Raw genomic sequence first — 57,671 nt, 5'->3', positions numbered from 1 at the left:
TTGGATGGGTTTTTTCAAATTCATCTAGCGTCTGCTGAAGCAGCTTTTGCTCTGTCGGATTTCCTCCCCATCCAGCAAGCGTTACTTCCACTTTCCCATTGTTGTTTGTGCTTTCTTTGCCGCTTCCGGCCTTTTCATTGCCGCTGCTGCATCCTGATAAAGCGCTTCCAACTAATAATGAAGTCATCGCAATGGTGGCTAATTTTTTCCCCTTCATGTTTAAAAACCCCTTTCTTAAATAAAATGATCATATCTACAAGGAAGAGAAGACTCTTCCTTATGTAGAAACAAAAACAAGATCGTAGCCGGTTGTATTTTCATGAACGTGAACGTTCATTTTTCCTTGCTCCCGCACAACCGTTAAGGACAGTTGTCCATCGCCAATCGCCATATTGCTTATTTTTAAAAAATTCATCGAATCCAGCAAAGTTGGTGATAGTCGAATTTCTTTTGTTAAGCTATTTGGAAACAAGCCAAGCAACGCTTGAATAAAGACAAGCGGAGTTCCTGCCGCCCAAGCTTGCGGCGAACAAGCCACGGGGTATTTCACAGGCTTGCCAAATGACTTGTCATAACCGCAAAACAATTCCGGCAAACGATCATATTCAAAATGTTCAGCCGCCTCAATCAGCCCGCTCATAATCAATGTTGCTGCGTCTCGCCGCCCCAATTTGCTCAATCCGAGTAAAATGATACTGTTATCATGAGGCCAGATGCTTCCATCATGGTAGCTCATCGGATTATATCCCGTTTCTCCTTTCCCCATTGTGCGAATTCCGTAACCAGAAAACATTTTCGGAGACAGGAGCATGCGCACGACGGCGTCTGCCCGATCTTGATTAAGCATATCGGCAAACAAAACGTGTCCCGGATTCGAAGTAATGGTGCCAACCTGCCGTTTCTGCTCATCTAACGCAATAGCATAAAACTCGACATCCTCCATCCAAAACTGCTCGTCAAATTGGTCTTTTAATGCCTTCGCCTGTTGGCGAAGTTTTTCGGCACGTTCTCCCTCATTCAATTTTTCAAAAATATCAGCAAGCCCTTTTTTCGCTTGATAAACATATCCTTGTACTTCTGCGAGAGCAATAGGAGATTTTGCGTATTCGCCGTTGCGATGCACAATAGAGTCACCGGAGTCTTTCCATCCCTGGTTGGCAATTCCTTTGCTTGATTCTTGATGATATTCAACAAACAAGTCGCCATCGCGATCGCCGTATTGATCGATCCAAGCGAGGGCAGCATCAACATTTTCTTTTAATTGGTCAACAATGGCCAAATCTCCCGTCCATTTCACATATTCTGTTAATAACACAAGAAATAACGGCGTGGCATCAATCGTTCCATAATACGGCGTAAACGGAATTTGATTGGTGTTGGCCAACTCGCCAAACCGAATCTCATGCATAATTTTTCCCGGTTGTTCATCACGCCATGGATCAAGCTTTGTTCCTTGATAACGAGCCATAGTCAAAAGAGTGCCTTTAGCAATTTCCGGATTAAAAGCAAGCAACTGTAGCGCCGCAATTAAACTATCGCGTCCAAAAGGAACCCCGAACCAAGGCAATCCTGCCACCGGAAACGGTCCGTATCCTAAATCGGTTAACAACACCCGCACATCGTTAATACCACGATGAACAAGACGTTGCAGCGGTTCGTAATCGGTCTCTATTTCTGTAATTTTTTCCTGCCATTGTTGATAAGACCACTTTAAGCGCCGCAGCGCCTCATCTGGATGAAGGACCTCGTTGGCCGCTTCTTGACCGATTTGCGGCTGCACAATAAATGTTACGGTTTCTTCAGCCGCAGGCTGGAGAGAAAAACGAAATGCGATTTCTCCATGCTCAAAAGCGGCCTTTTCTTGACGATCCCAACTAATTTTGGTGGTTCGTGTAAGCTCGTCTTCCCCCTTATAGTGGAACATAAGCGAGCGTTCTCCGACTGTTTGGCCTGTACGTGTCCCCACTTTTCCTGTTTGGAATCCGCGCACTAGAAACATGTCAGCAAAATCAACATCAACCTGGATGTTCAAATCGAAGGTCACTGGCTTTGGATAGTAATTTTTTAATTTCACGACTTCATAAAGAACATTTTCATAAATAAATCGTTTCCTTTCTATTTCGATCGACTCGCGCCATAAAATCAATTCTCCACCTTTCTCCATATGCGGATTTGTGAGCAGAATCGTCGCTGCATAGTTTTCCTCTGCATCGGACGAAAGCAGCACAGGTTCTTCGCCATTGATTCGCAAATCCCATTTGCTCAAAAAACGCGTATCTTTTATGTACAATCCTAGACCGTACGGATGATTTTCTGGGATATTCCCTTTTTGATCCGTTAACAGAAATAGCTCATTCTCTTTAATCACTCGATATTCCATTCACTGATGCCTCCTCTTGCTTGAAAGCGTTTTGGAGATCCATACGCCAAATCCGAAACGTTTTGGTTTTCGTTTCCAAAACGTTTCGGATCATCAACTAAAAAAAAGCAACCTATTCCAAAACGTTTTCAATTTTCACCTTTTAAAAACCACTCCTACTCGTGGTTTTTAAAAGTCGATTCGCGTACTTTTAATTCTGTCTCTAACACTTTAATATGGGAGGTTGCTTTTCCCTCCAGCATCTCAATCAACAGCTTAGCTGCTTCATATCCCATCGCAAATTGATTTTGAGCCACCGTCGATAACGGCGGGGTCGTATAGGACGCCAAAATAATATCATCATATCCTACTACCGCTACATCTTCAGGAATGCGCTTTCCAAGTTTTTTAATCGCCTTCATGGCTCCCAGCGCCATTAAGTCACTTGCACAAAAAAACGCTGTAATTTCCGGATAGCAAGTCAATAGCCGCAACGCTTCCTGCTCCGCTTTTTCTTCCTTGAAGGCTCCATCCGCTACTAGCTGCTCGCGAAAAGGCACTTCTGCTTCCAGCAACGCTTCACAAAATCCTCTCAGCCTTTGTTCGCTAACAAATGCGTATTCATAGCCATTGATCATCGCAATGTCGCGATGACCAAGCGCAAGCAAATGGCGAACGGCTTTTTTTGCCCCAAGAACATTATCGGTTGTCACATATCCAACCGTCTCCGATTTGATCGGAATATCAATAAGCACGCAAGGGATGTCGCTCTCTACGACTTCCTGCAAATACGGATCATCAATGCGGATTCCTTGCAAAATCGCTCCGTCTACGCGCCGCTCGCGGCAAAGCTGCGTATACGTTTTTTCGCGCTGCTTCGTCGATGTCGTGCTGAATAAAACCATATCATAATCTACTTCGCTTACGTATTGATTGACACCTGATAAAATTTCAAATGTAAAGTTGTCCTTTGCGCTTTCGCGCGTCAATCCTGAAACGAGCAAACCAATCGTTTTGGATTTATTCATCACGAGACCCCGGGCAAGCGTATTCGGACTGTAGTTGAGCTGTTTAGCAATTTCAATAATTTTTTGTCGCGTTTTTTCATTTACGTCAGAGTAGCCGTTCAGGGCTCTTGAGACAGTCGTAATCGAAACCCCGGCTGCTTTGGCAATATCTTTAATCGTCGTCACCATTCTTCCTCCAAAACGTTTCGGATTGCTTTCTGATTGCATTTTATCTTAACTTCTAACGGATTGCAATAAAAAAATAAATGAAGCAAACAAAATATCTGAATTTTGCTTTCTCTCCTTGACTCATCATCTTTGTACCACCATTCGCGTAATGCTCAAACGAACATACAAAGCATCAGCCGAGTCATTGAACAATGGCTCATTGCCAAAAAATTGCCGCTACCTCTGTAATTGCCATTATAAATTATTTCTCACGCCACATACTAACATTGCAAGACCATTTATCACATTAGGAGGAGAAAAAGATGGCTCGAAACAGCAACAAACTACTCGTACCTGGAATTGAACAAGCACTTGATCAGATAAAATATGAAATCGCTCAGGAATTTGGCGTACAGCTTGGCTCAGACACAGCATCTCGCGCAAACGGTTCTGTCGGCGGAGAAATTACAAAACGTTTAATAGCACAGGCTCAAAGCCAACTTGCTGGATCTTTCCAACCAACTGAATAAAAATGGCTGATTATAAATGAAGAGGCTATTCCTTTTGAATAGCCTCTCAGTCTGTTCAGACACACTTCCCGTCACCGACCTCGCCCGTCCGCCCACGAACGGCTTTCGCTCCGATTCGTATCTTCGCTTGGCTGCAGTCCTTGACAGCCAAACGTTTTCATTTTGAAATGAAAAAATCAAAAAAATAGGTGTTTAAAATGGCGATAGACAAAGTCCATTTTGACTTTGTCTATCGCCTCTTTTGGTTTACTGTTGTTCTGGGGTAAATGTCCGCTTCGCTAACTCACTATCGAGCATAAACATGGCATTGTCGTCGTTTTGAATGCGAACAAGTTTTTGAATCATCGTATCAAACATCGATTCTTCTTCCACCTGCTCATCAATAAACCATTTTAAAAAGTTAATGGTCGCATGTTCCCGTTCATCCCACGCGATATCCGACAAGCGGTAAATTCGTTTCGTCACTTCTTTTTCATGAGCAAGCGCCTTTTCAAAGCAATCCAACACAGAGGCAAACTCATTATTTGGCGAATCGAATCCTGTTATCGTTGCACGTAAGCCTAACGCATTAATAAAGTTGTAAAATTTCATGGCATGGAACCGCTCTTCCTCGGCTTGAACAAGAAAGAAGTGAGCAAATCCATCCAAGCTTTCTGACGAACAGTATGCTGCCATCGCCATGTAAGCATGTGCAGAAAAGAACTCAAAGTTCATCTGCTCATTTAACCCTTGCAAAAGCTCTTCACTAAGCATCTGTTTTCACCCCGCTTCATTCATAGTATGTCCATTATAGCAAAAAACAGAAAAGGAATGCACCTTTGCTCAAAAAAAGACCTTTGCGTTTTTTAGCAAAGGTCTTTCCAACATCATAACATTAGCTTACTTTTTCATTTGCCTCAGCTGGTCCGTTCAATGTGCTATGTCTGCGGCCATATGCAAAATAAATAACAAGACCGATGATTAACCACGATCCAAAACCAATCCATGTAGTGGCTGGAAGCTGAAGCACTAAATATCCGCAGAAAGCAACAGCCAGCAACGGAACCCAAGGAACTAATGGAGTTTTAAACGCACGTTTTAAATCAGGCTGTGTTCTACGCAATACGAGCACTCCGATTGAAACGGTAATGAAAGCAAAAAGCGTTCCGATGTTTGTTAGCTCTGCTAATTTATTTAAAGGTACTACTCCTGCAAAGAAAGCAACGATTAATCCTGTCAACCATGTATTCACATATGGTACTTGTTTTTGTTGGCTAACACGTGAAAATACTTTTGGTAACAAACCGTCACGGCTAATCGCATAGAACAAACGTGTTTGTCCATACATCATAACGAGCAATACTGTGGTAATACCAGTAATCGCTCCAAGTGAGATGAAACCGGCTACCCAATCTTGATGAATGTAATTTAACGCAAAGGCAACTGGGTTTTTCACGTTCAATTGGTCATAAGGAACAATACCTGTTAATACGAGTGACACAACGATGTATAAAGCCGTACATATTAGCAATGAAGCAATAATTCCGATCGGCATATCGCGCTGCGGATTTCTTACTTCCTCCGCCGCTGTTGAAACCGCATCAAAACCGATGTAAGCAAAGAATACAGTTGCCGCACCCGTCGCTACGCCTGAAAATCCATATGGCATAAATGGAGTCCAGTTATCTGGCTTAACATACCATGCACCCACAGCAAGGAATAAAAGAACAACGGCAACTTTAATGATAACCATAACAGCATTAAAGCGAGCAGACTCTTTCACACCGCGTGTGAGCAATAATACAATTAAAAGAACAATCAAAATCGCTGGCAAATCAATAAAGGTTCCTTTTGCTGGATCGTATGCGCTTGTTAGCGCTTTCGGAAGTTCAATTCCAAAACCGGCAAGCAATCCTTGGAAATACCCTGACCAACCAGCTGCTACTGCTGAAGAAGCGACCCCATATTCCAAAATGAGATCCCAACCTAAAATCCAAGCAATCAACTCACCAAAGGCCGCATAACTGTAAGTGTACGCACTTCCCGATACAGGAACAGTTGAGGCGAACTCTGCATAACAAAGAGCTGCAAATACGCAAGCAAGACCCGAAAGAATAAAGGAAATGACAAGTGCAGGACCCGCGTGTTCAGCAGCTGCAACCCCAGTCAATACGAAAATCCCTGTACCGATGATGGCTCCGACTCCAAGCATCGTTAAATCGAAGGCGCTTAAAGATTTTTTTAAGGACGCCCCTTTCCCTCCTGCTTCTTTCAGAAGGACATCAATCGATTTCTTTCTGAATAAACTCATTGTTTGTCTCCCCTTGTCGTTTTCTGTAGAATTTTGCAGAAGTACACGTCAAACATTGTATACTATTCAATATTTTTTGTAAAGTTGAAAAATGAAAAAAGAGTGAGATTATTTTTGGAATTAAGACAAAAAATTTAGAATTTTCCAACTTATTATTGTTACTAAACATTCTTTTGAGGTGTTATTGTTATTGTTCAATAGTGTTCGTCATTTTTCTAATAAATAATCTTCCAAAATAATGAAAATTTTTCAATTCCCAATTTACAAACTTTTCTGATAAATATATAATAAATTTGTGAAAAAAATGTGAACACATATGGGAAGGGAGGGGAATTTATACATTTTTCTCATCAAAAAAAGATTATGAGGAGGGGCAAAACATGGAAATGCAAAAAACCGCTTCACAGCAAGACCACACGTTTACAGATTACAGTCAAATTGTCCAATCTGCTTCATTTCGGCAGCTTATGCATGCCAAAAAAAGGTTTATTTTGCCGTTTTCTTTATTCTTTATGATCTTTTACTTTGCTCTGCCGGTTTTAACATCATACTCTAAAGCGCTCAATACACCCGCCATCGGTTCCATCAGCTGGGCTTGGCTCTTTGCTTTTGCCCAATTTATTATGACGTGGGCTCTATGCACGCTTTATTCCAAGCGGGCAGCCAAATTTGACGAAATGGTAGAAAAAATCAAAAATGAAGTCAAAGAAAGGAGCCACAAATCATGAACGGCTTAGCATTTTCCCTTTTCCTGATTATTGTCGCCTTAACTCTTGTCATTACCTATTTTGCTTCCAAACGGACAAAAACAACAAGCGATTTTTACACGGCGGACAGCACCCTTACCGGCTGGCAAAACGGCTGGGCGATCGCCGGAGATTACATGTCGGCCGCCTCATTTTTAGGAATTGCCGGAATGATTGCGCTGACCGGATTTGATGGATTCTTTTACAGCATTGGCTTTCTCGTAGCGTATCTTGTCGTTCTTTATATTGTAGCCGAACCTCTTCGCAACTTGGGGAAATATACGATGGCTGATATGATTGCCGCCCGATTTGACGAAAAAAAAGTCCGCGGAGTAGCGGCTCTCAATACGATTACCATTTCCATCTTTTATATGATTGCCCAGCTTGTCGGGGCAGGCGCGCTCATTAAGCTTTTATTGGGAATTGATTATGTATATTCCGTTCTCATTGTTGGTGTGCTCATGACCGTCTATGTGGTATTCGGAGGAATGACAGCCACAAGCTGGGTGCAAATTGTCAAAGCTGTACTCCTTATGGCTGGAACGTTTATCATTTCCATTATCGTATTCGCCAAGTTCGATTTTAGCGTTGTGAAAATGTTCAATGAAGTGAAAACAGCCACTCCACTTGGTGAAGCATTTTTAAATCCTGGAAACAAATTTAAAGACCCGCTTGATACACTCTCTCTAAATTTAGCTCTCGTCTTAGGTACAGCCGGACTTCCACACATCTTAATTCGCTTCTTTACAGTAAAAGATGCACCAACCGCTCGAAAATCAGTTGTGTACGCGACATGGATCATCGGTTTATTTTATGTGATGACCATTTTCTTAGGATTTGGAGCAGCCGCATTTGTCGGCTATGACAAAATCGTGGCTGCAAACGCAGCAGGAAACATGGCCGCTCCTTTGTTAGCAGAAGCGCTTGGCGGAGATTTCTTATTCGCTTTCGTTTCAGCCGTTGCTTTTGCTACCATTTTGGCCGTTGTCGCTGGACTTGTACTATCAGCCGCCTCCGCATTTGCGCACGATTTTTACAGCCATATCATCCGGCATGCACAAGCAACGGAAAAAGAACAAATGGTGGCAGCCCGCTGGGCATCGATCGGGGTCTCCATTCTTTCTATTCTTTTAGCGTTATTTGCCCAAAAGATGAATGTAGCGTTTCTCGTTTCATTAGCTTTTGCTGTCGCTGCCAGCGCTAATTTGCCCATTATTTTGCTCACGATTTTTTGGAAACGCTTTAATACAACAGGCGCCATAACGGGTATGCTCGTTGGACTAATTAGTTCACTTCTGCTTGTCATCGTGAGTCCGAACGTTTGGTCACCGGAGCCAGGAGCTGCTATTCTTGTCGGCGAACCGCTCTTTAAACTTGCGAATCCAGGAATCGTCTCCATTCCGTTAGGATTTATCGCCGCTTTTGTTGGAACGCTTTTATCATCGAAAAAAGCAGATGAAAAGAAATTTGATGAAATTCTCGTGAAAGCGAATACAGGGATGAAAGAGCTAACCTGATCAAACAGTGAAACAGGCTGAACTCGGGACATGTTCCGCGAGCTCAGCCTGTTCTTATAATAAGCGAACCCGTAAAGTAAGCGGGATTTGAAAATGATAGCCATTGATATGATCCGTGATCGTCACCATGCCTTGATACGTCCCTGATATCGTCAAAAGCGGCAAAAAGGTGATCTGCAGTGGAATGGAAGCTGTCTCATTTGGTTGAATGGTGAGCTGCTTGGGAACACTGACAATATAATTCGCGCCAACAAGCGATAAAAATGGCTGTGACACATTTTCAATGGTGAGCGAAACATCCGCTTGGCTTTTTGTTTTATTCGTAATCGTAAAAGAATGCAAAATGGTGGTATGGAAATTTGTAATCCCGGAAAGACTTCCCACATCCAGTGACAACGTGGCATTTTGTCCGGTGGATACATACTGTTGATTGTTCGTCGGCTGTCTTGTATCGGTGCTATTTAATAAATAATAAAAAAAGAAACCGCTGCCTGTTGCGAGCTGTCCTTGAGCTGAATTTGCCTCTGTCCACACCGCCTTCGCCTCCAACGGCAAAAGCAAAAGAGCAAACATTAAAAAAATAGACAATATCGCTCGTTTACATAAAAGAACGAGCAAAAGTAAAGCAACTATGATCCCGCCGTATTTTTTTATCATATATAGCCACATTCCGAGCTTAGGAATATGCCATACATAAACTCCTTTCATATCGCTTCTTTGAACTTTTAAAGGATCCTCGATTCGATTCGCATCTCCCTTCGTCTGGATCAGAATCTCTTTTCCTTGTTCAGATACTTGCTGTCGCTTGACGCGATGCAGAACGTAAGCGGATAATGCCGGATGATAAAATAGCACAATTTTTTCAGAAAGCGATTCTGCTTTGCTCAACGGTTTCGTAATGACAAGAGAGCCTTCTGGAATGGTAGGCGCCATGCTATTCGTTAGAACGACATTTCCCTTCCAACCATTCATATAAAACAAACAAATGAATAAACAAAAGCACACCGAAAAAATAACGAACCATTTCATACAAATGCGCATGCTGTCTTTCTCCTTTATCGCGACGTCCCCGGTAATTGAATGGCTTGAATGGTAAATACAATCGTTTCGGCCAGATTTTGAAACGTATTGTCCGCTGTCACAGGAAATGAAATCGTAAATTGCAGATCGTCCTTCTCTCCTGGGGGAAGTAAGAGATTGGGGCCCTGGTGAACATTTAAATCAGAAATGGCTCCATTAAAGTAGGTTGTTGTTCCATCAACAATGGACAGCTGTAAGCCGTTGGTTTGATCAGTCCAAAGCAATGAGTTATTGGAGCTTGCTTGAATAGTGTATGAAAAAGGCACGGTTCCATCGTTTTGCACGGTAACAGTCCGCACAACGACATCTCCGGGAACAAGATTGGAAACGTTAAAAATAGGGGCAGGGGAAACAGAAACGTCTAAAGTGGCGGTCGTTAAATGATTGTTAGGAGAAGTCGCCTCGTCTGTAAATAAAGCATTTGTTTCGCCTAGCAAAAGTATAGGCAAAAAGAGAAAGAAAAAGGAAACAAGCAACAGCCATTTTTTCTTTCGTTGCTTGTACATCTGAGTTCCTCCTTCATGGTCAAAAAACTTTATATATGTTATGCATTTCCGAAAAAATGGTGTGCATGAATAAAGAAAAATCCGCTCTCTTTGTTTAACCTATCCATCGAGAAATGCATATCAACATTTTCGCTTTCTCGCTGAAGCAGCTGTTTGGTCACGCTTTGAGGTGTCGAAACGATAGAACGGCTTCCTTCCAGTTAGCGATAAATTCAATGTTTTAAATTTCGATAAAAAGCCGGTCCCTGATAAGGACCGGCTCCTGGAATCAATTAAGCGTCATATATTTTTTTAAATACCGTGTAACGGTCCACTTGCTGGCGATTCACTTCATACCCGATTCCTGCCCCTTGAGGCACATGAATCACCCCGTTATGTACGGTCACCTCCGGGTCAATAATGTCCCTTTCCCAATAATAAGAAGAGGCCGCTGTATCGCCAGGCATCACAAAGTTTTCAAGTGTTGTCAGCGCTATGTTGTGGGCTCTGCCCACTCCCGATTCAAGCATTCCTCCGCACCAAACGGGAATGCCATGCTGTTGACATAGATCATGAATAAGCTTCGCTTCTGTCAACCCGCCTACACGGCCAATTTTAATATTAATGATTTTGCAGCTTCCAAGCTGAATCGCTTTTTTTGCATCCTCCCACGAATGAATGCTTTCATCAAGGCAAATGGGTGTATGCAATTTGGCTTGCAGCGTAGCGTGATCGACAATGTCATCAGCGGCGAGCGGCTGCTCAATCATCATCAGCTGAAACTCGTCAAGCGCCTGCAAACGTTCAGCATCCTCTAATGAATAAGCTGAATTCGCATCAGCCATAAGCGGCAAATCAGGAAAACGGCGGCGAACTTCACGGACGACCTCAACATCCCAGCCCGGTTTAATTTTCATTTTGATGCGCCGATATCCTTCGCCAGAATAGCGCTCAATAATGCGCAACAAATCATCCACGCTTTTTTGAATCCCAATGCTGATGCCTACTTCAATTTCCTTCTTTTTTCCCCCAAGCGCTTCACTTAATGAGAGTTCGCTTTTTCTTGCATAAAGATCCCATACTGCTCCTTCAATCGCTGACTTCGCCATATGATTTTTTCGAATCGCCGCAAAGCGCTGGCGCAACTCATTCGGATGTTCCATCGGCTTTTGCAGCACAAGAGGCAACAAAAAATCCTCCAGCATATGCCAATTCGTTTTCACCGTTTCTTCATTATACCATGGAGAATGAAATGCCACTGACTCTCCCCATCCCGATACGCCATCTTCATCAATCGCTTCCACTAAAATAAACTCCTTCTTTGTAAAAGCACCGAAACTTGTAACAAACGGTGATTTCAATTCCATTTCCATATGCCGTAAAATAACTTGTTTGATTTTCATTCGTCGCTTCTCCTCTCATCTAAAGCTAGCTTTTGGCGCTTAACTAATACGTAATACTGAACAGGCTCGCCTTCACGACGCAAAATATGCGCCACTGCCCAGCCTTGATGAAATAATGGAACAAATACCTCTCGTGTTTTATAGCGCCAATCCAAGGCCAATTCATCATCTTTCTCTTTCAGCCTCTGGAAATAAAGCGGAATAGGAACAAAAAGCAAGGATTGCTGCTCAAGGCGTTCCCGAATGTCCACTGGAAAAACAGCTTCCGGCATCCCGTCCTTTCTCTCGCGCCAATGAAGCGCTTCCGCTCCTTCAGAACCGCGGATTTGCGAAAACATATGATGCCTCTCGGTTAAATGTGAACTTAAAATTTTCCACTCAACCCAAAAACGATCAGACGGAAGATTGCGGTTGAGAGCATCGTCCATTTCTCCATAGCAGTTTTCAATATAATCGGAACAGACAGCGCCAAGCTTAGCAATATTTAAATAGCCGTTGCGGCTCTCAAGCGGATCATAAGTCCACCGAATCGTCCGGTATCCAAACCTTTTCGCTTCTTCGGCCTGCTTCATCTTGAGCATATAGCCGATTCCATGATTGCGAAATGATTCATCAATGCCCAGCATATGTGAGCATAAATAGATTTCTTCTCCTTGATATCCAGGAAAGCTATACACAAATCCGACGAGTTTCTCTTCCACATACGCTCCAATAATAATGCCGCCGTTTTTAGCTACGGTCAATGTTTGGTGAAGCGGGGTAGGGGTTGCTTTCCAAACATGCTGCTCCAGCTGCGCCATTTTTTTCAGCTCTTCAATCGTGCTAATTTTTCTTAACGAAATGTTCAACGTCTTTCTCCCCCTGTGTTGCTTGTTGGAATGTTTCGATAATCGCTCTTGCTAATATCTCGATGCCAATTAGCAAATCTTCGCGGCGAAACGTCATCGCTGGATGATGCAGACCTGGCGTCAGATCGCAGCCAAGACCGAGCATGGTTGTTTTCAATGTTGGCTTCAGCACGGAATAAAAATGGAAGTCCTCTCCACCAGATGTCACCACAGGAGGAGCGCATTTCTCCCTTCCGATCGTTTGGATAATGGCGCGTTCCATGATCGATTGCGCTTCTTGATGAACTTGGGCAGCCACAATGCGAACCCCTTGATCCAAGTGAATATCCGCTCCATAGATAAGGGAGATTCCATTTGCCACATGGTGAAGCCGTTCGAGCAGCCGCTCCATCGCCTCATTCGTCTGCGCCCGTAAATCAAGGGTAAATGCTGCGTAATCAGGAATGACATTGGCGCTTTTTTCTCCGGCATGAAAGCGCGTCATTTTTATTGACGCGGGTACTTGCGGGTCCATGTGAATATGGCTTAGCTCTTGCACGAGCGTGCTTCCTACTTCGATCACATTGACACCTAAATGAGGTCTTGCGGCATGGGCAGCGACTCCTCTAATCTCTCCTTCAATCATTTGCGCAGCTCCATGCAAAATGGCTGGAGAAGCATAGCCGCTTTTCAGCTCTTGAATGGGGCGCAAGTGAACGCCGTATAAAAACTCAACCTCATCGACTACTCCTTTCTCCAGCATTTTCAAAGCTCCTTTCCCCTTTTCCTCCGCCGGCTGAAAAAGAAGCTTCAATTTTCCTGGAGGACGATAGCCGATGCGGTTAAACAGCTTCGCCACTCCAAGCACCATCGTCATATGAGCGTCATGCCCGCAAGCATGATTCGCCTGCCACACTCCGCCAATTTCTTGCCAAAGCGCGTCCATATCTGCTCGCAAGGCTACTGTCAATGAACCGGTGCCTATTTCTCCGACCACTCCCGTGCAATCGGAAAACGTCTGAACGCGATATCCTTCTTGCAGTAGCTGCTGCCGCAAAAATTCCGTTGTTTTTACCTCTTCCCAACTAATTTCTGGATGTCGATGAAGATGATGAAACACCTCAAATATTTCCTGCTGTATACTCTCGATTGCGTTTTTCATTTTTCCTCTCCCCACTGCATTGGTTCAGCTATTGCAAACATCTTATAATATTCAAAAAAATGTTTCAATAAAATTCGTTAAAAAAACGAACTTCTATCTTGAAGTTCGTTTTTTAACCAATTGATTCGCCACTTCTGAAAAAACAATCCCCATCGCAATGGCTCCCGAAATCATAAATGCCTTGGCAGCGAGCTGGATCGCCATGCTATAGTCGTTCATCACCACATACCGCATCGCTTCATACGCCATGCCTCCTGGGACAAGCGGAATAATGCCAGAAATACTAAACACGGTAATGGGCGTTTTGTACATTCTAGCAAACAGCTGGCTCACCACGGCAATGAAAAAAGCAGAAACGAATGTGGCAAATACCGAATCCGCTTTATGTTCAACAAACGAAATATAAATAAACCAGCCAATCATCCCGACAAAACCACAATGTCCCAGCAGTTTTTTTGGAACGTTAAACATCAAACCAAATGCGGCGGATGCAATTAAACTTGTAACAAGTTGTTCAATCATCATGCTTTTCTCTCCTAATACATCGTCAAAATCACAGCAATGCCGGTGCCGATGGCAAATGCGGTTAAAAAGGCTTCCGCTCCTTTTGATAACCCCGCCACTAAATGTCCTGCCATTAAATCACGCACCGCATTAGTAATCAGCACTCCCGGCACCAACGGCATCACCGAGCCGATAATAATTTTATCAAGACTGGTCCCTAAGCCAAGAGAGACAAGCAATACGGCAACAATCCCCGCAAGAAACGATGCAAAAAACTCAGCAAAAAAACGAATTTTTACAAGTCGATGAACATAATCCAATCCGCAGAAGCCAATCCCCCCTGAGACCAACGCCGGCAAAAAATCGTTCCATTTTCCTTGAAACATAATCACAAAACAGCCGCTCGCCACCGCAGCTGCCGCTACTTGTGCCCAAAAAGGGTAGGCAAGATGCTGTCGTTCTAATTTTTTTAATCTTTCATAGGCTGCTTCGAGCGAAAGCTGGCCGCTGCTTATTTGCCGGGAAATATCATTAACCATTGCCACCTTCTGCAGATCGGTGGATCGCTCCACAATGCGAATCAGCTTTGTCGGTCCCGCTCCATCCATCGAAAAAATAATTCCCGTCGGCGTTACATAGCTATGAGAATGCGTCATGCCAAACGAAGCGGCCATTCTCATCATCGTATCCTCCACCCGATAGGTTTCCGCCCCGCTTTGAAGCATAATTTTTCCCGCCAACAAGCAAACTTCGGCTACTTCATTTGATCGCTCCATAAAACAACTCCTTTATCCTCTAAACTCTATTGAGATATTATCGAAAAAACACGCTTTCGACAACTGCACGCTCGCTATTTATTAATCTCACACCATCAGACATTCAAACCATAATCCGTTCCCTTTTTAAATATTACAGTAGTGCGAATGGTACGATATATAGGCATGAACTATTTGTATTCGAATTTCTGCGCTAAACCAAAAGTTTTTAAAACAAAAATATATTTCTTTTTTAAATTATTTCCAAATATATTGTTCTGCTGTCAGTAAACGAATCCTTCTTATTTATAAATGCGATTGATGATTTCGGTATTCGATCAATGGCAAACACTTACCTTTTTTGGCAAAAAGACCGTTACACTCTATAGCCTCGCAAATAGGAAGCTGTCAAGTTTACATCTATTTCATTGAGCATAATGCCTCACGAGCACTATGGATTATATTCCTATAATCCCCATTTAGATACTGCAATGTATTTGCATGTCACACATGATATAGTATATAATGTGGGTGGACATATGGATTAAGGGGAACATTAGTATATGATGACGAAGCTTCCAAATAAGCTGACTTTATCTTGAAAAATCAATGAAACATTCGGAGCAAGCCAATGCTTCCCTGATTCTTGGTGGCGTTGTTGCTTTTGTAAATGATGGGTACACAAAGTTTTTGAGATGCTGTTTCTATGACAAACCATGACAAAAAATCAAGATCCATAGCCATCTTATTTCCCATCCTCTTTATCAAAATCCATTCCTTTCTCTTTTAGAGCAATGATTTTAAAAAGCTCTCTCTTTTCACAGCCAAGTAGCCTGTGCTAAAAATCACATCCATATATGATGCCTGATCGCCTCAATCATTGGTTGAATCACATAAACTCTCTCTTGAGATATTCATTATAGTCAATATAGAAAACTGAGATACATCATCCCCATAGTTTAGCGGATTCTTAAGCATGGCACACTATACATCTCTTCTCCCGATGATTGAGCCAAGGGCTACTTAAACAAGTTAAAAATAGCTGCCTGATCATAGGGGTGCCACGATAATATGTCACAAGTGTTGATTATTCGTTGCTTAACTAAAAAACACAGAATGAACTGATAACACCCGTTTTTCTATCTCTTTCCTTGAATGAGCATGTCAGCGGGCCCAGCCATTTGCCCATAAAACATTTGTTGTTTGAAAAAGTCATGGCTGTCAACACCATCGCTTGCTGGCTATGACAGAAAAGTGAGAAATCAAACGGTACCAATAAGGTTTTATTGGATCATCAACACGCCTGATCATATTTTCTGCTCCTATCCCTAGGGATGAAATGGACCCGATAAAGCGAGCTCTCTTTCCATCCATTTTCATCACCTAGGCCAAGAATACTGGAATGATGCTGCAAAGATGTCTAATTCTCATGAGAAATTAGCACATCCCTATCTTCCAATCCTTTAGGTTTTTCTCTCCTGTCAGCCGAGGATTGAATAGTTTTCTCCTTATCATGTCGTTGATTTTGGACATGTTTGAAAACCTTAAGACCAAGACGGAAATCATCTAAAATCATTTGGAACTAATTTTCCCTTATTCCATTTAAGAAATCATTTAATAAAAAGGAGTGTTATTTGATGCGTATTAGAGAAAGCGAGCTTCCCGGCATTGGGTATAAGTTTGAGATTATTACAAAAAATCAAGATAAGCTTGTCATCGTTATTCACGATGATGGACGAAGAGAAATCTACCATTTTGACTCTGATAATCATGAAGAAGTTCTTAGTACAGCTACATTCGATGACGTTGAAGCTAGACAAATCGCGGGCATTTTAGGCGGCATGGCCTATAAACCGAAAGCATTAGAAAGTGTCGATTTTGCCTTTGATGACTTAATTATCGAATGGTATCAAGTAGAACCTGGCGCACCCGTTATTAATAAAACGATCGGGGAAGTAGATATCAGAAACAATTTTGGCGTAACTGTCATCGCCATTAAGAAAAAGAAGACGAAAAAAACGATCAATCCTGGTCCTGATACCGTCATTGAGGCCGGTGATACTTTAGTCGTTTCCGGAGAACGAAGCCAATTAAAAGAACTCATTAATAACTTATTAGCAAGTAGAGGAAAGGAGTGACCGATATAGATGGATCATCTGGTATTCCAAGTCGGTACAGCGCTTGTTCTTGTTTCCATTGCCTCGCTTATTGCCCATAAACTTAATTTTTCAATTATCCCTTTCCTGATCGTTTTAGGCATGCTAGTTGGTCCGCATGCCCCAACAATCGGGATCATCGATCTCACCTTTATTGAAAGTCAGGAGATTATTCAATTTTTAGGAAGAATCGGCGTTTTGTTTTTGCTTTTTTACTTAGGATTGGAATTCTCGGTTGGCAAACTAATAAAGTCTGGCCGCAACATTGTAGTAGGCGGGAGCCTCTATGTAAGCATCAATTTTATTTTAGGGATTCTTTATGGATGGATCGCCGGGATGCCGTGGATGGAAACACTGATTATCGCTGGACTTGTCAGTGTCTCTTCCAGCGCCATCGTTGCAAAAGTTCTGGTGGATTTAAAGAGGACAGCCAATCCAGAAACAGAGTTAATCTTAGGAATTATCTTGTTTGACGATATCTTCCTTGCTTTATTTTTAACGACTATGTCAGGAGTTTTATTGGCTGGTTCCACTTCTGTCTTTGGAATCGTTACCTCAGTCCTTATCTCTGTCGGTTACATGCTGTTGTTTTTTCTCATTGCCCGAAAAGGTGCTCCTCTTTTAAACAAATGGTTAAACATTAAATCTGACGAGATTTTCATCATCGTTATATTTGCCACCTTATTTTTCATTGCCGGCTTTTCTGAAACGCTTCATGTTGCTGAAGCAATTGGTGCTTTACTGCTAGGGCTGGTTTTTTCCGAAACAGATCATCGCGATCGGATTGAACACATGGTTGTTCCGTTTCGAGATTTCTTTGGAGCCATTTTCTTTTTCAGCTTTGGATTAAGCATTGATCCATCTACACTAACAAATGCGATCTGGTTAGCATTAGGTGCTGCTTTCCTTACGATTGCCGGAAACTTTGTAGCTGGAATGATCGCAGGAAGAAGAGCCGGGCTGTCTCATAAAGCCTCCACTAATATCGGCTTAACGATTATCGCCCGCGGAGAGTTTTCCATCATTGTTGCGAACTTAGGAATTTCGGCAGGTCTAAACCCCGTGTTGACTCCTTTTACCGCCCTTTATGTTCTAATTTTGGCGATCGCTGGACCACTGTTGGCAAAAGAAAGCAAAAATATTTACCAGTTTTTAAATCAATTTTTCAAATGGAGTCATACCCCTGAAAGAAAAAAAATAAACGTTCCCGGTGAATAAAGTGAATCGTATGAATCTAAAAAATAAAAAATCGATTAGACCTTCATTTATATAAAAATTTTAACGATTATTAACTAAAACCTTGTGATTCTATTCACTAAAAAATCCCACTATTTCACTTTGTTTAATGATATTTCAAGAAGAAACGGTTTGCTCATTCTTATTTTGTTAAAACTCTACGATTCTTCGCTTATCTCAAATATGATCCCTCTTCGCGCGGAAATGCCTATTGAATTGAATGGATGGCGAGAACTAAGAGCATCATGCCTCTTAGTTCAAAAAGGTGTCGGCGGGCTATGAAACTTCCCGCCGATCATTTTGTTATCTTTTTCTATAAAATATGTTATTAAATTCCGAGCCAACTCACTCGTTCAAATCGGATGGATAATCCATTCATTATCAGCACATGGACCTGGACATGCGCATGCTCCTTATAAAACAAGCTAGCCTCCTCTCTCCGAACAACCGAGACGTTTTTTCTCTTTCAACATAGATTCGCGCTTTTATTCACGTGCAACAAAAAAGCCCGATATCTTCAAGCAAGATACCGAGCACTGTTTCTATACATATCCCAACCTTGCGGAAATTTGTTTGCCAATTTGCTGCATTCTTCCTTGCAGCAGTTTGATCCGCTCATCGGTCATTCTTATTGTCGGACCAGAAAGGCTGACAGCGGCAACAACCTTTCCCCCATGTGCAAAAATCGGTACAGCAATACAGCGAATCCCGTATTCGTTTTCCTCTAAGTCGAGAGCATAGCCCTTCTGTTTGACTTGAGCGAGCTCTTGCAAAAAGGCATTTTGATCGGTTATCGTTTGATCCGTATGCCTTGGCAATCCTTTGCGCTCTAAAATATCGCGGACAATATCCGCTGGCAAATGGGCTAAGATCGCTTTCCCTACTGCCGTGCAATGCATCGGGGCTCTTCTGCCGACTTTTGAATGCATGCGCAGCGTTTCCGTTCCTTCTAGCTTTTCGATGTAAATGACTTCTCCTTGGTCATATACGACAAGATGAATGACCTCATTTGTTTCCTTTTCTAATTCCTGCAAATATGGCTTGGCCTCTTTTCGTAAATCGATTGATTCAAGCAACTTCGAGCTCAGCTCTAAAAATTTATAGCCAAGTTTGTAACGGCTTGTTTCTTCATCTTGCTCCATATATCCATATTGAACCAGTGTGGATAAGATTCGATATACAGAGCTTTTGTTAATATCCATCTGTTTAGCAATTTCTGTAACGCCTAAGCCATCCTTTTCCGAACAGACAATATCGATAATGTCTAATGCCCGGCTCACAGACTTGACCATATTTTCTCTTTCCATGCTCTCTCACCTCTGTCACAACACATAATAATTCATTATACCATTGATTTCCGGGCATTTAAGCGGTTACTGACCGGCTTGAACACTTTCTTGTGCCGCAACAAATGGATTGCGAAGCGTTCCAATCTCTGCAATCTCACATTCAATCAGATCCCCCGGCTTAACAAATTCGGCCCCTACTGGACTTCCCGTTAAAATCACATCTCCTGGCTTCAGCGTCATAATATTCGATAGATAGGAAATCATTTTACAGATTGAAATTACCATAAGTTCCGTCGGACTATTTTGTTTTTCAACACCGTTCAATCTTGCCTTTACACTCACCTTGAAAGGATTGAGCTCCGTTTCAATGACTGGACCTAATGGGGTAAACGTATCAAATGCTTTGCCGAGCGTCCAATGGCCGTCTTGATGAAAAAATTGCGGTGCCGTTACATCGTTCCCAACGGTATAGCCGAACACATAATTCAATACATCTGATTCTGGAATATGTTTCGCTTCTTTTCCAATCACCACCGCCAATTCTGATTCAAACTTCACGTGGTCGATTCCTTTTGGAATGATAATTTCTTCTTCAGGCCCGATCACCGATGAAGCAGGCTTAAAGAAAAACACCGGAATTTCCGGCAGCACATCCGGAATCTCTTGTTTTTGCGAGACGTAATTGGCACCGATTCCGATGATTTGATTCGGCTCTAACGGAGCAAGAAGCTTGACCTCATGCCCAGAAAATGTTTTTTCTGTATACTCCCATTTTCCAAACATATCCCCTTGAATTTCTCTGATCCTACCATCTGTTACGATACCTGTGTACCTTTCTCCGTTCGCTATAAATCTAGCAAATTTCATCCCTTTTCTCCTCTCGTCCAATCTGTCATCCGCTCTTGAAAGAGTCCTGTGACTTGCCTTTTCGCCAATCAACTGTGTGATAAAAGAGCTAAATCACACCTTTTTCTAACCTGTTTTTATGAAAAGAATGTCTGACTCTCGAACGATTCTGAAAATCATTCAGCCATGATTCAGCAATGAGCCATTTTCCTGCTGCCGCTGATAGCACATTATATAGTGACAAACAACTCCCGATTGGTCATCCATTGGCGGCGGCTTCTGCAACGTTTAAATCAGGACAACTTCCCCACCCTTGTTCACTGTATCACGTAGATGAAAGGGCATCCTAAATAAATAGAATGCCCTCATTGTTCCTTGTAGGTCTCCTACTGTTTTACCGCAAACTTCGCCTTGGCTTCTAAGCGGCGGCGATGCAAAATTGGTTCCGTGTAACCGTTCGGCTGCTCATAGCCTTTGAAAATAAGGTCGCAGGCCGCTTGGAAGGCGACAGAATGATCATAGTCTTCTGCCATTGGCCGATAAGCAGGATCTCCAGCGTTTTGCTCATCGACGACCTTCGCCATGCGTTTTAATGTCTCGAGCACTTGTTCTTTCGTGCAAATTCCGTGATGAAGCCAGTTGGCGATATGCTGACTTGAAATTCTTAAGGTCGCCCGGTCTTCCATCAGCCCGATATTATGAATATCAGGAACTTTCGAGCAACCAATTCCTTGTTCCACCCAACGGACAACATATCCAAGAATGCCTTGAGCGTTATTATCTAGTTCTTGTTGAATTTCTTCCGGAGTCCAGTTAGGATCGACGGCCACTGGAATTTGTAAAATATCATCGCGGAAATCTTTCAACTCTTTGCTTAATTCATTTTGTGCCTTGGTTACATTGATTTGGTGATAGTGTAGAGCATGCAAGACCGCTGCCGTTGGAGAAGGTACCCACGCTGTATTGGCGCCTGCCTGAAGCTGACTGCCTTTTTGCTTCAGCATTTCCGCCATCATATCCGGCATGGCCCACATTCCTTTACCGATTTGCGCCCGACCTTGCAAACCAGCAGCAAGCCCAATGCTTACATTTGATTTCTCATAGGCTTGCAGCCATGCTGATGTTTTCATATCGTTTTTGCGAATCATCGGCCCCGCTTCCATTGAAGTATGGATTTCATCCCCCGTACGATCTAAGAAACCAGTATTAATAAACACGATGCGGTCTCTTACTTGATAAATGCAGTTTTTCAAGTTCAGCGTTGTGCGGCGTTCCTCGTCCATGACACCAATTTTGATGGTATTTCGCTCGAGGCCCAGCATATCTTCCACACGGTCAAATAATTCATTCGCAAAAGCCACTTCTTCTGAACCGTGCATTTTCGGCTTCACAATGTAGATCGAACCCTTTGCGGAATTTTTATAGCGGCCATTGCCTAACAGAGAATGTTTCGCAATTAAACTAGTCACAACCGCATCCAAAATCCCTTCATAAATTTCCTGGCCATTCGGATCTAATACGGTATTATTCGTCATCAGATGGCCAACATTGCGAATGAACATGAGCGAACGTCCCCGCAATACCAATTCTTCTCCATTTGGCTTTGTGTAAATCCGGTCAGGATGGAGCGTGCGCGTTATCGTTTGATTGCCTTTTGCAAATGTGGCTGTCAAATCTCCTTTCATTAAACCTAATAAATTGCGGTATACAAGGACTTTGTCCTCCGCATCGACGGCGGCAACAGAATCTTCTCCGTCCATAATCGTCGTCAACGCTGCTTCCAATAAAATATCTTTCACACCCGCCGCATCGGTTTTGCCGACAGGATGATGGCGATCGATTTGGATTTCAATATGCAAGCCGTTATTTTTCAGCAAGATAGCCGATGGCTCTTCCGGATCTCCTTGATAGCCGACCCATTTTTCCTCATCTTGAAGGGTTGTCGTCTTGCCATCCTTGGTGAAAACAGATAATTTTCCATCAAGGACCGCGTACTTGACGGCATCTTTATGGGAGTAACCGTTTAACGGTGCCGCTTCATCGAGGAATTGCTTAGCATAGGCAATCACTTTCTCGCCGCGGACAGGATTGTAATGAGCGCCACGTTCCGCGCCGTCCTCTTCACTGATTACATCCGTTCCGTAAAGAGCGTCATAGAGACTCCCCCAGCGCGCGTTCGCTGCGTTCAGCGCATAACGGGCGTTGCTGACAGGGACAACTAGCTGTGGTCCAGCCTGTAGAGCGATTTCATCATCTACTCCTTCAGTTGTGATTTGAAAATCTTCTACTTCTGGTTCTAAATAGCCAATTTCCTCTAAAAATGATTTATATTGATGAAAATCAAAATTTTCTCTATGCTGGCGATGCCATTCATGAAGTTTTTCTTGAATTTCATCACGTCGGGCAAGCAACCCTTTATTTTTCGGCGTCAAATCGTTTACTAGCCTTTCTAAATCCGCCCAAAACTGTTCGTTTTCAACTCCGCTTTCGGGCAAAACCTCTTGGTTGATAAACTCATAGAAAAGGCGGGCAACTTGAAGATTTCCTGCTTTTACATAGTCTTGCATACAACCACTTCCCCCATTTCATCCTCATCGATTTTTTAAAAGTACTTCCTTCCTCATACAGAGAGTTTCTGTTTGTTATTACGAAACATCGTTTCTTAATTTATTAAAAAAATAATAGCATAAAGTTGCAGGTGCTTCAATAATTTTCAAAAAATTATTTCATTTTCTCATTTCTTTTCACTTCAACACAACGCCCTGGTGTCGGAAATAACTTTCCAGCATTTAATAAGTTTTTCGGATTGAATACATCACGAATATTGGTTTGTGCGGCAATTTCTTCGTCGCTGAAAATGAAACGCATTTCTTCTCGTTTTTCAATGCCCACTCCATGCTCGCCGGTGATCGATCCGCCAGCATCGGCACAAGCTTGCAGACATTCGCTTCCAGCCGCCAATGCCATTTCTGTTTCCCCTGGTTTCCTCGAATCAAAAAGGACAAGTGGATGAAGATTTCCGTCCCCAGCATGGAAAATATTCGCGATTCGCAATCCATATTTTTCGCTTATTTGTCTAATTCGTTCTAGCACTTCCGGCAGCTTGCTCCGCGGAATCACCCCGTCTTGCACTAAGTAGTCCGGAGAAATCGCTCCCATCGCCCCAAATCCCGTTTTTCGATTCGCCCACCATCTTTCCCGTTCCTTCTCATCTTGGGCTACTTTCACTTCACGAACATTTCGGCTTCGGCATACCTTTAATATTTCTTGAATTTGTTCGTCGATACCAGCAGAAATACCATCTACTTCAATAAGCAAAAGCGCTTCAATATCTTTCGGATGCCCTACTGGAAACGCCGCTGCTTCCACCCCCTCAATCGCTGTTTTATCCATCATTTCAAGGGCAGCGGGAACAATTCCGGCGGAAATGATATCAGACACGGCTTGGCTGGCATCGGAAACTTTATCAAAATACGCCAGCACCGTTTGTTTCGCTTCAGGATTTTTTAAAATGCGAACGGTGATTTTCGTTACAATTCCTAACGTGCCTTCCGATCCTGTCAATATTCCAAGCAAATCATATCCAGGCGGATCAAGAACTCCGTTTGTGCTTATTTCAATCATTTCCCCATTTGGCAAAACAACTTCCAGCCCCAAAATATGGTTTGTCGTCACGCCATATTTTAAGCAGTGGGCTCCCCCGGCATTTTCAGCAACGTTCCCACCGATCGTACAACAATATTGGCTTGATGGATCAGGAGCATAATAATAGCCTTTATCAGCAATCGAATAGGTCAGCTTCAGATTTATAAAGCCCGGCTCGACCACCGCACGTCGATTTTCGAGGTCGACCGATACGAGCCGCTTCATTTTGGTTAAGCTAATGATCACCTCGCCATTTAACGGAATCGCTCCGCCGCTTAATCCCGTTCCTGCACCGCGGGCAAGAAAGGGCAAATCATGCTCATGGCAATATTTCACAATCTGCGCGACTTCCTCTGCGCTATTGGGAAACACGACTGCCTTCGGTAAATGGCGATGAATCGTAAAACCATCACAGTCATATGCAAGCAAATCTTCTTTTTTATAGAGAATCGCTGAAGTACCAACGATTTTCGCAAGATTTTCGATATGTGTATCCTTTATTTGCCCACCTTTTATCGCCATGATTCTCCCACCTTTTGTTGATCCTCTTTTTGGTATGCCCAATCAAGCAGCTGAACGGTATGCACAATTTTTTGGTTTCTTCCGTATTTCAGCACTCCCATCGCCATTTGTAGCATACAGCCGGGATTCCCCATCGAAATCATTTCGACCTCTTCAGGAACATGCTCCATTTTACTTTTTAGGACAGCTCCTGCCATTTCCGGATGAGTGATATTGTAAATGCCGGCACTTCCACAGCAACGGTCGGCATTCGGCATATGCACCATTTCCACCCCGGGAATGCTAAGAAGAATGTCGCGCGGCTCCCGGCGTATCCCTTGACCATGCGCTAAGTGGCATGCATCATGATACGTAATCCTTGTTTTGATTTCTGCTTTTGGCTTTTCATACCCTGTATCATAAAGATATTTAGAAATATCTTGTACCTTCGCAGCAAACCGTTCTGCTTTTTCACGCCACTCTTGATCTTCACGAAATAATTCTGGATATTCTTTCAACATGCAGCCGCAGCCTGCTGCATTCACAATGACTGTATCGGCATCTTTAAACGCTTCGATATTCTGCTTCGCCAGCTTTCTTCCTGTTTCGCGGTCGCCGGCATGAACATGCAGCGCTCCACAACACGTTTGATTTTGTGGGATTGTCACATTATTTCCATTGCGGGTTAATACACGAATCGTCGCTTCATTTATATCACTGAACATCACATCCATGACACATCCAGTTAAAAGGGCAACCGTCCGCTTCGTTTCCCCTTTCGCTTGAATCATGCCGGCCTGTTTGTATTTTTGGCGAACCGGCTGTTTGACTTTCGGTAAAATCGCTTCCATTTCCACTAAATGCTCCGGCATCATATGAATCAGCCGCGTCTTACGCGCCATCTTTTGCAACCCGCTCGTTTGGTAAAACTTCAACAACCTCCCTAATAAATGCAAGCGATTCGCATGCGGAAATACCCCCTCAAGAAAAAATTTGCTTACCGCTCCTTTCCATCCGGTCAATGGCATCGCTTGACGAATTTGTCCGCGCGCCTCTTCGATCAACCCTCCGACATCGACATCAGCAGGACAAGCGGTCGTACACGCGCGGCAATCAAGACACGCAAAAACCGGATCGGCAAACGCTTCATTCACTTCCAGCTTTCCTTCGGCAACCGATTTAATCAGATGGACGCGCCCGCGCGGAGAATGCTGTTCTTGCCCCGTTTGTTCATAAGTTGGACAGGATTCCAAGCACATGCCGCAATGAACACAATCGGCCCATTTGCTTTCATCAGGAGGGTCATTCCAAAGATAATTCCCCAAGCTCGCCGCTGTACATGCCGGTGCTTGTTTTACATCGTTCTCTCTTACACTCACATTATATCCCTCCTACAAATCGTCCATGATTAAGAGTAGAATGGGGATCTATTTTTGTTTTAATACCTTCTAATAGGAAGAAATAAGACGGTTTTTCACCCCAAACCTCTACTTTTTGCCGAAGCGCCAACGGCAAATGTTTCACAATCACGTATCCGCCAAGCGGGATCACAAACTGACGAAGCCGCTCAATGGCAGCAACAACCTCTTCGCCCGTCCCTTTGATATATATTTGACATAGTCCATGCCCAAGACCGCCATGCGCCTCAACAGCTATATTCATAGCGTCTTGTAAAATATGGCTTGCTTTTATGACTTGAAGAGCATCGAGATTGACAACGCCGATTTTCAAAGCAGCCTCTATTTCGTTGCTGCTTCCGCTTTCCCTCCCATTCGGAGCGATGGTGTAAAATTGTCTCCAAAATGCTCGCGCTTCTTTTAATGGTAAAATCGTTATGTTTGTTTTGGCTGGCTGAATGCGCTTGACAAAATTCTCCTGGTAATGGACAGCGCTTTCGACATCTTCAAAGCTGATCGCTACTGTATAAGCATGATTCCCTGTTAACCGCTCCGATAAAGAAGGGCTTAACAATTCCAGGGATGTCGGTTCCATCAACGAATCTAGCAATTCCACAGCAAAAGCGCGTATTTCTTCCATCTTTCCTTCTTGAAAGGATAATAGAATAAGGCTTTCATATTTCGGAAGCGGGCGAAGCTTCAACGTTACTTCCGATATCACTCCGAGCGTCCCCATAGAACCGATAAACAGCTTGTTCATATCATAGCCAGCCACATTTTTAACCACTTTGCCTCCCGAGCGGATAACCGTTCCATTCGGGTAAACAATTCTCATTCCAATGACGCTGTCGCGAGCAGAACCATAACGAAATCGTTTCGGACCACTGTCGTTCGCTGCAATAGCTCCACCAATCGTGGCATATTCTGGCCATATCGGATCCAACGCGATCGTTTGGTTATATTCGGCTAAATATTCCTGCAAAGATTGAAACGGTGTCCCCGCTTTAACCGTTAATGTCATGTCACCAACGTTATGCTCGACAACTCCTTTATATTCCGCCAGTGAAAGCAAAAGATCGGCGACTTCCGTTCCCCCGCCAAATCCTCTCTTCGTTCCGCCGCCGACAATCGTTACTTTTTTTCCATGGTTGTCTGCATACATTAAAACATTGGAAATCTCCTCTTCCGACTGCGGATAAACGGTGACCCGACCGCTATTTCCCAGCGGATGTCCCACATCTTCTTCTACTTGAACGTGGCTGTCGCGCAAAATCGCCTTTAATTCTGATAAAAATTCTGTGGCGAGCAATCCTCACACCCCTTATTGTTTTGTAATAAGAAACATCGTTTCTATAATTTCGTGCAACGAATCCTTTAAGCATGATCATTGAAATGTATACTACTTACCATTTATTTAATCACTTTTTCCACTATTTTTCAATTAATTTTTAGAATTTATAAAATAGTATAAATATATCATTTCCCCAGTGCTGATGATCTATTATGCTACTAAAAAACAGAATGATCTTCCTGCTTCTTCTCTCGAACAAGAAACGCCAGTGAACCTATTCATTTGCCCACAAAGCGTTCCTTAGATGAAAATAAATGGCTTGAACAGCTTTTTTGCCTGCGGGAGGGTCACATAATTAGCAACGCCTCCTTCTGAATCGTTACATTCACTGGAGTTTTCGTGAGAATCTCGCCATCGCTTTGGACAATTATCGGCGGTTCAGCGATAATTTCTACCTGTTTTCCTTTGATCATGGTGACACTTGGATGTGAAACATGCTTTCCTTTATACGCTTTTGGAAACGTGCGTAACAGCTCCCATTTTGTGACGCTATGTACGATACAAATGTCAAAAAGTCCGTCATCGTAACAAGCATCCGGACATATTTTAATCCCTCCGCCGTAATTCGGAGTATTAGCAATGGCAATGAACCATACATTTGAAAAAGATTGAACCTCCCCGTCAATTTTTAATTGAATGCGGACGGGACGATATTGGAATAAAGCATGCAAAACGCTCAATCCATAGGAAAGATCGCCTAACCTAACGAGATTTAATAAATCTTTATATTTAGCGGTATTGTTGATTTCGGCCACTTTGCCGTCAAATCCGATTCCCGTTACAGTCATGCAGTATTCTTCGCCAATTTTTCCAACGTCCATTTTTCTTTTCTTTCCTCTTAAAATACGTTCCAACGCCCTTTTATAGTCCATCGGTATATCAAGAGCCCTTGCTAAATCATTTCCTGACCCTGCCGGAATAATCCCTAAAGGTATATTCGAATGAATGAGCCCGTTTGCCACATCGTGGATTGTGCCATCGCCGCCAACGGCGACAACCGCATTGCATGCTTTAGAAGAAAACTCCTTCACTATTTCTACCGCATGTTTTGGACGTTCTGTAAAACGAACTTGATAATTTACCTGCTTCTCTTGAAGCAGCTTTTCAACCTTTTTCCAAACTTTCAGCCCTTTTCCGTTTCCTGAGATTTTATTAACAACAAAATAATAGATCATATCGATCGTTCCCTCTAATCAAAGATCGTAACATGAAAATCCCAAACAAGGTCCCGCTTTACATCGGGACGCTTGTTTTTCTCTTTTTACTTTACCGATTTGAGAATTCCGGCCATTTGCTGCTCGTGCCGAAGAAAAAATAAAGGCCCTACCGTTTTTCCTCATGAGCGGTACCCTAAGCGATGGCAACCGTCCTTTTTCTTGTTTCACTCCCTCTCACTAAGGTAAAGGTTTCGAAAGGATCAATGAGCATAGCGACATGCCATTTAGGAGACAAGAACCGCCCATTTCGCTGAGTCAATCTCATTCCGCTGACATTCGTTTCCATGTCTTTTCCTCGAATACCAGCATGCTCATCTATTTCGACTTCCATAGCTCCCTCTCCTTTTTCTTTTCTAACGTTTTTAATCAATCTGCCCGACCGGCAGCCCTTGCTCTCTTAGCTCCCGCCAAATGTAACGATCGAGCGCATAGGGCTCTTCTGCTTTGAACACTTCCACTTCCGCCAACGTAAGTAACAGTTGAAACGGTTTTCCAAATGCTTGCCCATACAATAGAAAAAAGTTCGTATGGTGATCAATGTAAAAAATCGCTGTAGAATCCCATTGACAAAGCTGACGTTTTACACCGTTGGCAACATGTAAAGCGAATGAAGCAGCTTTCATATGGCACGCCATGTACCTGCGGATCGTTTCGCTCATCATTCTCGCCCCTTTCTCAATAAGGATGGTCACAAACGGCTCTGCCAAAATAAAAAGCTCTTTCCGCCATGAATGACGCGAAAAGAGCTTGAAGCCGTCCTTATCATTCAAAGCGAAGCGCTTTGCGGGTAGGAGCACCTTGCGTCAAGCGCAGGTTGCTGTGAAGTCATTGAGCCCGATCTCTCGTTCACTCTTGATAAGACTTATTCAGTTATTCCTATGCTACCATTATTTTATGGAAATGACAACCATTTTTTAATTTCCAAAAACTAGGATTCATAACATCGAAATAACAAGGACTTCTTCATTACGATCGACCATCGTCGCCAGATCATTCGTCCTATTCCTAGCCCCCGCTAGATGATCCCCTTTCTTTTATAGGGACATATAAATGAACTTTACACTTTCCTTCCGGATCTGTTTCTGGATTATTCATACAAAATTCTAGGCACGGCCTATCATCCGCATCATACTCACTATTTGGCAACCACTGTCCAAATAAACTTTGATACGCAATCGCTAATTTATCAATCGTATCGTAAAACTGATATAAGGCATATAATCCGCCAGGTATTGTTTTATATTGAATATCGGGATCTTCATCTCCCTTGAAACCGGTCGGCAGCGTCACACACGCATCATAGCGGCAAGCAAATTCTTCTACAACAAGTGGATCATCCAATGAGATGCCAATAAAATCGTGCTCTGGCGGATACAATCCGTTTCGGTTTGCCCATTCGTTTAATTGATTCCATGCATAATACGTTTCTAAATAACTACCCACATGCCTAACAAAAGCCACTTCATAGTCAGGAAGCTCTTTAATCATTATATTCATGCTCCATATTCTCCTTAATAAATGATGGTTAGCGTAAGTATAACGGATCGGAGCAGACCATTCTTCTTGATTCTTGCTTATATCTAATGAAATATTGCGATTTTGATGTTTTTTTCTTACGTCACTGGGAACCATGTGAAAATGTTGTTTAAAAGCAGCATTAAAATTTGAAACGGAGCCAAAACCACAGAGATTGGAGATTTCCAAGATAGATTTAGTCGTTTCAGTTAAGTAATACACCGACTTTTGCAGACGAATTTTTTTCACATAAGACATCGGTGTCATTCCAACAATCGAAGTGAAGATACGATTAAAATGATATTTCGAAAAATGGGAAACGTTGGCTAATGTATCAAGATGAATAGGCTCGTCATAATGATCATGAATATACTTGACGGCTCTTTCAATTCTTTCATAATAATCCCTTCTCATTTCATTGCCTCCTAATATTCGCTGAACCCTACTCTTTCACTAATAGTATCGCATGGGAGCTATCACGATTTTCCCTCGTTCTTCAGTGGCAACTCTAACACCATTATGTTTGTAAATAATTCTAATTGCACCGTTTCTAATGACTGTTCTTGAAGTGCCGTTCTTCATTACATCTTCAACAACATTTGTCGGAATCCCTCCCGTTTGATGCCCTCTTGCATATCCTATTGGCTGTCCAGTCACTGCCGCATTTTCCGAAACCGAAAGTACTTTTCCCCATGGATCATAGCTATAATTCGCGACCGTCGTTCCATTTTCATCGACAATGCGGATAACATAGCCGCGGTAGTTGGTGACATAATAGAACGGATCGCCGTTTTGGTTCGTCACCGTATTCGGTTTGTCGCTCGTCCATACGGTTTGGCCGTTGTCGTTGGTAATGCGGATTAAGTCCGAACCGTCATAGTGATAATGGTACGTCACGCCATTGACCGTTTTCGTTTCTCTCCGTCCATCTGGGCGATACGTGAAGCTGGCGACCGTGTTGCCGTTTACGTCTTTGACTGAAAGCAGGCGTCCTTCTCCGTCCCATGTGTATTGGTAGCGGTCGTCCTCGAGAAGATTGCCGGCGTCATCATATGTGAACCCTTCGATTTTTCGACAAGTGGCTGACCCCCTAAACTAAAACGAGACAACAGATTTCAGGCATGTTTCGCAGTCCCGAAGATGTTCATATTTTTGCCTCATGCGCAGCATTGTCGACTCCTTAACTTAAAAAGAGCGATTCCATCATTGAAAATACCCTTTTGGTTTTGATTATTCCAGAATTTATCTAGTAATAAGCTGAATAGTTACAGACGATTTTGTTATTATTCTCAAAGTAGGAACACTTAATATTTAAAAAACATGAGTGATTTCGATTTGAGATACAATATCTTTTAATTTTTCTTCACCAATCCACGCATTATCTATAAAATCACTTACGTTTGTATATTCTTGATGATTCAAATTATAGTACTTTGTAAAACAAATACCCACTTGAGTATTCGTTATTGAATAACGCTCATCATTATAGATAAATTCTATATCATGTCCAATTTCTATAAGTTCTATTAGTCTTTCTAAACTCATATTTTATCTCCTACCTCCTTCCTTTATTCATTGGTTCTGCTCCTCCTCTTTTAGGCTTTTTTCCGTCCCATTTCCATTTATGTCGATGAGGCCCCCAAGGGTGGTGTTTCGGATTTCCGTGATCGCTATAATCCATGTCTTTTTTCGCCCTTCCCGCACTATCATAATATCTTCGTTGTATAACTTTTCCTTTCTTATCTCTTAAAGTTAAGCTTCCTTTTTTAGGGCCTCTAAGGGGCAAACTTTTCCCCATGTACAGTCCTGCTCCTATTGCAACACCATCGGCAATAGCTTGTCCTACAACAATAGTGATAGGAATCATCCAAGCAAACTTCCCATCCGGATCCACCAGCATCACCGTATTATCATTCGTATACGTGTATCCATTTTGTGTTAATGGATTATCTTTATCTCCAGAATACGCATCCCTCGAAATAAACCTCGCCGTCTCCGGATCATAATAGCGGGCTTGCAAGTAGTACAGCTTCGTTTCCCTATCATAATAATATCCTGCATATCCTAGCGGTTGTCCAGCCACGGCCGCATTTTCCGAAACCGACAACACTTTGCCCCATGGGTCGTAGCAGTAATTCGCGATCCTCGTGCCGTTTTCGTCGACAATGCGGACGACATCGCCGCGGTAGTTCGTGGCATAGTAAAACATATTGCCATTCGCATTTGTAACCGTATTCGGTTTGCCGCTCGCTCATACGGTTTGGCCGTTGTCATTGATAATACAGATAAAATCAGAGTCAGCATGATAAAATTTCATTTCACATATAAAAACTCTTTACTCTTTATTAAAAATATTTTTTCAAAAGGGCATCTTTTTATATTGATCTTATACACACAAAATTAATATAAAAAATTATCATGCAGGAGTTCCAAGGGTTATTTGTATATGTTGTACTACAAAGGGAGTTATTCGGCACTGCATCCCCTATAAAAAAGACTTTGAAAGAGTATTATGACTCTTTCAAGGTCTTTAAATTTATGCATTGTGTAACACATTTTTTGCAGCTTCGCTATTTGGCATTATCTTTAATATTTCTTGGGCAATTGCTTTAGCTTCTTGTTTACTAATTAACTTTTCTGGAATGTCATGGAATAACAACAAATGTTCTTTCAAACTAACATCTTCAGGGCTTAATTCAACTGCTCTTTTAGCATGGTATAATGCACTTGCGTAAGCGTCTGGTAAATGGCACAATGCAGTACTTAATAACTCTGAAGCTAAGTAATGATAATATGCAGTCTCATTATTATTTATCAAATAACAGACAAATGAATAAGCACTTATACTCTCTTCATCAAATCCTAATTCAAGAACAACTTGCTCTAAAGTATTTCTATCTTCATTCTCAATATATTCTTTTGCTTTTTGAAAATCACCCGATGTTATTAATTGCTTTATCTTTTCCTTCATAGTTATTTCACCCACGCATCAGATATTCTTATTGTTCCATCAGGTAGTTTTTTGTATGTCACCTGTACCAATTGTCCATTAACCATTTTAACTCTAGAAGAAACAGATTTATAAGGTATATCTGCACCATTATGCATTACATCGATGATAATTTCTTTTATTTTCCCCCAATTCTTATCAGGCACAAGTTTTTCCCATTGATGATTAGATTTTTTACTTCCATTTATAATATGCTTTATCTGATTACTGTTAAGTTTCCCTATTGCATCATGTACTTTAGAAGAAGGCAATAGCTTAACTTTACCCGTACCTTTACGTAAAACCTTCTTTGCTACTTTCCCTACCGCTTTTTTAACTAAACTCTTTGCTACTGCCCCGCTGACCATAACATATGTGAGAGCACCTGCAACAGTCCGATACAATGTGGTTAATCCACGATTTCCATCCGGATCCACCAGCATCACCGGATTATCATTCGCATACGTATACGCATTTTGAGTGATCGGATCGTCTTTGTCTCCCGGATCTGGATCTCTTGAGATAAACCTCGCCGTCTCCGGATCATAATACCGCACTTGCAAGTAGTACAGCTTCGTTTCCCTATCATAATAATATCCTGCATATCCTAGCGGTTGTCCAGCCACGGCCGCATTTTCCGAAACTGAAAGCACTTTGCCCCATGGATCATAGCTATAATTCGCGACCGTCGTTCCATTTCCATCGACAATGCCGACGACATCGCCGCGGTAGTTCGTCACATAGTAGAACGTGTTACCGTTTTGGTTTGTGACCGTGTTTGGCTTTCCATTCGCCCATGTGAACGCCCATACGGTTTGGCCGCTGTCATCTGTGACGCGGATTAAGTCCGAGCCGTCATAGTGATAATGGTACGTCACGCCATTCACCGTTTTCGTTTCTCTCAGTCCATCTGGGCGATACGTGAAGCTGGCGACCTCGTTGCCGTTTACGTCTTTGACTGAAAGCAGGCGTCCTTCTCCGTCCCATGTGTATTGGTAGCGGTCGTCCTTAAGGAGGTTCCCGGCGTCATCATATGTGAACCCTTCGATTTCATTGGCCGCATTAAACGTCAGCGTCTTGCTGTGCGGATTTTTCAAGTTCCCAGACGCGTCATAGTCGTATTGAACCGTATTGCCTTGATACGTCCATGACTTCAAACGGTTGGCGAAATCGTACGTATATGAATCTGCACCATCAAAGCACGTTACAATATTTCCATCCACATCGTATGTATAGCGAAGATCCAACGCATTTTCTATACCGACAACATGCTAACTCGTTAATCTTCCTGCGTCACGATTATTTGAAAAAATCAGCCTAAAATAATGGGCTAATTTACAATTATACGTTTCAATCTGGCTCTCTGCATTGTATGTATATATCCAATTTCTTCTTTAAATTTATAAAAAAAGCCTTAAGAAGGAGCAAATGTGCTCTCTTAAGGCAATTTCATATGATTGCAAAGCAGCTATCTTTTAATCTAGCAAGTTGCCTAGCGATTAGTTAATGACTAGATCCACTAAAACTAATTCGACTAGATAGCACTACTTTATTTGTTTTACAAAAATATTATTATTAGGAAAATGCAACAATATGGTTGAACCTGAGGCAAATAATATTTCAAAAGACAAAGTACTTTCATCTACATCAAGAAGTTCCTCATATCCCCAATCATCAAATCCTGTATCATCAGATGTACCATTATGATTAATAAATATTTTTTTTACATTTTCAACTTTTATTTTCCATGTCTCTATTTCATTGGTAACGACCATTTCAACTTTTATTTTCCATTTTCTAAAATCATATCCTTCTTGAATCACTTTAAATTCGTTAAGAGTATAGTCATGAAATCCTTTTTCAACGAGAATTTTATACGCTTCATCAGATATTCTTTTTTTTAAAAATTTTACCCTCTCATAATAGGCTTTATCGTTCCTTAGCCATTGCTTCTCCGCCTCCGGAGATTGATCGCCCCAGAGCTCAAAAGTGTAATATTTCACCACATATTCCTCCTTGCTGATGTAATTTTTATGGTATAACCAAGTTGGCTGGCAAAGTCGGCCATAATGGTGGCAATAGAGAAGGCGCCATCCTTACTCCTCTATATACAATATACCCTGCACCAGCTGCTGCACCAACTTTTGCTGCTTTTTTGGCAGCATCCTTTGCTTTTTTTTCTTTTTGTTTTTTTTCATATTTTTTAGCGTTTGCATCCCAGTCCCATTTTGTTTGTAATCACCGGTGATAAAATCCCCAATAACAGCGGTTTAAAATTCCCCAAAAATAACAGATAATCGTTTCGAAACAACATCTTAAATGGAGTGGAGAAACGATGCTGAAGGTAGGGGAGTTTTTTATGATTCGAGAGTTATATCAGAAAGGCTGGACTCAAACAGCGATTGCCAAAGAAACAGGTTTTGATCGGAAAACCATTCGTAAGTATCTAAAGGGGGACAAGCTTCCAGAGCGTAAAGTCAGTGAGAAAAAAAGAAAAAGCAAACTAGATCCTTATAAAAGCTATCTTCTTCAACGAATACAAGAAGGTACGACGAATTGTGTTGTTCTCCTTGAGGAGATCCAAGCGATGGGATACACTGGCAAGATGACGATATTAAGAGATTTTGTTCGACCGTATCGAGAACAGCCAAAGAAACAAGCTACCTTACGGTATGAAACACCACCAGGCAAACAAGCTCAAATGGACTGGGCCTATGTGGGAAAGTACTTGGTGGATGGTCAATATCAAGATATTTATGCTTTCGTGATGGTACTTGGTTATTCCCGAATGAAGTATGTGGAGTTTACGACCAATATGAATGTAGAAACATTAATGAAATGTCATATGAACGCATTTGCTTACTTTAACGGCATTCCTGAACAGATTCTTTATGACAATATGAAAACCGTTGTTCTGAAACATAGTCCCATCGAAATTCGATTTAACCGGACGTTCGAGGATTTTCTAGCGTATTACGGTATTGTTCCAAAAGCATGTCGGCCGAAACGTCCACAAACAAAGGGAAAAGTAGAAAGAGTGGTAAAGTATTTGAAAGATAATTTCTTTCAGCGAAAACACGAACCTACTCTCTATGCATTAAATGAAGCTGTTCGTACATGGCTGGATCAAGTGGCCAATCGAAAGCCGAATCAAACGACGAATGAACCGCCAATTCAACGTTTGGAACAGGAACAGAAGTTCCTTCAAGCATGGGGAGTCAAACCATTATTCCCGACATGTCGCTGGGAGACACGAGAGGTAAGTCGAGATTGTTTTGTTTCATACAGAGGAAAAAAATATTCCGTTCCGTATCGCTATGCAGGACAGGTTGTAAAAGTGAAAGAAACTCTCGACCATCATATCGAGATTTATGATGAACAGGAGTGTATTGCCAAACATCCGATTTTGACAGGAAAAGCAACTGCTCATATTCAAATGGAACATTATGAGGGCTTACATACAAAAGAAAAAGGACAGAGAAGAAAAGGCGTTCAAGGTTTGGCGACCAACGACCTTTCTTCTTCTGCCCCATCTCCTAAAGTAGAACAACGCCCTCTCGCTGCTTACGCAGCATTGGAAGAAGGTGAGACTGTATGATGAACGAGCTGTTAATCGAACGCTTAAAAAAGCTTGGTTGGCACCACACAGCCCACCAACTAGATAGTTTATTAGAAGACGCTTCTAGAGATAATGTATCATATTCTGAGTTTCTAAACACTATTGTTTTACAAGAAATTGAATATCAAGAGTCTCAACAACTAGAAAAGCGAATGAAACGAGCCAAATTACCTTCTATCAAAACGATTCATGACTTTGATTTTTCCTTTCAACCGAGTATCAGTGAAAAGAGAGTCAAAGAAACGCTGACCTGTCGGTTTATTGCCAACGGGGAAAATCGAATCTTACTAGGCCCACCGGGTGTTGGAAAAACGCATTTAGCGATTTCCTTTGCGGTGGAAGCTATCACTCAAGGGTATACCGCTTTATTTTTAACCGCAGACGATGTAGTGGCTGAATGCCGAAAGGCAAACGAAAAAGGGACTCTCCAGCGATTAGTGAATCGTTGGAGTCGTCCAGATGTACTCATTATGGATGAGGTCGGTTACTTTCCTTTTGATGAGCTAACGGCGAATGTCTTTTTTCAGGTCGTATCGAAACGATATGAACAAGGCTCTATGATCCTCACATCGAATAAATCCTATCTCGAATGGGGGAAAGTATTCGGTGATGATGTACTAGCGACAGCGATTTTAGATCGCCTATTACATCACGCCATTACCTTTAATATCAAAGGTGATTCTTATCGTCTACGAGAAAAGAAAAAAGCAGGAGTTTATCCTGCCCAGTTGCCTAATTAAACGTTCATAATGGGGAATTTCATTTCGTTGAAATTGGGGAATTTTAAATCGTTATTGACATGTTTTTTGCTTTAACACCTTTTTAACCCATTTAGGTGGCTCACCACTACTATTTTTATGCTTATCGTGAATAGAGCCGTCTGCATTTTGAGAATAATGCTGGCCTTTTGGTCCATAAAGGTGTACATGTTTTTGAGTACTGCCTTTCGCACTATCAATTCTTGCCTTCCAGCCTTGCCCCAAATCATACCATTTATTACTATAACCATTGGGATCAGTGTACATAACTGGATTATTTTCTGTGTAAATATACGCATTTTGTGAAAGTGGATTATCTAAATCTCCCGGATCTGGATCTCTTGATATAAACCTCGCCGTCTCTGGATCGTAATACCTTGCCTGTAGGTAGTGCAGCTTCGTTTCCCTATCATAATAATATCCTGCATATCCTAGCGGCTGTCCAGTCACTGCGGCATTTTCCAAAACCGACAACACTTTTCCCCACGGATCATAGCTATAATTCGCGACCGTCGCGCCGTTTTCATCGACAATGCGGATAACATCGCCGCGGTAGTTCGTCACATAGTAGAACGTGTTACCGTTTTGGTTTGTGACCGTGTTTGGCTTGCCACTCGCCCATGTGAACGCCCATACGGTTTGGCCGTTGTTGTTCGTAATGCGGATTAAGTCCGAGCCGTCATAGTGATAATGGTACGTCACGCCATTCACCGTTTTCGTTTCTCTCCGTCCATCTGGGCGATACGTGAAGCTGACGACCGTGTTGCCGTTTACGTCTTTGACTGAAAGCAGGCGTCCTTCTCCGTCCCATGTGTATTGGTAGCGGTCGTCCTTGAGAAGATTGCCGGCGTCATCATACGTAAACACTTTGATTTTTTCAACACGTGCTTGGCCCCCTAATCTAAGTTATACTTGAGATAGTTAAGTTCTAAGGCTCAACTAGCATCATGAGTTTAAATAAAAGATAACATTAGATAGAAATACTCCCCATATAGTCATTGTAAAAAGAAACCTTGAAAGGCATATAGCCAATCAAGGTTCGATTCTTATTCACTATGAACTTCAAAACAAAAATATCCAAAAGCTAAATCTTCGTCTTTTAATTGCATTTTTCTTTTAGCAATATCAAATAACCTCGGTAAAAGCGTATCTAAATAATCACGATATTTTTCTAATGATAACTTAAAACTCTCTACATCATTGTGTTGGCATAATGGATAAAGGATTTTTCCCATCTCAAATTGCTCAGCAGTCACAATTTGATCGTCTGTATCCAGACAGTCTAAAATATGTTCTTCTTGTTCTTTTTCATCAAACTGTTCCCTGCATTCTAAATAAAACATATATTCATCAAATTCGATTTGCATATCAACCTTTCCATTTCTATAGAACGGATTAATTCTTAAATATTCTGTCGTTGTATTGGATTCAATAATTTTTTCTAACATAATTTTCAAATGTGTAATTGTTGGATAAAGTCTATATTTTCCACTGTGATATGTGGTATATTCATAGACTATCTCGTTAATTTTGCCATCTTTTTTTACAGTCACTGTATCACCCACCTACTTCGAAAATTTAGGATCAAATACCCAGTATGGGTCATTCAAATCGGAAACTTGTATTACCTTTCCTGTACCATCATCTACTCCTACATAATGTCTCTTATCTTTATAGTAAACAGTTACTGAGTTTCCTGTATATTTGTTTACCGCTTTAGTTATTTTGTACGGATTGTTTATTGTTTTGGCTATACTTTCTTTAGTCCATCCACGTTTAGCAACTTGATTTTTATATTTTGACTTTTTAAATTTATCGCTAAAAACAATATCTTTTGCACTTATTTTACACGTACCCTTACGTAAAACCTTCTTTGCTACTTTCCCTACCGCTTTTTTAACTAAACTCTTTGCTACTGCCCCGCTGACTATAACATATGTGAGAGCACCTGCAACAGTCCGATACAATGTGGTTAATCCACGATTCCCATCCGGATCCACCAGCATCACCGGATTGTCATTCGCATACGTATACGCATTTTGAGTGATCGGATCGTCTTTGTCTCCCGGATCTGGATCTCTTGAGATAAACCTCGCCGTCTCTGGATCGTAATACCTTGCCTGTAGGTAGTACAGCTTCGTTTCTCTATCATAATAGTATCCTGCATACCCTATCGGTTGTCCAGCCACGGCCGCATTTTCCGAAACCGAAAGCACTTTTCCCCATGGATCATAGCTGTAATTCGCGACCGTCGCACCGTTCTCATCAACAATGCGGATAACATCGCCGCGGTAGTTGATGACATAGTAAAACGTATCGCCATTCGCATTCGTGACCGTATTCGGTTTCCCATTCGCCCACGTAAACTCCCATACGGTTTGGCGGTTGTTCAATTTTTCGTACGATTAGTTCTCTTTGGTTTGATTGATAACAGTGTCAACTTGACAATTGGCAACCGCTGCATCATACCAAGATGCTTTTTCTTTCAAGTTCCTAAAAGCCTTTCTAACAGGAATGCTCTTTGTATCGAACTAGATTTTCTGCAATGTGAAATCATCCCTCTAACTATTGATAAATAACTATAGAACATCTTTTTCGATACGAATTAATATTTAAATGTTATCATCTTTTTTGATTCAAATTGAATAAAAATTAGTTGATTCAATTTGTTGAAATTAAATGTTATTCCCTCCATTCTGTCCTTTGGTAATAATATCTCCATTTCATCAAAAAAATCAGCAATAAAATAAACATTAGTATACTCTATTTCATTCAACAAATAGAATATATCTAAGTTGAACTCAAAATCTTCAATCACAGCTATTTTCATATTTTTTTTTATAATACATTTGTATTTTTTTAACTCTTTATTTAAAGATGATAACGAAAAATAGGGGATTATTAGTTTTTTTCCCTGAATAACAGAACTGACATCGTCAAAAGAAATCGTATCATCAAAGGTAATTTCCTCTACAATAAATGGAAGTTTATTAACATTTATACCTGTTGAAAATTCTACATAAGGATTCTCATCTAATTGTGTTAATAAAAATGTTTTAATATGTTTCAATAAAAATCTCCCCTTAAAAAATAAATTCTGAAATGAATATATATCTAGGATTATTTTTAGCAAAAGGCTTAATCTTTAGTTCGTCAGGTACAAACGATTTAAATATATAATGAGTCTCGCTTCCTCCTAAATGCATATGCAGTATAGGGATATGTCTAGTGTGCTTACCTTTATACTTACCAGTACCTCTAAAGATATTTAAACCATGGTAGTCAATAGAGAGTATACGCTTCCTATTTGCCATTATTTTAAGAATATATCCTCCTTTTAAATTAGATTGTACTTCTAAGCCTAACTGGTCTAGAGCTTTTTTTATATATTTTTGCCTTGTAAAGCTTCTTATTTTTTCTACAACTATCCTTAGGTTTTTAGGATTTCTAACAGCCTGCTTTATAGCAAACTTTGCAATCTCTTTGACTACCCAAGGTAATTCGCCATCTGGATCAACATATATCACCGGGTTATTATTCGCATAAGTATATCCATTTTGAGTGATAGGATTATCCAAATCCCCCGGATACGGATCCCTCGAAAGAAACCTCGCCGTCTCCGGATCATAATACCGCGCTTGCAAGTAGTACAGCTTCGTTTCCCTATCATAATAATATCCTGCATACCCTATCGGTTGTCCAGTCACGGCCGCATTTTCCAAAACTGACAACACTTTTCCCCATGGATCATAGCTATAATTCGCGACCGTCGCGCCGTTTTCGTCGACAATGCGGATAACATCGCCGCGGTAGTTCGTCACATAGTAGAACGTGTTACCGTTTTGGTTTGTGACCGTGTTTGGCTTGCCACTCGCCCATGTGAACGCCCATACGGTTTGACCGTTGTTGTTCGTAATGCGGATTAAGTCCGAGCCGTCATAGTGATAATGGTACGTCACGCCATTCACCGTTTTCGTTTCTCTCAGTCCATCTGGGCGATACGTGAAGCTGGCGACCTCGTTGCCGTTTACGTCTTTGACTGAAAGCAGGCGTCCTTCTCCGTCCCATGTGTATTGGTAGCGGTCGTCCTTAAGAAGGTTCCCGGCGTCATCATACGTAAACACTTTGATTTTTTCAACACGTGCCTGGCACCCTAATCTAAGTTATACTTGAGATAGTTAAGTTCTAAGGCTCAACTAGCATCATGAGTTTAAATAAAAGATAACATTAGATAGAAATACTCCCCATATAGTCATTGTAAAAAGAAACCTTGAAAGGCATATAGCCAATCAAGGTTCGCATTGTTTTATGTTTGTGTTCAGAATAGACATCTACATTTACTTAACACCGTTAGAATAATTTAAGAAGAAAATATCAGCAATTTCTTGTGGAAGTTGTTGATTTACAAAATTGAGCCCTACCCACGATAAAACTGTTTCATCAATAGAGCGCCAATTTTTTAAAATCGGCAATAAATCTGCACTATTGTTTACATCTTGAAGCCCTAAAACACAAACCCCATAACTTCTTTCTCCCCATATTGCCCATTTCATTGAAGGAGGTAGCCAAATAACGGTATAAGAATTGTACAGCACTGCATCCGCTGGACTTTCCTCAGGTCCTAATTCAAGAACGTCTAAATATTCATCAGGTGATAAATTAACAGGGAGTTTCATCCAATTATAATAATTAAACTCTTTATAAAAATATTCTACTGGACTAGGATCTAACACTGCAGTAAGGACATAATTATCTTTTGTTTGTCTAGATAATTGCTGGATTGTTCTCCAAAAATCTTTGTCCATTGTCCAGTCAAACTCTTCAAACAAAAAATTATTGAATTGTTCTCGGAATACCTGTTTAGGCAATCTATTTTCTATATAAAACGTATTACTAGCCATCCCTATTAATTTATTAAACTCTTTTTTTTCCCTAACAAATAAAGTTTCTAAATTCATTGGACTCCCCCTATTTTAACCTAATTTTTAAAGTCATTCTTTTGCTCCCTTTTGGATAAAAGTCAGCGGTTGAACCACCTGTGGATTTAGCACCGTCACGAAGAACATATTTTGCACCATCTTTTGTCAGTATTATTGTTTTTCCATCTTTAGATATTGATTTTCTCCATCCATCTCTAAGTAGTTTTTTTTCGAACTGTGCTTTAGATACATCAGTCTCTCTGTTAGAATAACGACTACCAGATTTAGTCACATCTACATATTTAGAAGCTTTGCCTTTCCCCTTACGTAAAACCTTCTTTGCTACTTTCCCTACCGCTTTTTTAACTAAACTCTTTGCTACTGCCCCGCTGACTATAACATATGTGAGAGCACCTGCAACAGTCCGATACAATGTGGTTAATCCACGATTCCCATCCGGATCCACCAGCATCACCGGATTATCATTCGCATACGTATACGCATTGCATTTTGAGTGATCGGATCGTCTTTGTCTCCCGGATCTCGATCTCTCGAAAGAAACCTCGCCGTCTCCGGATCGTAATACCGCGCTTGCAAGTAGTACAGCTTCGTTTCCCTATCATAATAATATCCTGCATACCCTAGCAGCTGTCCAGCAACAGCTGTGTCTTCGGAAACAGACAAAGCTTTACCCTAGGGATCATAGGGATAATTGCGACAGTCAGGCCATCTTCATCAAAAATTCGAACTACATCACCACAGTAGCTCGCAAATGCATAGAGTTAGTTATCGAATTTTTATCTCTTCTAACTGTTCATACATAGGATTTTTATTAACATCCATTTTACGGTAAACATTATATTTATTGGGACACCTTAACAAAAATATATTTTCATACACGGCATTATCCATAGCCACTGATAATCAAATAGTTTCTTCGTTTCCTGTATAAAAAAGCCCTCCCTTTCATTCGGTTATCTCGATGTATAAAAATAAAAAACTTTTCGAGCACCAAATTATTGGGAAGGCTAATAAGGTTATTCCAATGTAATGTACCCCATTACTAAAGCGGATAATAGGCAAGCAACAATAAATACAATATTTTTTTGTATATTAGAAACTGTATAATTTTTTTTTCCTATAAAATCTATGATACGGAGTATTAATAAGAATATTATAATCTTAAAAAATAATGTGATTTTTCCTATAACACTAATATCATAAAATTTTTGGGAAGTTAGAGCCATGTTGTAAAATAACCAAAAGAAAATACATAAAACTACGAAGTAACATATGAGCAATTTAACGAGTCTTCTCATAATGATAATAACCCTCAACCTCAAAATGATCCAATATTGATTATTTACGATATTTATTGTAACCTACAATAGTATAACCAGTAAATAACGCAAGATCGGTCCACCAAAAACTAAGTGTAGTGATTCTCCGTAAAACAACTTTTGTCCCTATTTTTCTTGCTTGCTTCTTCACTATGTTAAGAATTTGATTTTTATACCCTCTTCCAATTAGTATTTTATTAAGGGCCTCTCTAAACACAGTATTTATAGCTTTTCCTGCTTTATACCCTTTTGCTATCTCTGTTGCAATTTTATAAATTTTATCAGCAATTGCTACACTCCCAGCCACAATTTTATCCGCAGTCGCCCAATCAAAATATGAAGCAAGCCAACCTTTTAAGCCGTACTTTAATGCATATTTTATTCTATCAATAGAAATAGCAAACTTCCCATCCGGATCCACCAGCATCACCGGATTGTCATTCGCATACGTATACGCATTTTGAGTGATCGGATCGTCTTTGTCTCCCGGATCTGGATCTCTTGAGATAAACCTCGCCGTCTCTGGATCGTAATACCGCGCTTGCAAGTAGTACAGCTTCGTTTCTCTATCATAATAGTATCCTGCATACCCTATCGGTTGTCCAGCCACGGCCGCATTTTCCGAAACCGACAACACTTTTCACTATGGATCATAGCTGTAATTCGCGACCGTCGCATGAATTTATGAATCTATTATGCACGCTGCAACACGTTTAATATTATTTCTATTTGACCCTTTCTTTACGTGAACCATCTATCTTAACTCTATATAGTATATCGTTTTTATCAGAATTATAATAATAGATCCAGCCATCGATAAGGTTAAATGTAAATTGTATTGTATCTTCGCATATCTTCATTCTGTTTGTTCCATCAATTTTAATTCTATATAGATAACCACTGTCATTATAATTTTTATAGTAAATCCAATCATCCGATACAATGATACCAGAAACGTTATCATCACTTACTTTCGTTTTAGAAGTCCCATCGGTTCTTATTTTATATATTTTGTCACCGTCTAAAATATTCACATAATAGATCCAACCGTCTGATACATTCATTTCTCCTGCTTCATTCGGGATTATTTTCAATGGATCTGTACCGTCGGTTTTAATTCTATAAATGCTCTGCTTTTTTTCTGATTCATAATGTATATAATAAATCCAACGGCCCACTATATTTATTGAGCTAGAATTATGGTTGTTCAATTTTCTTTTATTACTCCCATCTGTTTTCATTTTATAAAGATGATTATGGTCAGAGAGATTTACATAATAAATATCGTCGCCAACAACATGAACATCACTTACATCATCGTTAGACAGCCGTTGTTTTTGAGAACCGTCTATTTTTACCCTATACAGTTTGCTATTTGGTCTCGATAATCCTGTATCAACCGTATAATAGATCCACTCGTCGACAACGTTTATATAGGACGGTAAATCTCTATTAATTCTCGTTGCTTGTTTACCGTTTTTTTTCATTTTGAAGAGACCATTTCGTAAATCTAGTAGCGGAATATGCGGGTCTGCAGAATTTGTGAAAAATATCCAATCATCTTGTTCAGCCACAAACGCATAATTGTTTATATTACCTGTTGAATTACCTTCTTGATTTCTATTTTTCACGATAGTTCCATCTCCATGCTCAGGAGTACATCCCATTAAATGAAATACAACCCCAAAAATTAAAATAGTATAAAAAATACGCCTCATTGGGAACCTCCTATCAAATTTATTAAATGGCGGGGAGTCGTGCCACTCCAAGCTCCCCTACCAAAAGCCATGAAATCAGCTCACCAGTCCTTCCAACCACGAATTACATCATCAGCTAGCCTAGGGATTCTTATCCTTTTTAATGTGTCTACTTGGAAATCGCTTAATATTGGTTTCCCCTTACGTGTGCCTCTGGCTAGTACTTCAGCAGATTTTTGCATGCAGTTATTATAAAAAACATCGTACTTCTCTGAAGGCTTAAGTAACTTTTTGGCATATGAGTATGATCCTTCGAAATTCCCCTTAATATAGACTGCACTTGTATATTTGCCACCTGGCAGCCCATTGTCTTTAAGCCATTTGTTCAGCTTTCCAAGATCTTTTACATTTCCACTAGGAACCTTACACAAATAAACTTCTGCAGTACCATGAGGTTTGCCACCACGTCCTCCCCAGTAAAAATAATACCAAGAACCATCCTTTCTTTGAATAAGGAGAGATGTGTGCCCAAAACCATGTGCACCATTCTTAGCTGTTATCCAAATAGCATCGTTGCCATCAGGATCATAATACATTACAGGGTTACTCTCACAATAGAGATATAAATTTTGAGTTAATGGTCTAGTGTCGTGCCCCGAGAATGTATCCCTCGAAAGAAACCTCGCCGTCTCCGGATCATAATACCGCGCTTGCAAGTAGTACAGCTTCGTTTCCCTATCATAATAATATCCTGCATACCCTATCGGCTGTCCAGTCACGGCCGCATTTTCCGAAACCGAAAGCACTTTTCCCCATGGATCATAGCTATAATTCGCGACCGTCGTGCCGTTTTCATCGACAATGCCGACGACATCGCCGCGGTAGTTCGTGACGTAGTAGAATGTATCGCCATTCCCACTCGTCACCGTATTTGGCTTGCCATTCGCCCATGTAAACGCCCATACGGTTTGGCCGTTGTCGTTCGTAATGCGGATTAAGTCCGAACCGTCATAGTGATAATGGTACGTCACGCCATTCACCGTTTTCGTTTCTCTCAGTCCATCTGGGCGATACGTGAAGCTGGCGACCTCGTTGCCGTTTACGTCTTTGACTGAAAGCAGGCGTCCTTCTCCGTCCCATGTGTATTGGTAGCGGTCGTCCTCGAGAAGATTGCCGGCGTCATCATATGTGAACCCTTCGATTTCGTTGGCCGCATTAAACGTCAACGTCTTGCCGTGCGGATTTTTCAAGTTCCCGGACGCGTCATAGTCGTATTGAACCGTGTTGCCTTGATACGTCCATGACTTCAAACGGTTGGCGAAATCGTACGTGTACGTATGTGTATGGGTGCCGTCGAAGTAGCTGACAATGTTGTCATCGGCGTCGTATCCGTACACCAGTTTAAGCAAGTCATTGCCGATGATCTGCTGGGTTTGTAAATTTCCCGAATCATCATACGATTGATGCACGGTCGTATTCGCCCATTTGATTCGAGCAGGCTGTCCGCTTTCATTATAGTAGAATTCCGTTTTTTGACCTGTTGACGCGGTCAAAGATGTCAGCCGCCGTAAAATATCATATCCAAACGAAGTCGTGTATCTCGCTCCCCCAACCGTTTCCTTGTAGGACGTCCGCATCCCATTCGTCAAACTGCCGGCCGTATTGTCATACACATTCTCCACTGTATATCCGCCTGGTTCTTGTGCCGTTTGTAACCGGCTGTTTTCGTCATAACTAAAGGAATAGGTTTTTCCGTCTGCGAGCGTAATCGCTTTGACGTTTCCTGTACGGTCATAGCTGTACGTATACGCCTTTTGCCCATTGATCCATTTTTCCTGCAGCTGGTTTTTTCGGTCATAGATCAAGCCAATTGAAGAAAGTGCCGTCGCACCTTTTCCTTTTTCAATAAGCTTGACATTCCCTGCCTGATCATAATCATAACGGATAAACTTGCCTAACGGATCGGTTTCTACATTTATCTGATTAATCGCATTATATTCAAACGATGTCACATACCCGCGCGGGTCGATTCGTTTTTTCACATTTCCTTGTGCATCATACTCATAGGATGTGGTAATGTTGTTCGGGTCCGTATCAGAACTTGCGACCAATGTAACGCTTTTGAGACGATCTAAATAATCGTATTGGTAGTTGGTCTTTTTTCCGCTTGGAAGAATCGATGCCGTTTGATTTCCGTTGGCATCATAATTGTATGATGTTGTACGGCCTAATTCATCTGTTTCCGTTTGGACCAAGCTGCCGTCGCTCGTATAGGTTTGGGACGCCGTTGCAGCACGTTCTTCCACCTTCATATTATCAAAATAAACCGTGCCTGTCTGATTTTCATACATAGCATAAACTTTCATTTGCGTAAAATCGACATCCGCGCGCACGGTCTTCTTTACAAATTGCCATTGGTTGCTGAGACGTTCGGATGAATCAAATGGAATATCCACAGCGGTGGAAGTGCCATCAAGCTTTACAAAACGAAGCCGCAATCCAAAAAACCCACCGGAAGCATTGGCCCCGGTTGTGTAGGCCCAACCAGAAATGGTGATCGGCGTTCCTTTTGTTCCTGAAACCTCTACATATTGCCCCACATATCGAGACGTATTCGCTGCACCATTGATTTTCAGAGAATAGCTGCCGCGCCGAACCCTTTCTGTCGTTCTTCCATCATTCGCTCCAAGGCTGTTTAGCTCCCATGTATCGGCTACAGCGCCTGTTCCCCATTCAAAGCCGGCGTTTTCATTGCTGTAATAATCATCAAGAATCGCGCCATATAAAAACTGTACGGCATCAAAATAGACGGTGCCAGCCCCTTTAAACAGCAAATCGACACGAACATACGCTGTATTTGCGGGGAGCTGAACGTAATCAGACAGACGCGTCCAATCATTCGTTCCCGTTAATGATGAAGAAAGAAACACAATGGATTGTCCTGAGCTATCCTTGATATTTTGCTGGCTGGCATCGAGCGGATAAATTCGGAATTGGGCGCCGGTTCCAGTTACACTTTGCGTTTTGACATATCCTGCGATCGTGTAATTTTTATCGCCTTCATCTGCTTGAACGGGGATGATCTGCGAATAGTAGCCGCCGCTTTCGCTGCCAGTCAGCGTGATTTTAGCCGAATACTTGCCAGCGGCATGATCGCTGCTTCGAGCGTACTGCCCAGCCGTATACCTTCTCCAATTTAATGGGTAACCGCTGGTGTCAACGTACTCAAAACTCGAGTTTGGCAAACGATTATGAGTGACTCGTGTCGGCGATGCCGTACTAAGCACATTTCCGAACCGATCATACGTATTGTAGTCAGTCAATACATAGTTATTAGTAGAAAAAATTAAATTGCTTTGCTCATCATACACATATTGACCATAAGAGCCATTGCTAAATTGCTCCTTGATCAGATTTGCTTTGTCATCATAATCATTTGTTACTTGCAAATTGTTTGGCGATGAAGCTTCTTTAAGATTTCCTTTCTCATCATATTGAGCCTGATGCGTTACGGAAGGATCTGGATCACCTGTATTTTTATTAGGCTCCATCACTTTTACTATTCGGTTCTTTTCCCATTCATAGATGGTCGTTGCCGGAGCAGTTCCTTGATAGTCTTCGGTAATTTGTGTCACATTGACGGTCGCTTTATTTTGATCAGAATTATTTTTATAATACGTTTTATTGCCTCGCGCATCGGTAAAAATAGTTTCCGTGGCACTCGGGTACGATAGTTCTGAGTAAATAGTAGTAGAGCGAGGGTCAATAAGCTTCGTTACCCGATTGGATGAGTCGTATTGAATTTCGCCTCGGTTTCCGTTCGCGTCTGTAATGCCAATAAGCTGATGATTGGCATTGTAATCAAAAGCAATGGTTTTCTTTTCTGTTCGATTATAGCCGTAAATAATATTGGTTAAGCGATTGGTACCGTTAACTGTTTCATAGGTAAGCACCATCTGCGTACCACGAAAATCAACCACTTTTTCCAGCAATCCGTTAGCGTTATAGCTCAATGAAACTTCTCGTGTTGGCGGTTCGTTTTTATACTGTTCTTTTATTTTTATGACACGATTGGAACTTCCATCAAATTCATAAATAATCGCATTTCCTTTTTCATCCACAATTTTCGTGTTTCTTCCTGACTGATCAAAGTACAAGGTCGTTTCATCTGGACGCTTGATGTAGTATCCATTGGCATCGCTTGTTAACTCTAAATACGTCCCTTCTGGTGCTGAATACGTATCAGACGTATCATGTTGCTGCTTCGCAAAGTGATAGCGAGTTCCTTTATCATCCCGATATTCAATAATAGATTTATCTGGATTAATATAAAGGCTTTGTTGGGCGCTAAACATCCAACCTTTTCCATAAGATCCGGAATAGTTAGAACGGCTGTTATACACTAAATTTAAATGAAATGCATCCGTCTTTCCCGGTAATGATAGAAGGTTAATCTCATATACCATATTTCCGTTGATCACATTCACAACGGCGGTTCCTTCTCCTTGGAATAAATCAGGTGTGTACGTCCAATAATCGGTGATCCCAAGCAGTTCTTTAGGACGAAAGCTGACCACAAGCTTCGGTTTACCAAATGGCGAACCATCCGGATTTACCCACTCTGTTGCACGGAAATATTTGGTTTTAGCAGTTCCTTCTTGACTATCCGCATACTTGACGAGTATCCCGTTATTGGATTGCGTGCCATCATACCAACTCTTCACTAAGTTCGATACATTAAAGTACACATATCCTGTACTTGTCGAACTTTGGGAGTCTTCAGCTGTCGCTGAGAAGCTTGGTTGGGAAGCCCAGGTGACCGTCGTCGTATTATAAGAGCTTGTCACTCGATGAAGATAAATCGGAACATTTGCATTTGAAGTGTATTGATAAAGACCAACGGAAGCTCCTGCGACCTCTCCATTTGGGATAACAGGAAGGGTCCATTTTAATAAAGAACGCGTCTTCCCTATTGTTTGGTCATATCCGACCAATAATTTATCAGTGTTATGATAGCCAGTGGAAGATCCGCTCGCAATGTACGTATCCTGCGCTTGGAACACGTCGATCCAAGGGTCAATGACGACGGGATATACGCGATTCGGATCTTTTAAATACGCTTCATCTGCTGTGACAGTGAGAATAAATCCATCGTCGACAGGTGTCACCTCTTGGGTGACTTGTTCTGACACGTTTCCTTCTTTTGATGAATCGTACATGTATGGGCGCTGGATATAAAATAAAAATTCTCCTGTTTTGGCGTCTGTGAATTCGATGATACCAGACGCTTGCTTCTCAGCCTTTAGCCCTTGAGCTTTAATATGAAATGTAAAACGGTTATTGCCTTGATAGGAATCGAGAATAATATTTTCCTTAACCTTTGTTCCGTCTAAAGTATAATCAAAAGTCACTCCAGGATAGATCTGCTTATATTGGATGCGATCCTTTTGGAGTGTTCCCGCTACATCCTTGATTCCCCTGAATACTTTTGTTGCTGAAGCGTCATCATCCGATAGCTCTACCGCCACTTGATGGCCAGCGATTTCATACGTAAACAATCTTGCTCGGCGATTTTGTTTCGGTTTTTTAGAAAATTTCACCTTAAATTGATTCGCTTTGTTTTCGAATTCCTGCTGTGAGTTTTCAACCAGTGTGTTATCAATATCTACCCATTGGCCGTTTTTCTTAAAGTGAATCGGCTCTGCAAATACTTCTGCGGTATACGTTCCATCCGAATTTTCATAGACCTTCGCTGTTTCCGTCCGGAGAGCTGGGATTTCCTTTTCTTTCGGATAAGGATCATTGGCAGAGACGATATTTTGGTTATCATTCGAAAAGCTTGGAGACCCTGCTTCTGACGTTTCATTAGCAGCATCAGAAGCAGGGATGGAATCCCCCTGTTCGACGTTTGCGGAAGGAGACGACGAAGACCCTTCATTATTGGAAATTGGCGCTTCACCATTCTCTGGAGCTTCTGTCGGAGAAGCGTTCACTGCTAGAGGCGCATTCTCCTCCGCTTGAACAAAAGGAGCAAGCGTTGAAAACATCATTGTAAAAGCAAGCAAATAAGAAATAAATGAATACCACTTAGACTTCCTTTTCCTCATCTGTTGTCACCTCATTCGTTGCTAAACTGAAAAAAATAAAGAAAAAAATCAATGATCAAACAATCAGCTGAATCCCTCCTTTTTCATCTAAATTTGGGACAATATCATTTTAATCACTTGTACAGAAAAGGAGAATAGGGGAAATTAAATCTATTTTCGTTTATTTTAAGAAAATAGCTCTATATATGGATCTACATACTAAAGATCTCCACTACAGTTTCTTAAAATATCGTATCAACTCAAAGACAATAAAAAACAAAACCCTGTTCTATCCCCATACAACGTACCGCGATTAGCTAGAGGCAGCTGTTCAACAAAACTAATAAAAGCCCCCAACCCAAGCTTTAGGCTTGAGTCGGGGGCTAATGGCCATTTTGTTGGGCGCAAGTGCGTGATTCCAAGGAAAGGGCGAGGGTTTCGCTAAATTTATCCTCGGAATTGGCGGATCTGTTCATGCAGCTCATCCGATACCCCATGAATGCGGCGCGCCATCTCGCTAAGTTGCTTAGCAAGCTGCCCTTGATGCTCGGCCGATTGGACCATGGTGCTGATCGAGCCGCTGACTTCCCTTGCGGCTGACAACGTGTGCTCTATGGCGGCGGCAATTTCTTCTGTTCCTGCCGACATCTGCTGAGCAATGGCGGATAATTCTTGAACTTCATCCGTGTTTTTCTGCACGTTTGTTACGATGTTGGCAAAAATCGAACGAATTTCCGCCACTTGGCCGCGGCCTGCGTTTGCTTCCTGTTCCCCTTGCTCCATCTGCTGAACGGCTTGTTCGGTGGTTATGCGGAAGCGGTCCATCATCTTTCCGATTGTATCAACGGAGCTTTTTGAATGCTCAGCCAGCTTTCGAACTTCATTGGCCACCACCGCAAATCCGCGGCCGCTTTCTCCAGCACGGGCCGCCTCAATGCTCGCATTCAACGCTAAAAGATTCGTTTGCTCGGAAATACCGCGAATCACATCAAGAATATGGCTGATTTCATCTGTTCCTTCCGATAATTGTTGAATGCAGTTCGCGGTTTCCTTGATTTTGGCATACATGCTTTCCATTTGCTGCATCGCTTGATCAACATGACGATCCCCTGTTCGAACATCGCGATTCATTTCTTCAGCCGATTCAGCAAGCAAAGAGGAAGAGTGAGCGACGCGCTGGATGCCAGTCGCCATTTCTTGAATCGCCGCATTGGATTCCCTCATGCTTTCAAGCTGCTGCTGCGAATAAGAATGAACAATGCCGGCTGTTTTGACCATTTTTTCATTTTGCTCTTCCGTAAAAGCAGCATGCGATTGCAGTTCGCTGGACGCTTGCACCATCCAATCATTGCTATGCTTGATTTTGTCAATCAGAAGAAACATTTGGTCCACCATCGTTTTAAATGAGCGAATTAAAGCAAACAATTCATCGTTTCCTTTGTCCCTAACCTGGAGGATCTTCTGGTGCGCTTCTCCCAGTTTTCCTGCTGCCATCTGCTCCGATGCAGCTGTTAATAGAGTGAGCGGCCGGAAGCGGCGGCGCAAATATAGGAAGATTCCTGCGCTAATCAGAATCGCCACCACAGCAGACCCGAGAAGAAACGGCCCGCGGATTTGTTCCTTCACCGCAGACATGGTTTGCTCCACATAGTTTGCAGGCAAATCAACACCAAGCACTCCAATCATCTTGCCGTTATGCATAATCGGCGCAAATGCTGATAAATAATCCCCATACTGTTGATCATGGACGATATCCGTATAATCTGTTTTTCCATTTAGCGCTCCATCAATGTCTTTTAACGTTGTGGAAGAAGTAGAATCGCCTATGGCCGATGCCACCTCAGAGCTTGGCGGTTGACCGTCAATCATGATGGAGAGTTTTTGTCCATCGACGCGCAACGTATATACGTACAATGCGCCGATTTTTTCCCGAATATCATTCAATTGCTCTCTTAACTGCCAATATGTATCATTCTCGGCTGGCTGCTGCAAAAATGACGCATATTTCTCTGTATCCAGCATGCCGGCAATATTTTTTGCTTGTTCAGCAGCATAGCTCCCTACTGTGCGTTTCGACGCCTGCTGGACAATATACGAAAATACGAAAGCACTCACTAATGTAAGTGCGACAAACGTGCCAGCCATCCATAATGAAAGTCGAGTCGCCAAGCTTCGTTTGATTTGCGGCATTGTGTCATCCCCTTTAAGCTAATCTATGATGAAAATCACCTTTATCATAACAAATGTCGAATATTGTTGAATAGTAGAGGAAGGCACAATAAATTTTTTCCATATGAAAGACGGAAAACATCGTGTTGGTAAAGGACTTTGATGAAAAAACACGTCCATAAATGCGCCTTCCGCCGATCGTCCAACAGCTTCACCCTATGATGAAAATAAGGCAAACACCTGCGGCATAGCTTTGCTCAAAAAGCAATAAAGCGAACAACATGCATGCTGTTCGCTTTATTGCAAGCGTTCTCTCGCGATTAAAAATTCATTCCACATCGCCAAAAATAAATCGATCAGCTTCGGATCAAACTGCTTTCCGCGGCCATCCAATAAAATTTCCTTCACTTTTTCAGGAGGAAACGCATCCTTATAAATTCGTTTCGATAACAAAGCATCAAACACATCCACAATGGCCACAATTCGCCCTTCCAGCGGAATGTCTTCTTCCTTTAAACCATTTGGGTATCCTTCGCCATTCCACCATTCATGATGCGTACGGGCGATGTTGGCCGCCATTTGAATCACCGGCAAGTCCAAATTGGCCAAAATCTGATGTCCAATTAAAACATGCGTTTTCATGGATTCCCATTCTTCCTTCGTCAGCTTGCCGGGTTTATTTAAAATATAGTCGGGGATGCCCACCTTGCCAATATCATGAAATTTCGCAGCAATTTCGATCTGGGAAACAAATTGTTCATCGCAGCCAGCTAAACGAGCGAGCATGCCTGACAGCCTGCCAATCCGATGAACATGATTCTTCGTATCGTCATCGCGATACTCCGCCAATTGCAGCAGCCGCTCCAGCGTGTCAAACATGACTTTCGATTCTTTTGTCACATCCTGAATCACCAAAAGCGCACGCGAAAGCTCAAAAATTTTGGTTTGCGGCAAAGAGCGGATTTTATAATAACTAGTCCCTTGGTCGTTGCGAAGTGTCACAAGCAGCGGCTCATCTGTCTGCTCCAGAATAGGGCAGCCTGAGCAAGGAACGGTTCGATTGTGCAGCAGCTCGTAGCATCTTCGGCCAATCGGATTTTCTTCATGAATTCCAAGCGTGCGCAAGAGGCGCCGCATTTTATCATCAATCCATGTCAGCCTTCCAAAATCAATCGTGCTAATCTCATAAGCATAAATATCAAGAAAATCAAAATCGCGCAAAAATAAATAGGGGCGAATAATTTCACTCATAATCGCCAATGTAAACTTGGAAAATCGTTCAAAGGAATGAATATATTGGACAATATGCCGATCATGCAAATACTCCTTTGTCAGAAATACTTTTTTCAGCGCTTCGCATACCGATTCAGCCGCAATATGGAACAAGCTTTCCGGATATCCCCGTTCAATGATCAGGCGGCTCCAATCCCGAATAATTAGAAAATACGATTCAAGGTCTTCATACACCTTTTCTTGAAAAAATTGCAGCAAAAAATTGCGAATATACACTAAATACTTGTCTTTCGCGATAAAGCTGTAATAAGGCTCGCTCCCTAAGCGATAGGTAAAGGCATGATCAAACTGGTCGATAATGCTGTCAATGCAAAAAGAAATATAGCCGCTAAACTGCTCCAAATGCTTCAAGTCTGTTTTGGTAAACCCGTTCATTTGCCGTAGCCGCTCCAGCTCCCAGCGCAGCGGATGAGCAGCTTTGTCCACTTCCGAAGCCTTGTATGCTTCAAGCGTCAGCTGCATATCGAATGAAAAAATCGCCTGGATCGTCAGCAAAATGGTTGTCGCTTGTTCTGGAAGCACCTGTGAAATATATTTGTATAAAATATCAGCATAGCGAGTATATGTAGCTAAATACCAAGATAAACTAAGCCCGATTCGCGAATGGACTTGTCCGATCGTGTAGCGTTTCTGAATATAGCTATCATCAATGGTCGCCTCAAAGCATTCGCGCAAATATCGCCTTTGTGTTTCTTTTAATCTCTCAAACGTCGAATGCTGCTGAATCAGCTCGCGCAAAACTTCCACCTTTTTGATATCATCGTACAGCTCATTCACCACCGGTTCGACGAGATCAAACAGGATATTTCGATATTCATATACATATTGCAGCTTTTCCTCCGTCACTCCTGTATAGTATAACTGCTTCATTCTCTCTTTATCTGTCGTTCGTATTCTTTGCATGTTATAAAATCCCCCCGGATTCCAAAAAATCCCCCTATAGATGATTATAATACACTTTTCCTTTAAAAGGTTTTTAATTTATTCTGAATTTTTTCTGCATGCTCATAAATTTGCTTTCTTTCATTCAACAACAGCGACCGTATATCAAAATACATCTCAGGTCTTAGCCAAAAATATAACTCTAGAGCATGATGGAAAAAGAAAAAGAAAGCTAAGATAAAGACAAGAAAGGAGGAGATGAACCATGTTGAGAAAAATCGGGCTGCTGCTAGCTGGAGGAATTGCGGCCATTGTCCTGTTCGCCAACGTAGGACCGCTCGTCGGCTTCGCGCTCAGTCTTGTCATTCTTTATTACACGTTCAAACAATTTTTAAAAGCAAAATCGGCAGGTTCAAAGATTGGCTGGGCGCTGCTTGGCCTGATCGCCTTATCCATCAGTGTGGCGAATGCCCCAGCCATCGCTGCCATTGTCGCAGCATATGTTCTGTATGTTGTTTATAAAAACTGGACCAAGTCTTCGCATACACCGAAAGAAACAGAAGATCCATTTGCGAATTTTGAAAAACAATGGAATGAACTGCAAAAAAATTATTAATCAAGGGAGTGAAGAAATATGAGTTTATTTTCTCGCATAAAAAATGTGATTGCTGCTGATCTCCATGAGCTGCTTGATGAAAAAGAAAAGAAAAATCCGATTGCGATGTTAAATCAATATTTGCGCCAATGCGAACAAGAAACAGAAAAGGTTCGTCAGTTCATTGAACGTCAGTACTTATTAAAAGAAGAATTTTTGCGTGAGTACCATCATGCCAAGCAGTTGGCGGATAAGCGCCAAAAGCAAGCGGAAATCGCTTCTAAAGCCGGGGAAACAGAATTATTTGAATTTGCCGCTCAAGAGCATACACAATATGAAGAGCGAGCTGCGCAGTTAAAGCATTCCTATGAAAACGTGCAGCAACATTTAATGGAGCTTGAAAAAAAATATGAAGAAATGAAGCATAAACTAAAGGATATGCATATTAGACGGATGGAATTAATGGGCCGGGAAAACCTCGCGCATGCCCACTATCGCATCAATCAAGTTCTAGATGCCAATCGCTATTCGAGCAAGTCCGTCCCCGTGTTTTCGGACATTGAATCATACTTAGAGCGCTTGGAGCAGCAAGTCCATTCATCCTATTACCGAAATACGATTGATGCGCGAATCGCACAATTGGAAAAACAGCTTGAAACGGAAAACAACCACTAATGGAATGGCAGCGGGACTCCTTGCAAAAAATAAAGGACAGTCCGGAAAAAAAGTGGTATGCTAAAGGGCGTAGGCAGCTGCGCCTTTTCGCTTTTTTCCATTGTTCCATTTACATCTTTACATGGAAGCGAAGGAGCATGCGGCCGCTTTTCTGCCTAGTACCGGCATAGACGAGCAATCTCTTTCCAGAAACAAAACCGTCTATTTGCGTATCCATTCTTTATTATTTCTTGAGATAAAGGTGGGGAGCCTATGCTTAACCATCGTAAAAAAACCGATTATATAAGCTGGACCATCTTAATTGGTGTGCTCCTTTTAGTCATTGAAATTTCTTTTTTTCATCAAGGGCTTATTTTTTCTCTTCTTGTATCAGGAGCATTTGTATATATAGGAAGAAAAAAGTGGCACAGCATGATTGGAAAAATTTTATTTTGGCTTGGTATCATCCAACTTGTTTTTAATGTGTTTACAATGATGACTGCTCGATTTTTTCTATTGGCCATTTTACTCTATGTTCTAATTCAGTTTTTCCAATCGAAACGCCAGCCGGCTTTGCTGCAGCCTAAAATACAGCCGGCCGATCGAACAGTCCAAACGGAAATTCTTGAGCGAAAGCCTTTATTGCAAAATTTGTTATTTGGCCGTCAAAAGACACCTGAGCAA

At 41.7% G+C, this 57,671-nt stretch carries 50 protein-coding genes, 3 pseudogenes and 1 riboswitch (2 of these 54 cut by a window edge); of the genes and pseudogenes, 10 read left to right on the top strand and 43 right to left on the bottom strand.

From position 1 onward, the window contains the following. The 3 genes from GRQ40_RS05425 to GRQ40_RS05415 all read right to left on the bottom strand — a co-directional run. Window positions 1–217, bottom strand: the beginning of a protein-coding gene (locus tag GRQ40_RS05425; RefSeq protein ID WP_066146910.1) for an ABC transporter substrate-binding protein. 1,055 nt of this gene lie to the left of the window's left edge; the window shows 217 of its 1,272 coding nt (coding positions 1–217); the start codon lies at window positions 215–217; its stop codon lies off the left edge, out of view. A gap of 60 nt (window positions 218–277) precedes the next feature. Next, on the bottom strand, window positions 278–2,380 hold the full coding sequence (locus GRQ40_RS05420; RefSeq protein WP_159719532.1) for an amylo-alpha-1,6-glucosidase: 2,103 nt from the start codon (window positions 2,378–2,380) through the stop codon (window positions 278–280). Between the two features lie 155 nt (window positions 2,381–2,535). Then, the gene (locus tag GRQ40_RS05415; RefSeq protein WP_159720787.1) at window positions 2,536–3,552 is read right to left on the bottom strand and encodes a LacI family DNA-binding transcriptional regulator; all 1,017 of its coding nucleotides are present in this window, start codon (window positions 3,550–3,552) and stop codon (window positions 2,536–2,538) included. 305 nt (window positions 3,553–3,857) lie between these two features. Between GRQ40_RS05415 and GRQ40_RS05410 the strand changes: the two genes are divergently transcribed. Further along, window positions 3,858–4,064 (top strand): alpha/beta-type small acid-soluble spore protein, encoded by a 207-nt coding sequence (locus GRQ40_RS05410; RefSeq protein WP_080862831.1) that lies wholly within the window; start codon window positions 3,858–3,860, stop codon window positions 4,062–4,064. Window positions 4,065–4,310: 246 nt separating this feature from the next. Here GRQ40_RS05410 and GRQ40_RS05405 read toward each other — a convergent pair whose 3' ends face one another. Beyond that, window positions 4,311–4,817 (bottom strand): ferritin, encoded by a 507-nt coding sequence (locus GRQ40_RS05405; protein ID WP_044746739.1) that lies wholly within the window; start codon window positions 4,815–4,817, stop codon window positions 4,311–4,313. Between the two features lie 121 nt (window positions 4,818–4,938). Then, the gene (locus GRQ40_RS05400) at window positions 4,939–6,354 is read right to left on the bottom strand and encodes a branched-chain amino acid transporter BcaP (protein ID WP_159719531.1); all 1,416 of its coding nucleotides are present in this window, start codon (window positions 6,352–6,354) and stop codon (window positions 4,939–4,941) included. A gap of 386 nt (window positions 6,355–6,740) precedes the next feature. Between GRQ40_RS05400 and GRQ40_RS05395 the strand changes: the two genes are divergently transcribed. Further along, entirely contained in the window at window positions 6,741–7,082 is a 342-nt protein-coding gene (locus GRQ40_RS05395; RefSeq protein WP_369815499.1) for a DUF485 domain-containing protein, read from the top strand. Next, window positions 7,079–8,617, top strand: a complete 1,539-nt coding sequence (locus tag GRQ40_RS05390; RefSeq protein WP_066146900.1) for a solute symporter family protein — start codon at window positions 7,079–7,081, stop codon at window positions 8,615–8,617. Before GRQ40_RS05395 ends, GRQ40_RS05390 begins: the two co-directional genes overlap by 4 nt. A 54-nt stretch (window positions 8,618–8,671) precedes the next feature. Here GRQ40_RS05390 and GRQ40_RS05385 read toward each other — a convergent pair whose 3' ends face one another. The 7 genes from GRQ40_RS05385 to GRQ40_RS05355 form a co-directional block, all read right to left on the bottom strand. After that, entirely contained in the window at window positions 8,672–9,658 is a 987-nt protein-coding gene (locus GRQ40_RS05385; RefSeq protein ID WP_159719530.1) for a signal peptidase I, read from the bottom strand. A gap of 14 nt (window positions 9,659–9,672) precedes the next feature. Beyond that, window positions 9,673–10,203, bottom strand: coding sequence for a TasA family protein (locus GRQ40_RS05380; protein ID WP_066146896.1), 531 nt, complete (start codon window positions 10,201–10,203; stop codon window positions 9,673–9,675). 272 nt (window positions 10,204–10,475) lie between these two features. Next, window positions 10,476–11,585: an o-succinylbenzoate synthase gene (gene menC, locus GRQ40_RS05375; RefSeq protein WP_066146894.1), complete on the bottom strand. Its 1,110-nt coding sequence runs from the start codon at window positions 11,583–11,585 to the stop codon at window positions 10,476–10,478. Then, the gene (locus tag GRQ40_RS05370) at window positions 11,582–12,433 is read right to left on the bottom strand and encodes a GNAT family N-acetyltransferase (RefSeq protein ID WP_159719529.1); all 852 of its coding nucleotides are present in this window, start codon (window positions 12,431–12,433) and stop codon (window positions 11,582–11,584) included. The genes menC and GRQ40_RS05370 overlap by 4 nt, the downstream gene beginning before the upstream one ends. After that, on the bottom strand, window positions 12,408–13,574 hold the full coding sequence (locus tag GRQ40_RS05365) for a M20 peptidase aminoacylase family protein (protein ID WP_066146890.1): 1,167 nt from the start codon (window positions 13,572–13,574) through the stop codon (window positions 12,408–12,410). The genes GRQ40_RS05370 and GRQ40_RS05365 overlap by 26 nt, the downstream gene beginning before the upstream one ends. Window positions 13,575–13,667: 93 nt before the next feature. Beyond that, on the bottom strand, window positions 13,668–14,099 hold the full coding sequence (locus GRQ40_RS05360) for a threonine/serine exporter family protein (protein ID WP_080861493.1): 432 nt from the start codon (window positions 14,097–14,099) through the stop codon (window positions 13,668–13,670). 11 nt (window positions 14,100–14,110) lie between these two features. Beyond that, window positions 14,111–14,854, bottom strand: a complete 744-nt coding sequence (locus GRQ40_RS05355) for a threonine/serine exporter family protein (RefSeq protein ID WP_066146888.1) — start codon at window positions 14,852–14,854, stop codon at window positions 14,111–14,113. A 1,616-nt stretch (window positions 14,855–16,470) separates the two neighbouring features. Here GRQ40_RS05355 and GRQ40_RS05350 point away from each other — a divergent pair. Both GRQ40_RS05350 and GRQ40_RS05345 read left to right on the top strand, forming a co-directional pair. Further along, a complete protein-coding gene (locus GRQ40_RS05350) occupies window positions 16,471–16,971 on the top strand; it encodes a cation:proton antiporter regulatory subunit (protein WP_066146886.1) in 501 nt (166 codons plus the stop codon). Between the two features lie 9 nt (window positions 16,972–16,980). Beyond that, the gene (locus tag GRQ40_RS05345) at window positions 16,981–18,207 is read left to right on the top strand and encodes a cation:proton antiporter (protein ID WP_066146884.1); all 1,227 of its coding nucleotides are present in this window, start codon (window positions 16,981–16,983) and stop codon (window positions 18,205–18,207) included. A 560-nt stretch (window positions 18,208–18,767) separates the two neighbouring features. Here GRQ40_RS05345 and GRQ40_RS05340 read toward each other — a convergent pair. The 18 genes and pseudogenes from GRQ40_RS05340 to GRQ40_RS18945 all read right to left on the bottom strand — a co-directional run. Next, window positions 18,768–19,532 carry an IclR family transcriptional regulator gene (locus GRQ40_RS05340; protein ID WP_159719528.1) on the bottom strand — a complete coding sequence of 255 codons (765 nt, stop codon included), beginning with the start codon at window positions 19,530–19,532 and terminating at the stop codon, window positions 18,768–18,770. A 66-nt stretch (window positions 19,533–19,598) separates the two neighbouring features. Further along, window positions 19,599–20,381 (bottom strand): fumarylacetoacetate hydrolase family protein, encoded by a 783-nt coding sequence (locus GRQ40_RS05335; protein WP_159719527.1) that lies wholly within the window; start codon window positions 20,379–20,381, stop codon window positions 19,599–19,601. 365 nt (window positions 20,382–20,746) lie between these two features. After that, window positions 20,747–22,927: a malate synthase G gene (locus GRQ40_RS05330; RefSeq protein ID WP_159719526.1), complete on the bottom strand. Its 2,181-nt coding sequence runs from the start codon at window positions 22,925–22,927 to the stop codon at window positions 20,747–20,749. 154 nt (window positions 22,928–23,081) lie between these two features. Further along, entirely contained in the window at window positions 23,082–24,527 is a 1,446-nt protein-coding gene (locus GRQ40_RS05325) for an FAD-binding oxidoreductase (protein WP_159719525.1), read from the bottom strand. Next, a complete protein-coding gene (locus tag GRQ40_RS05320; RefSeq protein ID WP_159719524.1) occupies window positions 24,518–25,885 on the bottom strand; it encodes a (Fe-S)-binding protein in 1,368 nt (455 codons plus the stop codon). The genes GRQ40_RS05325 and GRQ40_RS05320 overlap by 10 nt, the downstream gene beginning before the upstream one ends. Window position 25,886: 1 nt before the next feature. Then, window positions 25,887–27,212: an FAD-binding oxidoreductase gene (locus GRQ40_RS05315; protein WP_080861478.1), complete on the bottom strand. Its 1,326-nt coding sequence runs from the start codon at window positions 27,210–27,212 to the stop codon at window positions 25,887–25,889. 329 nt (window positions 27,213–27,541) lie between these two features. Beyond that, window positions 27,542–28,429, bottom strand: coding sequence for a diacylglycerol/lipid kinase family protein (locus tag GRQ40_RS05310; protein ID WP_249218566.1), 888 nt, complete (start codon window positions 28,427–28,429; stop codon window positions 27,542–27,544). A gap of 175 nt (window positions 28,430–28,604) precedes the next feature. Then, window positions 28,605–28,802 (bottom strand): hypothetical protein, encoded by a 198-nt coding sequence (locus tag GRQ40_RS05305; protein WP_066146869.1) that lies wholly within the window; start codon window positions 28,800–28,802, stop codon window positions 28,605–28,607. A gap of 31 nt (window positions 28,803–28,833) precedes the next feature. Next, window positions 28,834–29,178 (bottom strand): hypothetical protein, encoded by a 345-nt coding sequence (locus tag GRQ40_RS05300; protein ID WP_236546408.1) that lies wholly within the window; start codon window positions 29,176–29,178, stop codon window positions 28,834–28,836. Between the two features lie 49 nt (window positions 29,179–29,227). Beyond that, window positions 29,228–29,333: riboswitch (SAM riboswitch) on the bottom strand. A 143-nt stretch (window positions 29,334–29,476) separates the two neighbouring features. After that, window positions 29,477–30,400, bottom strand: a complete 924-nt coding sequence (locus GRQ40_RS05295; protein WP_082741640.1) for an AraC family transcriptional regulator — start codon at window positions 30,398–30,400, stop codon at window positions 29,477–29,479. 39 nt (window positions 30,401–30,439) lie between these two features. Continuing rightward, window positions 30,440–30,883 (bottom strand): hypothetical protein, encoded by a 444-nt coding sequence (locus tag GRQ40_RS05290; RefSeq protein WP_236546407.1) that lies wholly within the window; start codon window positions 30,881–30,883, stop codon window positions 30,440–30,442. Window positions 30,884–30,949: 66 nt separating this feature from the next. Continuing rightward, a pseudogene (locus tag GRQ40_RS18950) lies at window positions 30,950–31,054 on the bottom strand (hypothetical protein); the annotation flags it as partial. A gap of 243 nt (window positions 31,055–31,297) precedes the next feature. Further along, complete coding sequence (locus GRQ40_RS05285; protein ID WP_080859617.1) at window positions 31,298–31,531, bottom strand: hypothetical protein; 234 nt, start codon at window positions 31,529–31,531, stop codon at window positions 31,298–31,300. Between the two features lie 10 nt (window positions 31,532–31,541). After that, window positions 31,542–32,195 (bottom strand): RHS repeat-associated core domain-containing protein, encoded by a 654-nt coding sequence (locus GRQ40_RS05280; RefSeq protein WP_159719523.1) that lies wholly within the window; start codon window positions 32,193–32,195, stop codon window positions 31,542–31,544. 327 nt (window positions 32,196–32,522) lie between these two features. Further along, window positions 32,523–32,957, bottom strand: a complete 435-nt coding sequence (locus GRQ40_RS05275) for a hypothetical protein (RefSeq protein WP_159719522.1) — start codon at window positions 32,955–32,957, stop codon at window positions 32,523–32,525. A 2-nt stretch (window positions 32,958–32,959) separates the two neighbouring features. After that, a complete protein-coding gene (locus GRQ40_RS05270; protein ID WP_159719521.1) occupies window positions 32,960–34,222 on the bottom strand; it encodes an RHS repeat-associated core domain-containing protein in 1,263 nt (420 codons plus the stop codon). Between the two features lie 297 nt (window positions 34,223–34,519). Next, on the bottom strand, window positions 34,520–34,978 hold the full coding sequence (locus tag GRQ40_RS05265) for a hypothetical protein (protein ID WP_111645823.1): 459 nt from the start codon (window positions 34,976–34,978) through the stop codon (window positions 34,520–34,522). Between the two features lie 28 nt (window positions 34,979–35,006). Continuing rightward, window positions 35,007–35,174: pseudogene (locus GRQ40_RS18945) on the bottom strand (hypothetical protein); the annotation flags it as partial. A gap of 136 nt (window positions 35,175–35,310) precedes the next feature. Between GRQ40_RS18945 and istA the strand changes: the two are divergent. After that, entirely contained in the window at window positions 35,311–36,573 is a 1,263-nt protein-coding gene (gene istA / locus GRQ40_RS05255) for an IS21 family transposase (protein WP_066329642.1), read from the top strand. Further along, a complete protein-coding gene (gene istB, locus GRQ40_RS05250) occupies window positions 36,570–37,334 on the top strand; it encodes an IS21-like element helper ATPase IstB (RefSeq protein WP_066329639.1) in 765 nt (254 codons plus the stop codon). Before istA ends, istB begins: the two co-directional genes overlap by 4 nt. Window positions 37,335–37,385: 51 nt before the next feature. Here istB and GRQ40_RS05245 read toward each other — a convergent pair whose 3' ends face one another. The 13 genes and pseudogenes from GRQ40_RS05245 to GRQ40_RS05190 form a co-directional block, all read right to left on the bottom strand. Further along, complete coding sequence (locus GRQ40_RS05245) at window positions 37,386–38,219, bottom strand: RHS repeat-associated core domain-containing protein (protein WP_159719520.1); 834 nt, start codon at window positions 38,217–38,219, stop codon at window positions 37,386–37,388. 179 nt (window positions 38,220–38,398) lie between these two features. Next, complete coding sequence (locus tag GRQ40_RS05240; RefSeq protein ID WP_080859940.1) at window positions 38,399–38,905, bottom strand: hypothetical protein; 507 nt, start codon at window positions 38,903–38,905, stop codon at window positions 38,399–38,401. A gap of 12 nt (window positions 38,906–38,917) precedes the next feature. Next, window positions 38,918–39,745 (bottom strand): RHS repeat-associated core domain-containing protein, encoded by an 828-nt coding sequence (locus tag GRQ40_RS05235; RefSeq protein WP_159719519.1) that lies wholly within the window; start codon window positions 39,743–39,745, stop codon window positions 38,918–38,920. A 212-nt stretch (window positions 39,746–39,957) separates the two neighbouring features. Next, entirely contained in the window at window positions 39,958–40,422 is a 465-nt protein-coding gene (locus tag GRQ40_RS05230; RefSeq protein ID WP_044746758.1) for a hypothetical protein, read from the bottom strand. A gap of 13 nt (window positions 40,423–40,435) precedes the next feature. After that, the gene (locus tag GRQ40_RS05225; protein ID WP_159719518.1) at window positions 40,436–41,476 is read right to left on the bottom strand and encodes an RHS repeat domain-containing protein; all 1,041 of its coding nucleotides are present in this window, start codon (window positions 41,474–41,476) and stop codon (window positions 40,436–40,438) included. Between the two features lie 213 nt (window positions 41,477–41,689). Then, window positions 41,690–42,310, bottom strand: coding sequence for a hypothetical protein (locus GRQ40_RS05220; RefSeq protein WP_159719517.1), 621 nt, complete (start codon window positions 42,308–42,310; stop codon window positions 41,690–41,692). Between the two features lie 10 nt (window positions 42,311–42,320). Continuing rightward, entirely contained in the window at window positions 42,321–42,743 is a 423-nt protein-coding gene (locus tag GRQ40_RS05215) for a hypothetical protein (RefSeq protein ID WP_236546406.1), read from the bottom strand. Continuing rightward, window positions 42,743–42,955 (bottom strand): RHS repeat-associated core domain-containing protein, encoded by a 213-nt coding sequence (locus tag GRQ40_RS18470; RefSeq protein WP_236546405.1) that lies wholly within the window; start codon window positions 42,953–42,955, stop codon window positions 42,743–42,745. Before GRQ40_RS18470 ends, GRQ40_RS05215 begins: the two co-directional genes overlap by 1 nt. A 1,056-nt stretch (window positions 42,956–44,011) precedes the next feature. Continuing rightward, window positions 44,012–44,212: pseudogene (locus tag GRQ40_RS18940) on the bottom strand (RHS repeat-associated core domain-containing protein); the annotation flags it as partial. Window positions 44,213–44,336: 124 nt separating this feature from the next. Then, window positions 44,337–45,329, bottom strand: coding sequence for a DUF5050 domain-containing protein (locus GRQ40_RS05205; protein WP_159719515.1), 993 nt, complete (start codon window positions 45,327–45,329; stop codon window positions 44,337–44,339). A gap of 80 nt (window positions 45,330–45,409) precedes the next feature. Further along, on the bottom strand, window positions 45,410–51,415 hold the full coding sequence (locus tag GRQ40_RS05200) for a DNRLRE domain-containing protein (protein WP_159719514.1): 6,006 nt from the start codon (window positions 51,413–51,415) through the stop codon (window positions 45,410–45,412). 426 nt (window positions 51,416–51,841) lie between these two features. Continuing rightward, on the bottom strand, window positions 51,842–53,584 hold the full coding sequence (locus GRQ40_RS05195; RefSeq protein ID WP_159719513.1) for a methyl-accepting chemotaxis protein: 1,743 nt from the start codon (window positions 53,582–53,584) through the stop codon (window positions 51,842–51,844). Between the two features lie 276 nt (window positions 53,585–53,860). Further along, entirely contained in the window at window positions 53,861–55,759 is a 1,899-nt protein-coding gene (locus GRQ40_RS05190; protein WP_159719512.1) for a protoglobin domain-containing protein, read from the bottom strand. A gap of 244 nt (window positions 55,760–56,003) precedes the next feature. On the opposite strand from GRQ40_RS05190, the gene GRQ40_RS05185 reads away from it, so the two are divergent. The 3 genes from GRQ40_RS05185 to liaF all read left to right on the top strand — a co-directional run. Further along, entirely contained in the window at window positions 56,004–56,354 is a 351-nt protein-coding gene (locus tag GRQ40_RS05185; protein WP_159719511.1) for a lmo0954 family membrane protein, read from the top strand. Between the two features lie 18 nt (window positions 56,355–56,372). Beyond that, complete coding sequence (locus GRQ40_RS05180) at window positions 56,373–57,008, top strand: PspA/IM30 family protein (RefSeq protein ID WP_044742114.1); 636 nt, start codon at window positions 56,373–56,375, stop codon at window positions 57,006–57,008. 252 nt (window positions 57,009–57,260) lie between these two features. After that, window positions 57,261–57,671 carry the 5' portion of a cell wall-active antibiotics response protein LiaF gene (gene liaF / locus GRQ40_RS05175; RefSeq protein ID WP_159719510.1) on the top strand. 324 nt of this gene lie beyond the right edge of the window, so only the first 411 of its 735 coding nucleotides appear in the window; it begins with the start codon at window positions 57,261–57,263; its stop codon lies beyond the right edge, outside the window.

It is taken from the genome of Anoxybacillus sp. PDR2 (assembly GCF_009834045.1).
Taxonomy (GTDB): Bacteria; Bacillota; Bacilli; order Bacillales; family Anoxybacillaceae; genus Anoxybacteroides; species Anoxybacteroides rupiense.
The sequence above is the reverse complement of the archived record's forward strand: the minus strand, read 5'-3'. Positions and strand labels throughout refer to the sequence as shown.

What these genes read in the sequence shown, in the direction of transcription:
- GRQ40_RS05410 (WP_080862831.1), top strand. Translation starts at nt 3,858, where the DNA reads ATGGCTCGAAACAGCAACAAACTACTCGTACCTGGAATTGAACAAGCA.
- GRQ40_RS05360 (WP_080861493.1), bottom strand. Translation starts at nt 14,099, where the DNA reads ATGATGATTGAACAACTTGTTACAAGTTTAATTGCATCCGCCGCATTT.
- GRQ40_RS05220 (WP_159719517.1), bottom strand. Translation starts at nt 42,310, where the DNA reads ATGAATTTAGAAACTTTATTTGTTAGGGAAAAAAAAGAGTTTAATAAA.
- GRQ40_RS05215 (WP_236546406.1), bottom strand. Translation starts at nt 42,743, where the DNA reads ATGCTGGTGGATCCGGATGGGAATCGTGGATTAACCACATTGTATCGG.
- GRQ40_RS05205 (WP_159719515.1), bottom strand. Translation starts at nt 45,329, where the DNA reads ATGAGGCGTATTTTTTATACTATTTTAATTTTTGGGGTTGTATTTCAT.
- GRQ40_RS05285 (WP_080859617.1), bottom strand. Translation starts at nt 31,531, where the DNA reads ATGAGTTTAGAAAGACTAATAGAACTTATAGAAATTGGACATGATATA.
- GRQ40_RS05275 (WP_159719522.1), bottom strand. Translation starts at nt 32,957, where the DNA reads ATGAAGGAAAAGATAAAGCAATTAATAACATCGGGTGATTTTCAAAAA.
- GRQ40_RS05325 (WP_159719525.1), bottom strand. Translation starts at nt 24,527, where the DNA reads ATGGCGATAAAAGGTGGGCAAATAAAGGATACACATATCGAAAATCTT.
- GRQ40_RS05395 (WP_369815499.1), top strand. Translation starts at nt 6,741, where the DNA reads ATGCAAAAAACCGCTTCACAGCAAGACCACACGTTTACAGATTACAGT.
- GRQ40_RS05380 (WP_066146896.1), bottom strand. Translation starts at nt 10,203, where the DNA reads ATGTACAAGCAACGAAAGAAAAAATGGCTGTTGCTTGTTTCCTTTTTC.
- GRQ40_RS05420 (WP_159719532.1), bottom strand. Translation starts at nt 2,380, where the DNA reads ATGGAATATCGAGTGATTAAAGAGAATGAGCTATTTCTGTTAACGGAT.
- GRQ40_RS05190 (WP_159719512.1), bottom strand. Translation starts at nt 55,759, where the DNA reads ATGCAAAGAATACGAACGACAGATAAAGAGAGAATGAAGCAGTTATAC.
- GRQ40_RS05390 (WP_066146900.1), top strand. Translation starts at nt 7,079, where the DNA reads ATGAACGGCTTAGCATTTTCCCTTTTCCTGATTATTGTCGCCTTAACT.
- GRQ40_RS05365 (WP_066146890.1), bottom strand. Translation starts at nt 13,574, where the DNA reads ATGAAAAACGCAATCGAGAGTATACAGCAGGAAATATTTGAGGTGTTT.
- GRQ40_RS05330 (WP_159719526.1), bottom strand. Translation starts at nt 22,927, where the DNA reads ATGCAAGACTATGTAAAAGCAGGAAATCTTCAAGTTGCCCGCCTTTTC.
- GRQ40_RS05355 (WP_066146888.1), bottom strand. Translation starts at nt 14,854, where the DNA reads ATGGAGCGATCAAATGAAGTAGCCGAAGTTTGCTTGTTGGCGGGAAAA.
- menC (WP_066146894.1), bottom strand. Translation starts at nt 11,585, where the DNA reads ATGAAAATCAAACAAGTTATTTTACGGCATATGGAAATGGAATTGAAA.
- GRQ40_RS05335 (WP_159719527.1), bottom strand. Translation starts at nt 20,381, where the DNA reads ATGAAATTTGCTAGATTTATAGCGAACGGAGAAAGGTACACAGGTATC.
- GRQ40_RS05280 (WP_159719523.1), bottom strand. Translation starts at nt 32,195, where the DNA reads ATGTTTTACTATGCCACGAACTACCGCGGCGATGTCGTCCGCATTGTC.
- GRQ40_RS05200 (WP_159719514.1), bottom strand. Translation starts at nt 51,415, where the DNA reads ATGAGGAAAAGGAAGTCTAAGTGGTATTCATTTATTTCTTATTTGCTT.
- GRQ40_RS05310 (WP_249218566.1), bottom strand. Translation starts at nt 28,429, where the DNA reads ATGATCTATTATTTTGTTGTTAATAAAATCTCAGGAAACGGAAAAGGG.
- GRQ40_RS05385 (WP_159719530.1), bottom strand. Translation starts at nt 9,658, where the DNA reads ATGCGCATTTGTATGAAATGGTTCGTTATTTTTTCGGTGTGCTTTTGT.
- GRQ40_RS05400 (WP_159719531.1), bottom strand. Translation starts at nt 6,354, where the DNA reads ATGAGTTTATTCAGAAAGAAATCGATTGATGTCCTTCTGAAAGAAGCA.
- GRQ40_RS05185 (WP_159719511.1), top strand. Translation starts at nt 56,004, where the DNA reads ATGTTGAGAAAAATCGGGCTGCTGCTAGCTGGAGGAATTGCGGCCATT.
- GRQ40_RS05350 (WP_066146886.1), top strand. Translation starts at nt 16,471, where the DNA reads ATGCGTATTAGAGAAAGCGAGCTTCCCGGCATTGGGTATAAGTTTGAG.
- GRQ40_RS05405 (WP_044746739.1), bottom strand. Translation starts at nt 4,817, where the DNA reads ATGCTTAGTGAAGAGCTTTTGCAAGGGTTAAATGAGCAGATGAACTTT.
- istA (WP_066329642.1), top strand. Translation starts at nt 35,311, where the DNA reads ATGCTGAAGGTAGGGGAGTTTTTTATGATTCGAGAGTTATATCAGAAA.
- GRQ40_RS05195 (WP_159719513.1), bottom strand. Translation starts at nt 53,584, where the DNA reads ATGCCGCAAATCAAACGAAGCTTGGCGACTCGACTTTCATTATGGATG.
- GRQ40_RS05180 (WP_044742114.1), top strand. Translation starts at nt 56,373, where the DNA reads ATGAGTTTATTTTCTCGCATAAAAAATGTGATTGCTGCTGATCTCCAT.
- GRQ40_RS05305 (WP_066146869.1), bottom strand. Translation starts at nt 28,802, where the DNA reads ATGGAAGTCGAAATAGATGAGCATGCTGGTATTCGAGGAAAAGACATG.
- GRQ40_RS05295 (WP_082741640.1), bottom strand. Translation starts at nt 30,400, where the DNA reads ATGAGAAGGGATTATTATGAAAGAATTGAAAGAGCCGTCAAGTATATT.
- istB (WP_066329639.1), top strand. Translation starts at nt 36,570, where the DNA reads ATGATGAACGAGCTGTTAATCGAACGCTTAAAAAAGCTTGGTTGGCAC.
- GRQ40_RS05345 (WP_066146884.1), top strand. Translation starts at nt 16,981, where the DNA reads ATGGATCATCTGGTATTCCAAGTCGGTACAGCGCTTGTTCTTGTTTCC.
- GRQ40_RS05340 (WP_159719528.1), bottom strand. Translation starts at nt 19,532, where the DNA reads ATGGAAAGAGAAAATATGGTCAAGTCTGTGAGCCGGGCATTAGACATT.